Annotated in this window: 45 protein-coding genes and 2 tRNA genes; 16 read left to right on the top strand and 31 right to left on the bottom strand. The window is 67.7% G+C overall.

Features of this window, described 5'->3' with window-relative positions; translation table 11 throughout:
* Window positions 1–54 precede the first annotated feature (54 nt).
* The 14 genes from ASC91_RS21055 to aceE form a co-directional block, all read right to left on the bottom strand.
* Window positions 55–1050: a cytochrome d ubiquinol oxidase subunit II gene (locus tag ASC91_RS21055; RefSeq protein ID WP_200955320.1), complete on the bottom strand. Its 996-nt coding sequence runs from the start codon at window positions 1048–1050 to the stop codon at window positions 55–57.
* 5 nt (window positions 1051–1055) lie between these two features.
* Complete coding sequence (locus tag ASC91_RS21050) at window positions 1056–2465, bottom strand: cytochrome ubiquinol oxidase subunit I (protein ID WP_056201497.1); 1410 nt, start codon at window positions 2463–2465, stop codon at window positions 1056–1058.
* Window positions 2466–2488: 23 nt separating this feature from the next.
* Window positions 2489–3187, bottom strand: coding sequence for a DUF6781 family protein (locus ASC91_RS21045; RefSeq protein ID WP_056202434.1), 699 nt, complete (start codon window positions 3185–3187; stop codon window positions 2489–2491).
* A 10-nt stretch (window positions 3188–3197) separates the two neighbouring features.
* Complete coding sequence (gene phbB / locus ASC91_RS21040; protein ID WP_056201489.1) at window positions 3198–3944, bottom strand: acetoacetyl-CoA reductase; 747 nt, start codon at window positions 3942–3944, stop codon at window positions 3198–3200.
* Window positions 3945–3978: 34 nt separating this feature from the next.
* On the bottom strand, window positions 3979–5160 hold the full coding sequence (locus ASC91_RS21035) for an acetyl-CoA C-acetyltransferase (RefSeq protein WP_056201486.1): 1182 nt from the start codon (window positions 5158–5160) through the stop codon (window positions 3979–3981).
* A 35-nt stretch (window positions 5161–5195) separates the two neighbouring features.
* On the bottom strand, window positions 5196–6824 hold the full coding sequence (phaC, locus tag ASC91_RS21030; protein ID WP_056201484.1) for a class I poly(R)-hydroxyalkanoic acid synthase: 1629 nt from the start codon (window positions 6822–6824) through the stop codon (window positions 5196–5198).
* 239 nt (window positions 6825–7063) lie between these two features.
* A complete protein-coding gene (locus ASC91_RS21025; RefSeq protein ID WP_056201476.1) occupies window positions 7064–8398 on the bottom strand; it encodes an NAD(P)/FAD-dependent oxidoreductase in 1335 nt (444 codons plus the stop codon).
* Window positions 8399–8429: 31 nt separating this feature from the next.
* On the bottom strand, window positions 8430–9773 hold the full coding sequence (locus ASC91_RS21020) for a dicarboxylate/amino acid:cation symporter (protein WP_056201473.1): 1344 nt from the start codon (window positions 9771–9773) through the stop codon (window positions 8430–8432).
* 49 nt (window positions 9774–9822) lie between these two features.
* Entirely contained in the window at window positions 9823–10755 is a 933-nt protein-coding gene (gene lipA / locus ASC91_RS21015) for a lipoyl synthase (RefSeq protein WP_056201470.1), read from the bottom strand.
* Window positions 10756–10763: 8 nt separating this feature from the next.
* The gene (locus tag ASC91_RS21010; RefSeq protein ID WP_056201467.1) at window positions 10764–13061 is read right to left on the bottom strand and encodes an NADP-dependent malic enzyme; all 2298 of its coding nucleotides are present in this window, start codon (window positions 13059–13061) and stop codon (window positions 10764–10766) included.
* Between the two features lie 36 nt (window positions 13062–13097).
* Window positions 13098–13886 carry an alpha/beta fold hydrolase gene (locus ASC91_RS21005; protein WP_056201464.1) on the bottom strand — a complete coding sequence of 263 codons (789 nt, stop codon included), beginning with the start codon at window positions 13884–13886 and terminating at the stop codon, window positions 13098–13100.
* A 3-nt stretch (window positions 13887–13889) separates the two neighbouring features.
* The gene (lpdA, locus tag ASC91_RS21000) at window positions 13890–15644 is read right to left on the bottom strand and encodes a dihydrolipoyl dehydrogenase (protein WP_056201454.1); all 1755 of its coding nucleotides are present in this window, start codon (window positions 15642–15644) and stop codon (window positions 13890–13892) included.
* Between the two features lie 11 nt (window positions 15645–15655).
* The gene (aceF, locus tag ASC91_RS20995) at window positions 15656–17263 is read right to left on the bottom strand and encodes a dihydrolipoyllysine-residue acetyltransferase (RefSeq protein ID WP_056201452.1); all 1608 of its coding nucleotides are present in this window, start codon (window positions 17261–17263) and stop codon (window positions 15656–15658) included.
* A gap of 8 nt (window positions 17264–17271) precedes the next feature.
* The gene (aceE, locus tag ASC91_RS20990; RefSeq protein ID WP_056202431.1) at window positions 17272–19944 is read right to left on the bottom strand and encodes a pyruvate dehydrogenase (acetyl-transferring), homodimeric type; all 2673 of its coding nucleotides are present in this window, start codon (window positions 19942–19944) and stop codon (window positions 17272–17274) included.
* Between the two features lie 284 nt (window positions 19945–20228).
* Here aceE and ASC91_RS30405 point away from each other — a divergent pair, with 284 nt between their 5' ends.
* On the top strand, window positions 20229–20438 hold the full coding sequence (locus ASC91_RS30405) for a hypothetical protein (protein WP_235532046.1): 210 nt from the start codon (window positions 20229–20231) through the stop codon (window positions 20436–20438).
* A 198-nt stretch (window positions 20439–20636) separates the two neighbouring features.
* Here the strand turns inward: ASC91_RS30405 and ASC91_RS20980 are convergent.
* From ASC91_RS20980 to ASC91_RS20955, 6 genes are all read right to left on the bottom strand, one after another.
* Window positions 20637–20711, bottom strand: a tRNA-Val gene (locus ASC91_RS20980).
* Between the two features lie 38 nt (window positions 20712–20749).
* A tRNA-Val gene (locus ASC91_RS20975) sits at window positions 20750–20824 on the bottom strand.
* 34 nt (window positions 20825–20858) lie between these two features.
* Entirely contained in the window at window positions 20859–21587 is a 729-nt protein-coding gene (gene dnaQ / locus ASC91_RS20970) for a DNA polymerase III subunit epsilon (protein ID WP_056201448.1), read from the bottom strand.
* A 1-nt stretch (window position 21588) separates the two neighbouring features.
* Window positions 21589–22407, bottom strand: a complete 819-nt coding sequence (gene lgt, locus ASC91_RS20965) for a prolipoprotein diacylglyceryl transferase (RefSeq protein WP_056201445.1) — start codon at window positions 22405–22407, stop codon at window positions 21589–21591.
* 55 nt (window positions 22408–22462) lie between these two features.
* Window positions 22463–23434: a lipopolysaccharide assembly protein LapB gene (locus ASC91_RS20960; protein ID WP_056201442.1), complete on the bottom strand. Its 972-nt coding sequence runs from the start codon at window positions 23432–23434 to the stop codon at window positions 22463–22465.
* Between the two features lie 74 nt (window positions 23435–23508).
* A complete protein-coding gene (locus ASC91_RS20955; protein ID WP_082532886.1) occupies window positions 23509–24363 on the bottom strand; it encodes a LysR family transcriptional regulator in 855 nt (284 codons plus the stop codon).
* A gap of 91 nt (window positions 24364–24454) precedes the next feature.
* Here ASC91_RS20955 and ilvD point away from each other — a divergent pair, with 91 nt between their 5' ends.
* The gene (gene ilvD / locus ASC91_RS20950; protein WP_056201437.1) at window positions 24455–26134 is read left to right on the top strand and encodes a dihydroxy-acid dehydratase; all 1680 of its coding nucleotides are present in this window, start codon (window positions 24455–24457) and stop codon (window positions 26132–26134) included.
* A 229-nt stretch (window positions 26135–26363) separates the two neighbouring features.
* Here the strand turns inward: ilvD and ASC91_RS20945 are convergent, their stop codons facing one another.
* Window positions 26364–26624: a TIGR04438 family Trp-rich protein gene (locus tag ASC91_RS20945; RefSeq protein ID WP_056201434.1), complete on the bottom strand. Its 261-nt coding sequence runs from the start codon at window positions 26622–26624 to the stop codon at window positions 26364–26366.
* Window positions 26625–26683: 59 nt separating this feature from the next.
* On the opposite strand from ASC91_RS20945, the gene ASC91_RS20940 reads away from it, so the two are divergent.
* The 4 genes from ASC91_RS20940 (at window position 26684) to ASC91_RS20925 (ending at window position 31923) form a co-directional block, all read left to right on the top strand.
* Window positions 26684–26986 carry a c-type cytochrome gene (locus ASC91_RS20940; RefSeq protein ID WP_056201431.1) on the top strand — a complete coding sequence of 101 codons (303 nt, stop codon included), beginning with the start codon at window positions 26684–26686 and terminating at the stop codon, window positions 26984–26986.
* Window positions 26987–27124: 138 nt separating this feature from the next.
* The gene (locus ASC91_RS20935) at window positions 27125–28495 is read left to right on the top strand and encodes an esterase-like activity of phytase family protein (RefSeq protein WP_056201428.1); all 1371 of its coding nucleotides are present in this window, start codon (window positions 27125–27127) and stop codon (window positions 28493–28495) included.
* A 69-nt stretch (window positions 28496–28564) separates the two neighbouring features.
* Window positions 28565–29155, top strand: a complete 591-nt coding sequence (locus ASC91_RS20930) for an ECF-type sigma factor (protein WP_056201425.1) — start codon at window positions 28565–28567, stop codon at window positions 29153–29155.
* A complete protein-coding gene (locus ASC91_RS20925) occupies window positions 29152–31923 on the top strand; it encodes a serine/threonine-protein kinase (RefSeq protein ID WP_056201422.1) in 2772 nt (923 codons plus the stop codon). Before ASC91_RS20930 ends, ASC91_RS20925 begins: the two co-directional genes overlap by 4 nt.
* A 17-nt stretch (window positions 31924–31940) precedes the next feature.
* Here the strand turns inward: ASC91_RS20925 and ASC91_RS20920 are convergent, their stop codons facing one another.
* The 6 genes from ASC91_RS20920 to ASC91_RS20895 form a co-directional block, all read right to left on the bottom strand.
* On the bottom strand, window positions 31941–32891 hold the full coding sequence (locus ASC91_RS20920; RefSeq protein WP_162247838.1) for a PEP-CTERM sorting domain-containing protein: 951 nt from the start codon (window positions 32889–32891) through the stop codon (window positions 31941–31943).
* A gap of 423 nt (window positions 32892–33314) precedes the next feature.
* Window positions 33315–35276, bottom strand: coding sequence for an acetate--CoA ligase (gene acs / locus ASC91_RS20915; protein ID WP_056201416.1), 1962 nt, complete (start codon window positions 35274–35276; stop codon window positions 33315–33317).
* Between the two features lie 93 nt (window positions 35277–35369).
* Window positions 35370–35996 (bottom strand): PEP-CTERM sorting domain-containing protein, encoded by a 627-nt coding sequence (locus ASC91_RS20910; RefSeq protein WP_162247837.1) that lies wholly within the window; start codon window positions 35994–35996, stop codon window positions 35370–35372.
* 100 nt (window positions 35997–36096) lie between these two features.
* Window positions 36097–38118: an amidohydrolase family protein gene (locus tag ASC91_RS20905; protein ID WP_056201410.1), complete on the bottom strand. Its 2022-nt coding sequence runs from the start codon at window positions 38116–38118 to the stop codon at window positions 36097–36099.
* Complete coding sequence (locus tag ASC91_RS20900) at window positions 38115–38957, bottom strand: hypothetical protein (protein ID WP_162247836.1); 843 nt, start codon at window positions 38955–38957, stop codon at window positions 38115–38117. Before ASC91_RS20900 ends, ASC91_RS20905 begins: the two co-directional genes overlap by 4 nt.
* Before the next feature lie 58 nt (window positions 38958–39015).
* Entirely contained in the window at window positions 39016–39606 is a 591-nt protein-coding gene (locus ASC91_RS20895) for an ECF-type sigma factor (RefSeq protein WP_162247835.1), read from the bottom strand.
* Between the two features lie 85 nt (window positions 39607–39691).
* On the opposite strand from ASC91_RS20895, the gene ASC91_RS20890 reads away from it, so the two are divergent.
* Both ASC91_RS20890 and ASC91_RS20885 read left to right on the top strand, forming a co-directional pair.
* On the top strand, window positions 39692–42577 hold the full coding sequence (locus ASC91_RS20890) for a serine/threonine-protein kinase (protein WP_056201402.1): 2886 nt from the start codon (window positions 39692–39694) through the stop codon (window positions 42575–42577).
* Window positions 42578–42626: 49 nt separating this feature from the next.
* Window positions 42627–43247 (top strand): TIGR00645 family protein, encoded by a 621-nt coding sequence (locus ASC91_RS20885; protein WP_056201399.1) that lies wholly within the window; start codon window positions 42627–42629, stop codon window positions 43245–43247.
* A gap of 8 nt (window positions 43248–43255) precedes the next feature.
* On the opposite strand, the gene fumC is transcribed toward ASC91_RS20885, so the two are convergent.
* Entirely contained in the window at window positions 43256–44644 is a 1389-nt protein-coding gene (gene fumC, locus ASC91_RS20880) for a class II fumarate hydratase (RefSeq protein WP_056202430.1), read from the bottom strand.
* Between the two features lie 111 nt (window positions 44645–44755).
* On the opposite strand from fumC, the gene ASC91_RS20875 reads away from it, so the two are divergent.
* From ASC91_RS20875 to ASC91_RS20860, 4 genes are read left to right on the top strand one after another with little or no spacing between them, the layout of a single operon-like run.
* Window positions 44756–46294, top strand: a complete 1539-nt coding sequence (locus ASC91_RS20875; RefSeq protein ID WP_056201398.1) for a fumarate hydratase — start codon at window positions 44756–44758, stop codon at window positions 46292–46294.
* A 38-nt stretch (window positions 46295–46332) separates the two neighbouring features.
* Window positions 46333–46791: a GNAT family N-acetyltransferase gene (locus ASC91_RS20870; protein WP_056201395.1), complete on the top strand. Its 459-nt coding sequence runs from the start codon at window positions 46333–46335 to the stop codon at window positions 46789–46791.
* Between the two features lie 16 nt (window positions 46792–46807).
* Complete coding sequence (locus ASC91_RS20865; RefSeq protein WP_056201393.1) at window positions 46808–47653, top strand: PHB depolymerase family esterase; 846 nt, start codon at window positions 46808–46810, stop codon at window positions 47651–47653.
* Between the two features lie 23 nt (window positions 47654–47676).
* A complete protein-coding gene (locus ASC91_RS20860) occupies window positions 47677–48690 on the top strand; it encodes an NAD(P)-dependent alcohol dehydrogenase (RefSeq protein ID WP_056201390.1) in 1014 nt (337 codons plus the stop codon).
* Here the strand turns inward: ASC91_RS20860 and ASC91_RS20855 are convergent.
* Together ASC91_RS20855 and ASC91_RS20850 are read right to left on the bottom strand one after the other, a co-directional pair.
* Complete coding sequence (locus ASC91_RS20855) at window positions 48687–49997, bottom strand: mechanosensitive ion channel family protein (protein WP_056201386.1); 1311 nt, start codon at window positions 49995–49997, stop codon at window positions 48687–48689. The two genes, ASC91_RS20860 and ASC91_RS20855, sit on opposite strands and share 4 nt — an antisense overlap.
* A 121-nt stretch (window positions 49998–50118) precedes the next feature.
* Window positions 50119–51054, bottom strand: coding sequence for a histone deacetylase family protein (locus ASC91_RS20850; RefSeq protein ID WP_056201382.1), 936 nt, complete (start codon window positions 51052–51054; stop codon window positions 50119–50121).
* 23 nt (window positions 51055–51077) lie between these two features.
* Between ASC91_RS20850 and ASC91_RS20845 the strand changes: the two genes are divergently transcribed.
* The 4 genes from ASC91_RS20845 to rsgA all read left to right on the top strand — a co-directional run bounded on the left by ASC91_RS20845 (window position 51078) and on the right by rsgA (window position 55910).
* Window positions 51078–52016 (top strand): MoxR family ATPase, encoded by a 939-nt coding sequence (locus tag ASC91_RS20845; protein ID WP_056201379.1) that lies wholly within the window; start codon window positions 51078–51080, stop codon window positions 52014–52016.
* 105 nt (window positions 52017–52121) lie between these two features.
* On the top strand, window positions 52122–53786 hold the full coding sequence (locus ASC91_RS20840; RefSeq protein WP_056201377.1) for an ExeA family protein: 1665 nt from the start codon (window positions 52122–52124) through the stop codon (window positions 53784–53786).
* Between the two features lie 26 nt (window positions 53787–53812).
* Complete coding sequence (locus ASC91_RS20835) at window positions 53813–54517, top strand: general secretion pathway protein GspB (RefSeq protein WP_056201374.1); 705 nt, start codon at window positions 53813–53815, stop codon at window positions 54515–54517.
* Window positions 54518–54839: 322 nt separating this feature from the next.
* Window positions 54840–55910 carry a ribosome small subunit-dependent GTPase A gene (rsgA, locus tag ASC91_RS20830; RefSeq protein ID WP_056201371.1) on the top strand — a complete coding sequence of 357 codons (1071 nt, stop codon included), beginning with the start codon at window positions 54840–54842 and terminating at the stop codon, window positions 55908–55910.
* Between the two features lie 143 nt (window positions 55911–56053).
* Here the strand turns inward: rsgA and ASC91_RS20825 are convergent, their stop codons facing one another.
* Window positions 56054–57385: an MBL fold metallo-hydrolase gene (locus ASC91_RS20825; protein ID WP_056201370.1), complete on the bottom strand. Its 1332-nt coding sequence runs from the start codon at window positions 57383–57385 to the stop codon at window positions 56054–56056.
* Window positions 57386–57671: the final 286 nt, after the last annotated feature.

The following is a 57671-nucleotide window of genomic DNA, read 5'->3' as shown; positions in this document are numbered from 1 at the left end:
GCCGTGTATCGCACAAGGCCGGGTTCCACGCATCAGCAGCAGCACGATGCTGGCTCATGCGTAGGTCAATTCACCCGCCTTGCCACGGAACACGCGGTAGGAGAACACGGTGTAGCCAATGATGGCCGGCACCGAGATGCACACGCCAACCAGGATCACCTTCAGCGCCTCGGGGCTGCTGGCCGCCTGCCAGAGCGTCAGCTGATCCAGCACCACATAGGGGTAGATGCTGTAGGCCAGGCCCAGGAAGCCGAGCACGAACACCAGCACCAGCAGTGCGAACGGCAGCCAGCACAGCGGCCCGCGCACCTGGGGCGTCCTCAGCAGCGCCAGCACGGCCAGCAGGCTGACGCCGGTCATCATCGGGATGGCCAGCAGCGCAATGATCTCGGGCAGCGCGAACCAGCGCTCGCGAACGGTGGGGCTGACCCAGGGCGTGGCCATCGAGATCAGCACCAGCCCGCCAACCATGGGCGCCCAGGCAATGCGGGCCCAGGCCACCGCGCGCACCTGCAGCTCCCCCTCGGTCTTCATGATCAGCCAGGCCGCGCCCATCAACACATAGGCCATGGGCAACGCGATAGCGATGGCCCCGGCGAACAGCGGGTAGTTCCAGCCCTCGCCAAACCCGCTGACATAGCGGCCCAGCATCCAGCCCTGGGCCACCGAAGCCAGCGTCGAGCCGGCGAAGAACAGGCGGTCCCAGGTGCGCTTGTGCGTGTCCTTGGCCTTGACGCGAAAGTCGAAGGCCACGCCGCGCAGGGTCAGGCCTACCAGCATCAGCGTGACCGGCAGGTAGAGCTCGCCCAGCACCAGGCCGTGGGCCTTGGGGAAGGCGATGAGCAAGATGCCCACGCCCAGCACCAGCCAGGTTTCGTTCGCGTCCCAGAAGGGGCCGATGGACGCCACCATGACGTCCTTCTCGGCGTCGGTGGCGCGATGCATCAACATGCCGACGCCGAGGTCGTAGCCGTCGCTGATCACGTAGATCAGCATGGACAGGCCCATCAGCACCATGAAGACGATGGGCAAGGCGGCGTCGAAGCTCATCCAGGTCATGCGGTACCGCCCTTCACGACGGGTGAGGTGATGGCGCCGGCCGGCGTCACCGCTTGCTCGGCCGCGTCCATCGCCAGCACTTCCTCGGGCTTCTCGGCCATGTACTTCAGCACCGTGACGTAGGCAAGGATCAGCGCCAGGTAGAGCGCGACGTAGAGCACCAGCGTCGCCCCGACCATTGCCGACGGCACCTTGGACACCACGTCTGCCGTGCGCACCAGGCCGTAGACGATGAAGGGCTGGCGGCCGATCTCGGTGACATACCAGCCGGCCAGCGTCGCCACCCAGCCGGAGAAGGTCATGCCGGCAAACAGCCACAGCAGGGCGCGCGGCAACGCCCTCGCTTGCCAGCCGACCCGCCGGCCCAGCCACCAGCCCAGCCAGCTCGTCGCCAGCATCAGCATGCCCACGCCCACCATGACGCGAAAGGCGAAGAACAGCGGCAGCGGCGGCGGGTGGGCATCACCGAAGCTGTTCAGGCCCTTGATCTCGCCGTCGAGGTCGTGGGTGAGGATCAGGCTGGCCACGCGGGGCAGGGCGATCTCGAAGTGGTTGCTGCGCGTGGCCGCGTCGGGAATGGCGAACAGCAGCAGCGGCACGCCACGCTCTGTCTCCCAGACACCTTCCATCGCGGCGATCTTGGCCGGCTGGTGATGCAGGGTGTTCAGGCCATGCATGTCGCCGACGAAGATCTGCACTGGCACCAGCAGCGCGGCCAGCGTGATGCCGACGCGCAGCACCCGCGGCGCCGAGCGCTGCGCCACGCCGCGCAGCAGTTGCCAGGCGGACAGGCCAGTCAGCAGGAAGGCGCAGGTCAGCGCCGAGGCCAGCACCATGTGGCTGAAGCGATAGGGGAAGGAGGGGTTGAAGATGACCTCCACCCAGCTCTTCACGTGATACGCGCCGTCGCGGATCTCGTAGCCGGTTGGCGTCTGCATCCAGGAGTTCAGCGCCAGGATCCAGAACGCCGACAAGGTGGTGCCAAAGGCGACGAAGAAGGTCGCCATCAGATGCACCTTCTCGCTCACCTTGCCGTGGCCGAACAGCATGATGCCGAGGAAGCCAGCCTCCAGGAAGAACGCCGTCAGGACCTCGTAGCCCAGCAGCGGGCCGGCGATATTGCCGACCTTCTCCATGAAGCCGGGCCAGTTGGTGCCGAACTGGAAGCTCATCGTGATGCCGCTGACCACGCCCAGCGCAAAGGTCAGCGCGAACACCTTGGTCCAGAAGCGGTAGGCGTCCAACCAGCCGCGGGCCAGCCCGGCATCGCGGTCGTGCCGCGTCCTCAGCCATTGCCAGCGGAAGAACAGCAACAGCCAGCCCATGCCGATGCTGATCGTGGGGAAGAGGATATGGAAGCTGATGTTGGCCGCGAACTGCATGCGGGCCAGCATCAGCGCATCCATCGTTGCTCCCCTCTTTCAGCGGGTCAGGACTTGCGCGACCGGGTCGGCGCCGGCGCCGGGGCCGAGCCGCCCTGCTGCAGCGCATCGGACATGCCGATCAACACGCCGCTGACCAGCGTCGTGTAGCTGTCCAGCATGGCCTGCGACGCTTTCAGGCCCAATGCCCGGCCGTCGCGCAATCCCTGCTGCGCCTGGTCCATCAGCTGCTCGAGCGTCGCACTGGCCTGCGCGCCCGTGCCGGTGGCCTTGCCCTGCATGCCCTTGAGCACATTCGCCCACGGCCCTTCGGGGATGGCAGCAGCGCCTGCACCCGCCGATGCCTTGCGCACGGCAGAGAACAGCGCGTCCTCCATCTTGTCGATGTCGGCCAGCGCCTTCTTGACCTGGGTCTCGCCGAGGCTGACGCCCTGGTCCACCATCTGCTGCAAGGCCTTGCGGTTGGCCTGCACGGCCTGCTCGAGCGCGGCGTCCATGCCGGCGAAGGCCTTGCCGAGCAGGCCCTCAACAGCGGCCGGATCGAGCGGGCTGCTGGCCGCACCAGTGGACGCCGCCTTGGCCACCGTGTTGAGCACCTGCTTGATGTTGGCCAGGCTCAGCTCGCGGCCCTGCAAGGCCTTCAAGGTGCCTTCGTAGACAGCCTTGCGCAAGGCATCGCCCTGCTTGGCCGTCGCTTGCGAGAACTGGTTGATCAGCGCGTCCTGATCGATGCCGTGTTTGATCATGGTGTCGCCCTCATTGCATGTGTTGACCGCCATTGATGGCGATATTGGCCCCGGTGACGAAGGCCGCCTCCTCGGAGGCCAGGTAGATGATCAGGCCGGCCACCTCCTCGGGCTTGCCCAGGCGCCCGACCGGGATGTGCGGCAGGATCTTGCTGTCCAACACCTCCTTCGGAATCGCCGTGACCATCTTGGTTCCGATGTAGCCGGGTGAGATGGTGTTGACGGTGACGCCTTTCTTGGCCACCTCCAGCGCCAGCGCCTTGGTGAAGCCGTGCACGCCGGCCTTGGCGGCCGAGTAGTTGGTCTGGCCGAACGCACCCTTGGAGCCATTGACCGACGACACGTTGATGACGCGGCCCCAGCCCCGCTCGGCCATGCTGTCGACCACCTGCTTGCTCATGTTGAACAGGCTGTCGAGGTTGGTGCGCAGCACGGCGTCCCAGTTCACCTTGTCCATCTTCTTGAAGGTCATGTCGCGCGTGATGCCGGCGTTGTTGACCAGCACGTCGATGGCGCCCAGCTTGGCCTGCACGGCGGCCACCGCGTCACCGCAGGAGTCGTAGTCCGCCACGTCGCAGGGCACGGCCAGGATGTCGTAGCCGCGCTCCTTCATCTGCGCCAGCCATTCGGCATGCGTCTTGTTGCCCGGTGAATAGGTCACCGCCACCTTGTAGCCGGCCTCGACCATCTTGACGGAAATCGTCTCGCCCAGGCCGCCCATGCCGCCGGTGACGAGCACCACATGTTGTTGAGTCATCGTTTGTCTCCAGTGTGTTGTTGAGGAAGTGACTTCACGCGAGTTCTACCGCCAGCGCAACCCCCATGCCGCCGCCGATGCACAGCGAGGCCAGGCCCTTGGCCGCGCCGCGGCGACGCATCTCATGCAGCAGCGTCACGAGGATGCGGCAACCCGACGCGCCGATGGGGTGGCCGATGGCGATGGCGCCGCCGTTGACGTTGATCTTGCTGGTGTCCCAGCCCATCTCCTGGTTGACCGCGCTGGCCTGGGCGGCGAAGGCCTCGTTGATCTCCATCAGGTCCAGGTCCTGCGCGTTCCAGCCGGCCTTTTGCAGGCACAGGCGCGAGGCCGGCACCGGCCCCATGCCCATGATGGTCGGGTCCAGCCCGGCGCTGGCATAGCCGCGGATCACGGCAAGAGGCTTCAGGCCCAGCGCGGCGGCCCGCGCAGCCGACATCACCAGCACGGCGGCGGCGCCGTCGTTCAGGCCGGAGGCGTTGCCGGCCGTCACCGAGCCGGCCTTGTCGAAGGCCGGGCGCAGCCCGGCCAGGGCTTCGGCGTTGGTCTTGCGGTTGACGAACTCGTCGGCCGCAAACACTACTGCATCGCCCTTCTTCTGCGCAATGCTGAAGGGCAGGATCTCGTCCACGAAGCGCCCCGCCTCCTGGGCCGCCGCAGCCTTCTGCTGCGAGGCCAGGGCCAGGGCGTCCTGCATCTCGCGGCTGATGCCGTACTTTTTGGCCACGTTCTCGGCCGTCGTGCCCATGTGGTACTGGTTGTAGACGTCCCAGAGGCCGTCCACGATCATCGTGTCGACCAGCTTCCAGTCGCCCATGCGCTGGCCGTCGCGCGAACCGGGCAGCACATGCGGGGCGGCGCTCATGTTCTCCTGGCCGCCGGCAATGACGATCTCAGCGTCGCCGCACTTGATGGCCTGCGCCGCCAGCATCACCGCCTTCAGCCCCGAGCCACAGACCTTGTTGATCGTCATGCCCGGCACCGAGACCGGCAGGCCGGCCTTGATGACCGTCTGGCGCGCCGGGTTCTGCCCCGAACCGGCGGTGAGCACCTGGCCCAGGATGACTTCGGACACCGCGTCGCCCGGCACGCCGGCCTTTTCCAGCAAGCCCTTGACGACATGCGCGCCCAGGTCCGGCGCTGCGGTCTTGGCGAGGGTGCCGCCGAATTTGCCCACCGCTGTTCGCTGTGCGGCCACGATCACGATATCGGTCATGTCTGTCTCCTTGGGGTTGAATAGATCTGCTTGAATCACTCGGCACGCGCCTTCACATAGCGCCCTGGTGCCGCTTCGATGACGGGGAAGGCGGCGTTGCCCGGCTTTCGCGGTGGGGCAATCCGCTCGCCTGCATGGCTGGCCAGCCAGTCGCTCCAGGCGGGCCACCAGCTGCCCTCGACCTGCTCGGCCGCGTCCAGCCAGGCCGACGCCGTGGCCGCCACCTCGCCAGTCCAGTGGTGGCGCTTGCGCTTGGCCGGCGGGTTGATGACACCGGCGATATGGCCGCTGGCGCCCAGCACGAAGCGCGTCTCGCCGCCCAGCAGCCCGGTGCTGGCGTAGGCGGTCTGCCAAGGCACGATGTGGTCCTCTTTCGAGGCGTAGATGAAGGCCGGCGCAGCGATGGACGACAGGTCGACGGGCACACCGCACTGCACCGTGCCGCCGGGCTCGCGCAGGCGGTTCTCGAGATAGGTCTGGCGCAAGTACCAGCAATACATCGGGCCCGGCAGGTTGGTGTCGTCGCCGTTCCAGAACAGCAGGTCGAAGGCTGGCGGCGCCTGGCCCTTGAGGTAGCTGTTCACCACATACGGCCAGATCAGGTCGTTGGCCCGCAGCGCCGCAAACACCTGCGCCAGCTCGCGCCCGTGCAGCAGGCCGCCCTGGCCGATTTCCGCCTCGCGTTTGGCCACCATGGCTTCGTCGACCATCAGGCCCAACTCGCCCGTGTCGCTGAAGTCGAGCATCGTCGTCAGCAGCGTCACGCTGGCGGCCGGTTGCTCGCCGCGCTGCGCCGCCACCGCCAGCGCGCTGGCCAGCAGGGTGCCACCGACGCAGAAGCCCAGCGTGTTGACTTGGGTCACGCGGCTGATGCGCTGCGCCACCGACAGCGCCTGCAACACGCCCTGCTCGATGTAGTCGTCCCAGCTGAGGCCGCCCTGCTCGGCGCCGACATTGCGCCAGGAGACCAGGAACACCGTGTGGGCTTGCGCCACCGCGTAGGCCACCAGCGAGTTGCTCTCTCCCAGGTCGAGGATGTAGAACTTGTTGATGCAGGGCGGCACGATCAGCAGCGGGCGCCGGTAGACGTGCGACGTGGTGGGCGCGTACTGGATCAGCTGGATCAACTCGTTCTCGTAGACGACGCTGCCCGGTGTCGTGGCCAGATCGCGGCCTACCTCGAAGGCCTGGTCGTCCGACATCGAGATGCGGCCCTTGCCCATGTCGGCCAGGAACAGCCGGGCACCCTCCACCAGGCTGGCGCCGCCACTGTCCAGCGCACCCTGCAGCGCCTCGGGGTTGGTGGCCAGGAAGTTGGCCGGGCTCATCGCGTCCAACACCTGGCGCAGCGCAAAGCCCCATTGCGCCTTGCTGCGCTCGTCCAGCGGCGCGGCGTCCAGCGCCTTGCCCACCGAGCGGGTGAATTGCAGATAGCTCTGTGCCAGCGGTGCGAAGCGCGGGTCCTTCTGCCAGGCTTCGGCGCCAAAGCGGCGGTCGACGGCAGTATCGGGAGCAAAGGCGGCAGCCCAGAACGCACCCATTTGGGCCACGTTCTGCTGCCAGGTCTGGATCACTGATGCCGCTGCGGGCCAGAGGGTGGCTTGCGTGCGCAGCAGATCGTCCAGCCATTGGCCGGCATCGGGCTTGGGTGCGGGGGTGTTCATGAAACCTAGGTCCGGCAGTTGGGCGCGCCCGAGGGGCTGGCGAGGCGAGCCGGTGGCAAGGCGCGACGACGCAGTGGGCTCGTGCCCACAAGGAGGAGCAACGCGGCCAGCGGGTCGAAGCGCCAGACCAGCGGGCGTGCAGCGTTCGTCACCGAAGTGGTAAACGTTGCGGAAGGCTCAAGTTGCTGACGCATCGAGACTTTCGTTGAGTAGTAAGCGGTCAACTGCCGGACCTAGGTTTAGTGCAGCTTCACATGCGGTTCGGTGCGCCGCGTGATCAGGCGGGCCAGCGTGTCGAGGGCCATCTTGGCGAAGCCGTGCAGCGCCAGTTCATGCATCTTGTAGAGCGACACATACATCAGCCGGGCGAAGGCGCCTTCGATCATCAGGCTGCCACCAATCAACCCGCCCATCATGTTCCCGACGGTGCTGAACTCACCCAGCGAGACGAGGGAGCCGAAGTCCCGGTACTGGTAGGGCCGCAAAGGCTGCCCCGTCAACCGGCGCTTGATCTGCCTGGCCACATGCGAGGCCTGCTGGTGTGCAGCCTGGGCGCGCGGCGGCACCCAGCCGCCCTTGCCGCCATTGGCCTCGGGCCAGGCGCAGGCCGCGCAGTCGCCGATGACGAAGATGTCTTCATCTCGTGTGGTCTGCAGCGTCGGCTGGACGAGCAGCTGGTTGCTGCGCGTCGTCTCCAGCCCGGCAATGTCTTTCAGGAAGTCCGCCGCCTTGACGCCGGCCGCCCAGACCACCAGCTCGGCCGGCAGCACACGGCCGTCGGCCAGGCGCACGCCGTCCGGCAACACCTCGGCCACCTTGGCCGAGGTGTGGACCACCACGCCAAGCTTGACGAGCAGGGCCTCGGTCGCCTGCGACAGGCGCGGTGGCAACGCCGGCAGCACGCGCTCGGCCGCCTCGATCAAGTTGACCTGGATGTCCTTGTCGGCGTCCACCCGGTCCAGCCCGTAGGCCACCACCTCGCGCGTCGTGCGGTGCAGCTCGGCCGCGAGCTCCACGCCGGTGGCGCCGGCGCCGATGATGGCCACGTGCAACTGCTCGGGCCGCAGCGGCGTGGCCTGGGCATGGGCGCGGATGCAGGCATTCACCATGCGCGCATGGAAGCGCTGCGCGTCGGCCTTGGACTCCAGCTTCAGTGCATGCTCGCCCACGCCGGGCGTGCCGAAGTCATTGCTCAGGCTGCCCAGCGCCAGCACCAGGGTGTCGTAGCCGAACACCCGGTCAGGCGTCACCTCCCGGCCCTCGTCATCCCGGTACGGGCCCACGCGCACTTCGCGGCGCTGCCGGTCCAGCGCCGTCATCTCGCCGATCCTGAAGCGGAAATGGTGCCAGTGCGCTTGCGCCAGGTAGTCCACCTCATGGGCGCTCAGGTCCATGCTGCCCGAGGCGATCTCGTGCAGCTTGGGCTTCCAGACATGGGTGCGGTTCTTGTCGATCAGCGTGATCTCCGCCCTGCCCCGCTTGCCCAGGGTTTCGCCCAGCCGCGTGGCCAGTTCAAGCCCGCCCGCACCGCCACCGACGATGACGATGCGATGCACAGGTTCGCGAGGGGTCATGCTGCTCACCGTGGCAGTTATGCGCTGCGCTTCAACGCACCGGTTGAGCCGGCATGTGCGCCTCGGACGTGTCCAGCACGGCCTCGGGCTCTTCAGCTTCGGCAGTGCTCTCGTTGTTCAGCAGCCGCTGCATGCGCGGCACGTCCAGGTCGTTCGTCCATTTCGCCACGACCACGGTGGCCACGCCATTGCCGATCAGGTTGGTCAGCGCGCGCGCTTCGGACATGAAGCGGTCGATGCCCAGGATCAGCGCCAGCCCGGCCACCGGCACGTGGCCCACCGCCGACAGCGTGGCCGCCAGCACGATGAAGCCGCTGCCGGTCACGCCGGCCGCGCCCTTGGAGGTGAGCAGCAGCACCAGCAGCAGCGTGAGCTGCTGCGTCAGCGTCATCGGCGTGTTGGTGGCCTGGGCAATGAAGACGGCGGCCATCGTCAGGTAGATGGACGTGCCGTCGAGGTTGAACGAGTAGCCGGTGGGGATGACCAGCCCGACCACCGACTTCTTGGCGCCCAGGTTCTCCAGCTTGGCCATCATGCGCGGCAGCACGGATTCGCTGGACGAAGTGCCCAGCACGATCAGCAGCTCTTCCTTGATGTACTTGATGAACTTCCAGATCGAGAAGCCGTGCACCCTGGCAATGCTGCCGAGCACGATGAAGATGAAGAACAGGCAGGTGGCATAGAAGGTCGCCATCAGCTGGCCCAGTTGCAGCAGCGAAGACACGCCGTACTTGCCGATCGTGAAGGCCATCGCGCCGAACGCGCCGATGGGCGCCACCTTCATGATGTAGCCGACGATGACGAACAGCACGTGCGAGAACTTCTCGATGAAGTCGAACACCAGCGTGCCGCGGCCGCCGAACTTGTGCAACGCAAAGCCGAACATCACCGCGAACAGCAGCACCTGCAGGATCTCGCCCTTGGCGAAGGCGTCGACCACCGTGCTCGGGATCACGTTGAGCAGGAACTCGGTGGTGGTGGCCATCTTGCCCGGGCCGGTGTAGGCGGCGATGCCCTTGGTGTCCAGCGTCGTGACATCGATGTTCATGCCGGTGCCAGGCTGCACGAGGTTGATGATCACCAGGCCCACCACCAGCGCAACGCTGCTGACGACTTCAAAGTACAGCAGGGCCAGGCCACCGGTCTTGCCGACCTTCTTCATGTCCTCCATGCCGGCGATGCCGACCACCACGGTGCAGAAGATGATGGGCGCGATGATCATCTTGATCAGCTTGATGAAGCCGTCGCCCAGCGGCTTCATGCTGGCGCCGGTCTCGGGCCAGAAATGACCCAGCAGCACGCCGATGACGATGGCCGTGATGACCTGAAAGTAGAGCGACCTGTAGAAGGGCTTTGATACGGGTTGGTGGTCCACGTGTGTCTCCTGGTGATGCTGTTCGGGGTGCGTTCTTGTTGATGCGGGGTCAGAGGCCGACGGCGTGCGCCTGCTCGTCGGCGTGGTAGCTCGATCTCACCAGCGGCCCGCAGGCTGCATGCACAAAGCCGAGCGCACGCGCCCGGGCGGCCAGCGCCTCGAAGGCCTGCGGCTCCACGTAGCGCTGCACGACCAGGTTGCCGGGCCGGGGCTGCAAGTACTGGCCCACGGTGAGCATCTCGACGCCGTGCTCGCGCAGGTCGTGCATGACGGCTGTCACTTCCTGATCGGTTTCGCCCAGGCCCAACATCAGGCCGGACTTGGTCGGCACCTGCGGGCAGCGCTCTTTGAAGGACTGCAGCAGCCGCAGCGAATGGCCATAGTCGGCGCCCGGCCGCGCCTGGCGGTACAGGCGCGGCACGGTCTCGAGGTTGTGGTTCATCACGTCCGGCGGGTCGGCGGCGAGGATGTCCAGCGCGATCGTCGCCCGGCCGCGAAAGTCCGGCGTCAGCACCTCGATGCGGGTGGCGGGCGACTCGCGCCGCACGGCACGGATGCAGGCGGCGAAATGCGCCGCACCGCCGTCACGCAGGTCGTCGCGATCGACGCTGGTGATGACGACGTACTTCAAGCCCAGCGCTGCCACCGTGTCAGCCAGGCTCGCGGGCTCCAGCGGGTCCGGCGGCAGGGGCTGGCCATGGGCGACATCACAGAACGGGCAGCGCCGCGTGCACAAGGCGCCCAGCACCATGAAGGTGGCCGTGCGCTTGCCGAAGCACTCGCCGATGTTGGGGCAAGCGGCCTCTTCGCAGACCGTGTGCAGGCCGCCCTCGCGCAGCACGCGCTTGACCTCGCGGAAGTTCTCGCCCTGCGACAGCCGCACCCGTATCCACGGCGGCTTGGCCAGCGCGGCCGTCGCCTCGACATGGATGGGAATGCGCGCCGTCTTGGCCGTGCCGCGCTGGATGACGGGCTCGTTCATGCCCGTCTTCAGTCGATGCTGCGGGCGCTGACCCGCTGCGCCGCCGCGACATCCGCCACCGCCAGCGCCGTCATGTTGACGATGCGGCGCACCGTCGCAGAGGGCGTCAGGATGTGCACCGGCTGCGCGGCACCCAGCAGGATGCCGCCCACCGTGATGCCGTTGCCCGCCGCGATGCGCAGCAGGTTGTAGGAGATGTTGGCCGCATCGACGTTGGGCATCACCAGCACATTGGCCTCGGTGTCCAGGCCCGACTCGGGGAACTCCTGGTCCAGGATGGTCTTGGACAGGGCGGCGTCGCCGCGCATTTCGCCCTCCACGGCGAGGCCGGGGTCACGGGCCTTGATCAGGCCCAGCGCGGCACGCATCTTCAGCGCCGACGGCGCGTCGGAGCCGCCGAAGCTGGAGTGCGACAGCAGGGCCACGCTCGGCGCCACGCCAAAGCGGCGCACGGCCTCGGCCGCCATCAGCGCGATCTCGGCCACCTGCTCGGCGCTGGGGTCGCGGTTGACATGGGTGTCGCAGATGAAGAGCTGGCGCCCGGGCAGCATCAGCATCTGCATCGCGGCCAGCGTCTGCGTGCCGGCGTGCAGGCCGATCACGGTGCGCACATGCCGCAGGTGATCGCCGTAGTTACCGAAGGTGCCGCACAGCATCGCATCGGCCCGGCCCTGGCGCACCAGCATCGACGCCAGCAGCGTGCCGCGGCTGCGCATGTCGGCCCGCGCCGCCGCGCGTGACACGCCGTCGCGGCGGCGCAGCTGGAAGTAGTCGTCCGCCGCGTCGCCATAGACCGCCGGGTCGAGCTGGTTGACCACCTCACAGTCCGCGCCGGGCACCAGCCGCAAGCCGAAGTCGGCAATGCGCTGCTTGATCACCTCAGGCCGCCCGAGCAGCAACGGCCGCGCGAGGCCTTCATCGACCACCACCTGGGCCGCGCGCAAGACGCGCTCGTCCTCGCCCTCGGCATAGACGACCCGCTTGGGCGCTCGCTTGGCGGCGGCGAACAGCGGCTGCATGCTGCTGCCCGACTGGTAGACGAACTGCGACATGCGCTGGCGGTAGGCCGGCATGTCGGCAATCGGCCGGCTGGCGATGCCGCTGTCCATCGCGGCCTGCGCCACGGCCGGCGCCACCACCTCGATCAGGCGCGGGTCAAAGGGCTTGGGGATCAGGTAGTCGCGGCCGAAGCGCAGGCCCACGGCGCCATAGGCCGCGGCCACCACCTCGGGGATCTCGGCATGCGCCAGCTCGGCGATGGCGCGCACGGCGGCCAGCTTCATCTCTTCATTGATGGTCGTGGCGCCGGTGTCCAGCGCACCACGGAAGATGAAGGGGAAGCACAGGACGTTGTTGACCTGGTTCGGATAGTCCGACCGGCCGGTGCCGATGACGGCGTCGGGCCGCACGGCCAGCGCCTCCTCCGGCATGATCTCCGGCGTCGGGTTGGCCATCGCCAGGATGATTGGGTCGCGCGCCATCGTCTTGACCATCTCGGGCTTGAGCACGCCGCCCGCCGACAGGCCCAGGAAGATGTCGGCGCCCGGGATCACCTCGGCCAACGTGCGGGCGCCGGTGTCGCGCGCATAGCGGGCCTTGTTCGGGTCCATGCCTTCGGCGCGGCCCATGTAGACCAGGCCCTTGGCATCGCTGACGAAGATGTTCTCGATCTTCAGGCCCAGGCTGACGGCCAGGTCCAGGCAGGCCAGGGCCGCCGCGCCGGCACCGGACGCCACCAGCTTGACCTCGGCGATGTTCTTGCCGACATGCTTCAACGCATTCAGGATGGCCGCCGCTGCGACGATGGCCGTGCCGTGCTGGTCGTCGTGGAAGACCGGGATCTTCATGCGCTCGCGCAGCTTGGTCTCGATGTAGAAGCACTCGGGCGCCTTGATGTCCTCCAGGTTGATGCCGCCAAAGGTGGGCTCCATCCGCGCGATGGTGTCGATCAGCGCATCGGGGTCGTTTTCGGCCAGCTCAATGTCGAACACGTCGATACCGGCGAACTTCTTGAACAGGCAGCCCTTGCCTTCCATCACCGGCTTGCTCGCCAGCGGGCCGATATTGCCCAGGCCCAGCACCGCGGTGCCGTTGGTGATGACGGCGACCAGGTTGCTGCGCGCCGTCAGGTTGCCGGCCTCCTGCGGGTCGTCGACGATGGCCATGCAGGCATCGGCCACGCCGGGTGAATAGGCCAGCGACAGATCGCGCGCGGTGGCCATCGCCTTGGTCGGCGTGACTGAGATCTTTCCCGGCGTCGGGTAGCGGTGGTAATCGAGCGCGGCCTCGCGCAGCTTGTCGGTCATGGCGGTCTCCTGTCGTTCTTTGCGGATGGCTTCGGTTCAGGCAACGGGCGCGGCCTCGCGCAAGGCATGCCGGACGCAGGCCACGAAGGCGGCGGGCTGGTCGGCATGCACCCAGTGGCCGGCGCCTTCGACGACCTGCACTTCGACACGCGGGAACATCGGCCGGAACGCGGCCCCGTCCAGCTGCACGACGTAGTCGGAATCCCGGCCGGCAATCACGGTCAGCGGGCCGGCATAGCTCGCCCCCAGCAGCTCGCTCGGGAAGCCACACAACTGCGGCATCGCGGCGCTGATGCCCATCAGGTTGATGCGCCAGTCGAAGTGCGCGTTATGCATCACCAGGTTCTGCATCAGGAAGGGCACCACGCCCGGGTCAGACACGGCCTGCTGCAAACGCCCCTGCACCTCGGCGCGGCTGGCGGCGGCCATCACATCGGCACCGCGCATCGCGTCGGCAAAGGGCGTCTGCTGGTCGGCATAGACGACCGGCGCGATGTCGACCACAAAGAGCTGGCCGACGCGCTGCGGATGCTTCAGGGCCAGGGCCATCGCTGTCTTGCCGCCCATGCTGTGGCCCATCACGGCTGGCGCCTTCAGGCCCAGGCGGTCAATCAGCTGCAACACATCGTTGGCCATCTCGACATAGCCCATCGCATCCGCCCAGGGCGAGGCGCCGTGGTTGCGCAGGTCGACAGTGATGACGGTGTGAGTCGCGGCAAGTTGCCGCGCAATACCGCGCCAATTGCTGCTGGAGCCGAACAGCCCGTGCAGCACCAGCAGCGGCGGGCCGCTGCCGACGGTCTCGAAGGAGAGAGCGAGTGCCATCGGCTACTTCTTCTTCTGCGGCGGCAGGTCGGTGCAATGGCCCTCGAAGACCTCGGCCGCCATGCCGATGGATTCGCCCAGCGTCGGGTGCGGGTGGATGGTCTTGCCGATGTCGGCCGGCTCGCAGCCCATCTCGATGGCCAGGCAGACCTCGCTGATCAGGTCGCCGGCATGGGTGCCGACGATGCCGCCGCCGACGATGCGGTGGGTGGCTTCGTCGAACAGCAGCTTGGTGAAGCCCTCATCGCGGCCGTTGGCGATGGCCCGCCCCGAGGCCGCCCAGGGGAACACGGCCTTGCCGATCTTGAGTCCCTCGGCCTTGCACTGCTCCTCGGTCTTGCCGGCCCAGGCGACCTCGGGGTCGGTGTAGGCCACCGACGGGATCTGCCGCACGTCGAAGAAGGCCGGCTCGCCGTGAGCGGCCTCGGCGGCCACATGCGCCTCGTGGACCGCCTTGTGCGCCAGCATCGGCTGGCCGACGATGTCGCCGATGGCAAAGATGTGCGGCACATTGGTCCGCATCTGCTTGTCGACTTCGATGAAGCCGCGGTCGGTGACCGCCACGCCGGCCTTGTCGGCACCGATCTTCTTGCCGTTGGGGCTGCGGCCGACGGCGACCAGTACCAGGTCATAGACCTGCGCCTCCTTCGGCGCCTTCTCACCCTCGAAGCTGACCTCGATGCCGGCCTTCGTCGCCTTGGCGCCGACCGTCTTGGTCTTCAGCATCACGTTGTCGAACCGCGGTGCGTTGACCTTCTCCCACACCTTGACCAGGTCGCGGTCGGCGCCCTGCATCAGCCCGTCCAGCATCTCGACCACGTCGATGCGCGTGCCCAGCGTCGAATAGACGGTGGCCATCTCCAGGCCGATGATGCCGCCGCCGATCACCAGCATGCGCTTCGGGATGCCCTTGAGTAGCAGCGCGCCGGTCGAGTCGACGACGCGCTCGTCCTCCGGCATGAAGGGCAGCTTCACCGCCTGCGAGCCGGCGGCAATGATGGCCTTGGCGAATTTGACGACAGTCTTTTTGCCGTCGGCGGCCAGCACCTCGACATGGTGCGGGTCGAGGAAGCTGCCGACGCCGGTGACGACCTCGACCTTGCGCGCCTTGGCCATGCCGGCCAGGCCGCCGGTGAGCTTCTTGACAACGCCGTCCTTGAAGCCGCGCAATGCATCGATGTCGATCTCCGGCGCGGCGAACTTGATGCCGTGGCGGCCGAGCGACTTCACCTCGTCCATCACGCTGGCCGTGTGCAGCAGCGCCTTGGACGGGATGCAGCCGACATTCAGGCAGACACCACCCAGCGTGGCATAGCGCTCCACAAGCACCGTCTTCATGCCGATGTCCGCGCTGCGGAAAGCTGCGGAGTAGCCACCAGGGCCGGCGCCGAGCACGAGCACTTCGCACTCGACATCGGCCTTGCCGGCGAAGCTGCCGGCGGCAGGCGCCGTCGCCGATGCCTTGGGCGCTGGAGCTGGTGCAGCCGGGGCCGGAGCAGGCGCGCTTGCCACCGCTCCCGCCGCCTCGATCACCAGGATCACCGAGCCTTCGCTGACCTTGTCGCCCAGCTTGACCTTCAGCTCCTTGACGGTGCCGGCGTGCGTGGACGGGATCTCCATCGAGGCCTTGTCGGACTCGACCATGATCAGCGCCGTTTCCACCGCGATCACCTCGCCGGGCTTGACCAGCAGCTCGATGATGGCGACGTCCTTGAAGTCCCCGATGTCGGGAACCTTGACTTCAAGCAGTTGAGTCATTGGGTTTGCCTTCAGAACAGCACGCGCCGCAGATCGGCGAGCACGTTGGCGAAATGGACGTTGAAGCGAGCGGCCGCCGCGCCGTCGATGACGCGGTGGTCCCAGGACAACGACAGCGGCAGGGTCAGGCGCCAGCTAGAGGTTTTGCCGTCGCTGGAATGCTGCTTCCAGTAGCTCTTGCAGACGCCCATGATGGCCACCTCGGGCGCATTGATGATGGGCGTGAAATAGATGCCGCCGATGCCGCCCAGCGAGCTGATCGTGAACGTGCCGCCCTGCATCTGGTCGGGCTTCAACTTGCCGTCGCGCGCCAGCTTGGCCAGCTCGCCCATCTCGGTGGCGATCTGCGGCACGGTCTTCTTGTCGACATCGCGGATGACCGGCACCATGAGCCCGTTGGGCGTGTCGGCCGCGAAGCCGATGTGCCAGTAGTTCTTCATGACCAACGCGTCGCCGTCGAGGCTGGCGTTGAACTCGGGGAACTTCTTCAGTGCCGCGACCGCCGCCTTCATCATGAAGGGCAGCATGCTGATCTTGACGCCGCTCTTCTCCAGCTCCTTGTTCATCTGCACGCGGAACTGCTCGAGGTCGGTGATGTCGGCCTCGTCATGCGTGGTGACATGCGGGATGACGACCCAGTTGCGGTGCAGGTTGGCGCCCGAGATCTTCTTGATGCGCGACATCTCCTTGCGCTCGACCGGGCCGAACTTGGCGAAATCGACCTTGGGCCAGGGCAGCAGGTCCAGGCCGCCGCCAGAAGCCGCCGCCGGCGCCGGCTTGGCCGCAGGTGCTGCCGCCGCTGCCGCGCCGCCCCCCTTGGCGAAGGCCTGGACGTCCTCACGCAGGATGCGGCCGTGGTCGCCGCTGCCCTTCACATGGCCGAGGTTGACGCCCAGCTCACGTGCCAGTTTGCGCACGGCCGGGCCGGCGTAGGCCAGCGCAAAGGCGGTTTCGTCGACGCCCGCGCCAGTGCTTGCAGCGGATGCCGCAGCCGGTGCGGCCGCAGCGCCTGCGCCAGTTGCTGCCGCGACCGCCGCGGCCGCCGGCGGCGCCGCCGTGGCTTCACCCGTGACGAGCGACAGGATCACAGAGCCTTCGCTGACCTTGTCGCCGACGTTGACCGTGATGGCCTTGACGACGCCCGACAGCGGCGCCGGCACGTCCATCGTCGCCTTGTCGGACTCCAGCGAAACCAGCGGGTCCTCGGCCTTCACCGTGTCGCCGACCTTCACGAAGATCTCGATGACCGGCACGTCCTTGAAGTCGCCGATGTCGGGCACGCGCACCTCGGCCACACCGGCTGGTGCGCTGACGGCGGAGGGCGGCGCGACGACGCTGGGCTTGGCCGGTTCAGCCGCTGCGGCTGGGGCAGCGGCGCCCTCGCCTTCGAAGACCATGATCACGCTGCCTTCACCGACCTTGTCGCCGACCTGCACGCGGATGGCCTGCACCTTGCCGCCGCGCGGCGCCGGCACGTCCATGGTCGCCTTGTCGGACTCCAGCGAAAGCAGCGGGTCCTCGGCCTTCACCACGTCGCCGACCTTGACGAAGATTTCGATCACCGGCACGTCTTTGAAGTCGCCGATGTCGGGCACCTTGATATCGATCAGATTGCTCATGTCGCGCCTCACACAGTCCAGGGGGCCGCACGCTCGGCGTCGAGGCCGTACTTGGCAATCGCTTCCGCCACGACAGCCGGCTTGATCACGCCGTCATCGGCCAGCGCCTTCAGCGCCGCCACGGCCACATGCCAGCGGTCGACCTCGAAGAAGCGGCGCAGCTTGCGCCGGTAGTCGCTGCGACCGAACCCGTCGGTGCCCAGCACCGTGTAGCGCCGGCCTGCGGCCTGCACCTGCTCGCGCACCTGGTCGGCGTAGTTGCGCATGTAGTCGGTGGCCGCAATGACCGGGCCGTCGTGGCCGGCCAGGCATTGCTCGACATGGCTCTGGCGCGGGGCCGAGGTCGGATGCAGGCGGTTCCAGCGCTCGACCGCCATGCCGTCGCGGCGCAGCTCGTTGTAGCTGGTGGCACTCCAGACATCGGCGGTGACGCCAAAGTCGGCCTTCAGCAGTTCGGCCGCAAACATCGCCTCGCGCAGGATGGTGCCGCTGCCCATCAGCTGCACGCGCAGGCCTTTCTTGGCCGTCTTGCCGCCGTCGCTGAGCTGGTAGAGCCCCTTGAGGATGCCCGCCTCGCTGCCCTCGGGCATGCCGGGGTGCGGGTAGTTCTCGTTCATCAGGGTGACGTAGTAATACACGTCCTCCTGCTCGGCATACATGCGCCGCATGCCGTCGCGGATGATGGTCACGACCTCGTAGGCGAAGGTCGGGTCGTAGCTGATGCAGTTCGGGATCGTGCCGGCCAGGATGTGGCTGTGGCCGTCCTCATGCTGCAGGCCTTCACCGTTCAGCGTCGTGCGACCGGCCGTGCCGCCGAGCAGGAAGCCGCGGGCGCGGATGTCGCCGGCCAGCCAGGCCAGGTCGCCCACGCGCTGCAGGCCGAACATCGAGTAGTAGATGTAGAACGGGATCATCGGCACGTTGTTCGTGCTGTACGAGGTGGCCGCGACGATCCAGCTCGACATCGCCCCGCCCTCGTTGATGCCCTCCTGCAGCACCTGCCCGTCCTTGGACTCGCGGTAGTACATCAGCTGGTCGGCGTCCTGCGGCTTGTAGAGCTGGCCCAGTGACGACCAGATGCCCAGCTGCCGGAACATGCCCTCCATGCCGAAGGTGCGCGACTCGTCCGGCACGATGGGCACGACGTGCTTGCCGATCTGCTTGTCGCGCACCAGCGTGCCCAGCATCTGCACAAAGGCCATCGTCGTGCTGATCTCGCGCTCGCCGCTGCTGTCCAGCAGGCGCTGGAAGCTGGCCAGCGGCGGGATCTCCAGCGCCGCGGACTTCTGCCGCCGCTGCGGCAGATAGCCGCCCAGCGCCTCGCGCCGCGCGCGCAGGTATTTCATCTCCGGGCTGTCTTCGGCCAGCTTGATGAAGGGGATGTTGGGCAGGTCCTCGTCGCTCACCGGGATCTGGAAGCGGTCGCGGAAACCGCGCAGCGCGTCCTGGGTCATCTTCTTGGCCTGGTGGGCAATCATCTGGCCTTCACCCGACTCGCCCATGCCATAGCCCTTGACCGTCTTGGGCAGGATCAGCGTCGGCTGGCCGGTGTGCTTGACCGCAGCGGCGTAGGCGGCAAAGACCTTGACCGGGTCGTGCCCACCACGCGTCAGGCCCCAGATCTCGTCGTCGCTCATGTCGGCCACCAGCGCGCGCGTCTCCTCGTACTTGCCGAAGAAATGCTCGCGCACATAGGCGCCGCTCTTGCTCTTGAAGTCCTGGTACTCGCCGTCGACGCATTCCTCCATGCGCTCCAACAGCTTGCCGCTCTTGTCCTTGGCCAGCAGTGCGTCCCAGCCACTGCCCCACAGCACCTTGATGACGTTCCAACCAGCGCCGCGGAACACGCTTTCAAGCTCCTGCACGATCTTGCCGTTGCCGCGCACCGGGCCGTCCAGGCGCTGCAGATTGCAGTTGATGACGAAGACCAGGTTGTCCAGGTTTTCGCGGCCAGCCAGCGAGATCGCACCCAGCGACTCGGGTTCGTCCATCTCGCCGTCGCCCATGAAGGCCCAGACCTTGCGCGGCGCCGTGTCGGCCAGGCCCCGGCCATGCAGGTACTTGAGAAAGCGCGCCTGGTAGATCGCCATCAGTGGGCCCAGGCCCATCGACACGGTGGGGAACTGCCAGAAGTCCGGCATCAGCCACGGGTGCGGGTAGGACGGGATGCCCTCCCCGTCGGTCTCCTGCCGGTAGTTGAGCAGCTGCGCCTCGGTCAACCGGCCCTCAAGAAAGGCGCGCGCATAGATGCCCGGCGAGCTGTGGCCCTGGATGAACAGCAGGTCGCCGCCATGGGTGTCGGTCGCGGCATGCCAGAAGTGGCCAAAGCCGATGTCGTAGAGCGTGGCCGCGGACTGGAAGCTGGCGATGTGGCCGCCCAGCTCCGAAGAATCCTTGTTGGCCCGCAGGATGATCGCCATCGCGTTCCAGCGAATGATGGAGCGCAGCCGGTGCTCGATCGCGCGGTCACCGGTGCTCTTCTCCTCGCGCTCCGGCGGGATGGTGTTGCAGTAGGCCGTGGTCAGGGAGCGCGGCACATAGACGCCGTCCCGCCGGCCTTGGTCGACAAGCCGGTTGAGAAGAAAGTTGCTGCGCTCGCCACCGCGGTGCTGCTGGACCGCGCTCAATGCATCGACCCACTCGCCCGTTTCGACGGGGTCGGTATCGCCCATGGTGCTCATGCTGTCTCCGGTTTTGTCCGCCGTGTCTCGCATCCGTGAATGCGGCCGGCCTCCGGAAATAGCAACGGGCGTGCCAGTGCGCCCTTTGCACGAAGCATCTACTTAAGTCTTTGATTCGAAATAGATTCACCCGATCCAACAGCGTCGCGGCATTGGATATCCGGCATTTGCCCAGTTGCTCAGCCCGGTCCGCCGGGCTGCTCTGTGCGCGCAAACCCTGGAGCTTGATGTTGCAGTCCAATCCAAAGCGCTGGGGACGGCGTCTCGGGCTGGATCCCAGGTCCATGTCCACCGTCCTCATCGGCGATTCCCGACGGCAGAACAACGAATTCGTCACCGCCGACCCGCGCAACTGTGTCGCTGGCTCGCACGGTGTTCAACACGCGCTCGGCACTGACGGCGTGTACCGCATGAGCGCTTACGATGACTCGCCCATGATCGACTCAAGTCTCACGCCAATCAGAGCCCACGCCTCACGCTTCTCGGCAGCGTAGTCACCCGCAAGAGTGTGCTCATGCTGAGCGCACAAGAAAAAGCACCTGGCATCGCCGCTAAGTGCTTGTTCTACCTACCGAATTTGGTACGCGCGATTGGATTCGAACCAACGACCCCCACCATGTCAAGGTGGTGCTCAATACACAGAGCTGGAAAAGCAAAAGCCGGCACGCAGCCGGCTTCCTTGAGTCCTTGATTGGTGGGCGGTGCAGGTTTCGAACCTGCGACCCCCACAGTGTGAATGTGGTGCTCTACCCCTGAGCTAACCGCCCAATCCTGAAAACTGAATCCACCGCAACTCCAAGAGTCTTGGTGGGCGGTGCAGGTTTCGAACCTGCGACCCCCACAGTGTGAATGTGGTGCTCTACCCCTGAGCTAACCGCCCCGAAAGCGAATCTCGACTTCCGCGAAGCCCGCGATTATGCCATGGGTTGAGCGGGCTCCAGCACTCGCCACTTGCAGGCGCCACCGGCGGCCTTGTCGAGGTCGGCAAGCAATTTCTCATGCGCCGCGGCCTCGGCTTCGCTGGCGTGCAGCACCGGCAGCACGAAGCGGCACAGGTCCACGGCCTCGATGGCGGCGTGGCTGTCGCCGCTGGCGTTGTCGCCATGCTCGTCCATCAACAGCGCGTCCTGGCCACGCGTCAGGCGGATGTAGACGTCGGCCAGCAGTTCGGCGTCCAGCAGCGCGCCGTGCAGCACCCGCTTGGTGTTGTCGACCTCCAAACGACGGCACAACGCGTCCAGCGAGTTGGCCTTGCCGGGAAAGAGGTCGCGCGCCATCAGCAGCGTGTCGCGCACGCCGCCCACATGGTCGGTCAGCACGCCGCGCTTCAGGCGCTTGAGCTCGGCATTGATGAAGCCGATGTCAAACGACGCGTTGTGAATGACCAGCTCGGCGCCGGCCAGGAAGGCCAGCAGTTGGTCGACGATCTCGGCGAACTTGGGCTTGTCCGACAGGAAGGCCTCGGTCAGCCCGTGCACCCGCAGCGCGTCCTCGTGGCTGGCGCGCTCCGGGTTGATGTAGAGGTGCAGGTGGTTGCCGGTGAGCTGGCGGTTGACCATTTCGACGCAGCCGACCTCGATGACGCGGTCGCCCTTGTCGGCCTCCAGGCCGGTGGTTTCGGTGTCGAAGAAGATCTGTCTCATGTCAACCTTGGACCGGCCTTTGATTGCGCTTGGTGGCCCAGGCAAAGATGGCGGCACCAACGATGACCATTGGCAGGCTCAGCCACTGTCCCTGGCTCCAGCTCAGCGCGCGCAGGCCGAGGAAGTCATCGGGCTCACGGAAGTATTCGGCCACGAAGCGCAGCGCGCCATAGCCCATCATGAAGACGCCGGAGATCTGCCCGGTCGCGCGTGGCTTGCGGGCATAGAGCCACAGGATGATGAAGAGCAGCAAGCCCTCGCCGGCTGCTTGGTAGAGCTGGGAGGGGTGACGCACAACGCCCTCGATGTCATGCGCCTGCGGGAATCTCATGGCCCAGGGCAGATCGGCCGGCGCCGGCCTGCCCCACAACTCGCCATTGATGAAATTGCCCAGGCGCACGGCCATGATGCCGGTCGGCACGCAAGGCGCGATCAGGTCCGAAATCTCGAAGAAACCGCGGTCCCGGCGACGCCCGAACAGATACAGGCCGAGCAACACCCCAAGCAGGCCGCCATGGAAGGACATGCCGCCATCCCAGACCCGGACGATCTCGCTCAGGTGCTGGATGTAGTAGCTCGGCTTGTAGAAGAAGCAATAGCCCAGTCGCCCGCCGACGACGACGCCGAGCACGCCGTAGAACAGCACATCGTCGACGTCCCGCTTGGTCCAGCCCACGGCTGCGTGCTGGGGCATGCGCGAGCGCAGCGTGGCCAGCCACAGGAAGAGGCCGAAGGCGATCAGGTAGGTGATGCCATACCAATGGATGCCGCCGGAACCGATGTGGACGGCGATGGGGTCGAACTGAGGATGAACCAGCATGGCCCGATGGGAAGAAGAGCGGCCGGCATCATAGCCAGCGCACCGCCCTGCCCTGTCAAGCCAGGCCGGCCAGCAGTTTCTTCGCCTCGTCGACGTTGCGCGGATTGGCGCGCTTGTTCTGCACGAAGCGCTCTAGCGCCGCCCTGGCACCAGCCTTGTCGCCCTTGGCGATCAGGGCCTGGCCCAGGCGATGGTCGATGGGCATGCGCTCCGCACCTTCCAGGGCCCGCGCGCGCTCGAAGGCCTTGACGGCTTCATCGGGCTGGCCCTGCTCCGTCAGCACACGGCCCAGGCCATAGGGGCCGGCGGCGTGGCCGGGATAGTCGCGCTGCAGGGCCTCGAAGATGCCGCGGGCCTTGGGCAGGTTCTTCTGCTCCATGAACTCGAAACCCAGGCGCGTCCACTGGCCGCGCAGCTCGCGGACCACCGTGCGGTCGTCGCCCGGTTTGGCGCTGGCCAACTCGCGCTCGGCGCCGGCCCAATCCTTGTCGTTCATGGCGAGCATGGCGCGCAACACCTTGGCCTGCTCGGGCTGGCGCGGCTGCACCTCCGCGGCCAGCTCCTTGGCCTTGGGCACGCTGCCGCCGGCAAAGCCCGGGGCCATCAGATAAAACTGCGTCAGGCCGCTGCGTGCCTCGAACAGCGCCGGATCGAGCTCGACGGCCTTGGCGAACTGCTCCTTGGTCTTGCTCGCCAGGCCAGGCATCTTGAAGACGCTGGCCGCCATGGCCTGCTGGCCGTAGACACGCCCAAGGGCATAGCTGCAGACGGCCTGCGGGCGCTTCTCTGAGCAGTTTTGCAAGGCAGGGATGGCTGCCTCCAACCGGGCACCGTCGTTGTCGTCGACGGCGGCCATGGCGAGAGCGACAGCGGCCTGGTCGTCATCACCCTTGGCTTTGGCGGCGCGCACGAGGTCGGCGGTCTTGCCGGCATCCAGCCACGCCTGCCATTGCGGGTCCTTGAGCAGGTCGGCCTGGGCGGCGCCGGCCAGCAGGGCCAGGGCGAGGGGGAGCAGGCGAAGGGTCATGCAGGGGTCTCCAGAGTGTGAATTCGTTAACGTTGCAGCAGCATCCACGGCGACACGGGTTTTTACGCATGACTTCAGGCATGGGTGCGCACGTGCTCGACGAAGCGCGCGACGACGGGCGGCGCATCGGCACGCCAGATCAGGCTGGTCTCGACCTGCGGCGCACCGGGCAGCGCACGATAGGTCACGCCAGCCCGTTGCAGGCCCTGCAGGCTGGCCGGCACCCAGGCCACGCCGATGGCGGCGGAGACGAGGTTGACGATGGTCTGCATCTGGATGGCCTCCTGGGCCACGCCCGCCGCGCCGTGGTGGGCCAGGATGGCGTCGTACAGCGACGGCGCCACCTCGCGCGGAAAGATCACCAGCGGCGCCGAGCGGCATTGCACGTCGGTCGGCGTTTCGTCGCTGCTGGGCAGGGCCAGCACCAGCGGTTCGATACCGATCGACAGGCGTTGGAAGCCCACCGGCGCAGCGCCGGGCGTGTGGATGACGAAGCCGGCGTCGATGCTGCCGGCTTCGAACTCGCGCAGCTGCACGTCCAGCGTCGCCTCGCGCAGCGCCAGGGCCACCTGCGGACAGGCCTCGCGGAAGGAGCGCAGCCACAGCGGCAGGCCGCCGAAGCCGACAGTCGACACAAAGGCCAGGCGCAGTCGCCCGGACAGGCCGTCGGCCACCGCCCTCACCTCGGCCGGCAGCGCGGCGGCCTCAAGCAGCAGCTTCTGCGCCGACGCCTGCAACGCCGCGCCGGCCGGCGTCAGACGCACGCTGCGGCTGCTGCGCTCGAACAGCTGCACACCGAGCTGGGCCTCCAGCTTGCGAACGGCCTGGGTCAGCGGCGGCTGGCTCATGTGCAGGCGCTCGGCGGCACGGCCGAAGTGCAGCAGCTCGGCCACGGCGAGGAATTGCTGGAGGGGGCGCAGTTCGATCATTGATTCACCATGCATATCAATGCAGAGTGAACAATATATTTGAAAATCAAACTCAGGCGCGCCAAACTGCCGACTTCTCCAGGAGACCGTCATGAGCTTCAACCGCCGCAGCAAGAACATCACCGAGGGCGTGGCCCGTGCCCCCAACCGTTCCATGTACTACGGCATGGGCTACCAGGAGAGCGACTTCGGCAAGCCCATGATCGGCATCGCCAACGGCCACTCCACGATCACGCCCTGCAACTCCGGCCTGCAAAAGCTTGCCGACGCCGCTGTCATCGGCCTGAAGGCCGCCGGCGCCAACGCCCAGCTGTTCGGCACGCCGACCATTTCCGATGGCATGGCCATGGGCACCGAGGGCATGAAGTACAGCCTGGTGTCGCGCGAGGTGATTTCCGACTGCGTGGAGACCTGCGTCGGCGGCCAGTGGCTGGACGGCGTCATGGTCATCGGCGGCTGCGACAAGAACATGCCCGGCGGCATGATGGGCATGCTGCGCGCCAATGTGCCGGCCATCTACATCTACGGCGGCACCATCAAGCCGGGCCACTACAAGGGCCAGGACCTCAACATCGTCAGCGTCTTCGAGGCCGTGGGCCAGTTCAGCGCCGGCAAGATGAGCGAGGAAGATTTCTGCCAGATCGAGAAGCGCGCCATCCCCGGCAGCGGCTCCTGCGGCGGCATGTACACGGCCAACACCATGAGCTCGGCCTTCGAGGCCCTGGGCATGAGCCTGCCCTACTCCTCCAGCATGTCCAACGTCGAGGACGAGGTGGTCGAGAACGTCAAGCTGGCGGCCGACTGCCTGGTGGAGGCCGTCAAGGCCGACCTGAAGCCGCGCGACATCGTCACCAAGAGGTCAATAGAGAACGCCGTCGCCGTCATCATGGCCACGGGCGGCTCGACCAACGCGGTGCTGCACTTCCTGGCCATCGCCCACGCGGCCGAGGTGGACTGGACCATCGACGACTTCGAGCGCATGCGCAAGAAGATCCCGGTACTGTGCAACCTCAAGCCCAGCGGCAAATACCTGGCCGTGGACCTGCACAAGGCCGGCGGCGTGCCAGCGGTCATGAAGGAATTGCTGGCTGCCGGGCTGCTGCACGGCGACTGCATCACCATCACCGGCAAGACCGTGGCCGAGAACCTGGCCGACGTTCCCGCCTTGAGCGCCGACCAGGACGTCATCCAGCCCGTCGTCAAGCCCATCTACGCCGAAGGCCACCTGGCCATCCTGCGAGGCAATCTCTCGCCCGAAGGCTGCGTGGCCAAGATCACCGGCCTCAAGACGCCCGTGATGACGGGCCCGGCGCGGGTCTTCGATGACGAACAGAGCGCGCTGGCCGCCATCATGGCCAACAAGATCGTGGCCGGCGACGTCATGGTGCTGCGCTACCTCGGCCCCAAGGGCGGCCCCGGCATGCCGGAGATGCTGGCCCCCACCGGCGCGCTGATCGGCCAGGGCCTGGGCGAGAGCGTGGGCCTCATCACCGACGGCCGCTTCTCGGGGGGCACCTGGGGCATGGTGGTCGGCCACGTGGCGCCGGAGGCCTATGAAGGCGGCGTCATCGCGCTGGTGCAGGAGGGCGACTCCATCACCATCGACGCCCATCAACTGGTGCTGAACCTCAATGTCGGCGACGACGAGCTGGCCAAGCGCCGCGCGGCGTGGGTGCAGCCCAAGCCGCGCTACACGCGGGGCGTGTTGGCCAAATTTGCGAAGAACGCTTCGAGCGCGAGTTCGGGTGCGGTTTTGGACAAGTTTGAGTGAGGGGTTCCGGGCCGAGCGCCGGGCCGCTCCCTAGCCGGCCCGTCATGGCGATGTGCTTGCCGGTCAATCCGGCAAGCATCGCCGTCCCCCCGGGGGGCTGAGGCCGGACACGGCAAGTCCTGTGGACTTGTCGTGCCTGCCGAAGAGCAGCCGCTCCGTCGGCTGCGCGGTCTGCAAGACCGACCAGGCTCGCCCGCGTTCAGCGGCGCGAGGCTGGGCGAGGGGCACGTCAGCGCTTCTTCTTCGCCCCGGGCTTGCCTTGCCCCAGCCCTTCCATCAGTTCCTCGCGCCGGGCCGCCTTCTTGGCGTCCAGCGCGTTCATCGCCTTCTTCTGCGTCAGACCGCTGGAATCTGCCCAGGCCCACCAGACAGCAGCGAGCACAAAAGGCGACAGCACGATGATCCAGGCCCAGAAGTCGTCCTTGTGGAACTGCACCCAGCCGCCGAGCCGCAGCACGATCAAGAGCACGCCGATCAACACGAAACCCATGCGGGCTCTCCTTCAGGTATCTTTGCAACCACTGTAGTCCAACGCCCCGAAAGGTTCGCATGAAGAATGCTTTGATCCTCAGCCTCGCCCTCGTCGTCGCTCCCGCCGCCTTCGCCACCCAGGAGCTGGCGCAGAAAAAGAACTGCATGGCCTGCCATGCGCTGGACAAGAAGCTCGTCGGCCCGGCCTACAAGGACGTGGCGGCCAAGTACGCCAAGGACAAGGACGCCTACAAGAAGCTGGCTGAGAAGATCCAGAAGGGCGGCTCCGGCGTCTGGGGCCCCGTGCCCATGCCAGCCAACACCCAGGTCAGCCCGGCCGAGGCCGAGACGCTGGCCAAGTGGGTGTTGACGGTCAAATAAGGCCGTCACCCTTTTGAAAACAGGCCCTGCGGGGCCTGTTCTGCTTTCCGGGTGGTGCGACGCGTCACTGGCGCGTCACGGCGGCTGCCAAGAATCCGCGCCGCGCAGGCTGTTCTGCGCGCAGCCACGGCATCGCCCATGAACTCCATTTGCCCACTGAAGCCCGCCGCGCTCGCGACGACCGTCCTTGCCCTGTTCGCCGCCAGCACTGCCCAGGCCGCCTCGGCCACGCTGGAAGGCTGGGCCCTGATGCCGGCCAACACCTTCGCCGAAGGTCCGACCACCGGCCAGTTCGCCAGCGGCGCCGGAGGTAACTCGCTGCCGCTGCTGAACAAGCAATCCGTGCAAGGTTTCTCCGCCGTACTGGCCGGCCCTGCCGCTGGCACCTACCTCTTCATGCCCGACAACGGCTTCGGCGCCAAGGAAAACTCGGCCGACGCACTGCTGCGCATGTACGCCGTCACACCCAACTTCAAGACGGCCACGGGCGGCACCGGTACGGTCTCGGCCGCCAACTTCAACAGCGGCGCCAGCATGGGCGGTTTCACGTCTGGCAGCTACGTCACGCTGTCCGATCCAAACCAGTTGCTGTCGCTGAAGATCCAGGCCGACTACACGCGCTACTACAACACGGCAGCCAACCCGCTGGTCGACCCCAGCATCCGCAGCGGCCGCCAGCTGACCGGCGCCGACCTGGACATCGAGTCGGTGCGCAAGGACAAGAACGGCAACCTGTGGTTCGGCGATGAGTTCGGGCCCTATCTGGTCAAGACCAATGCCAAGGGCGAAGTGCTGCGCCGCGAGATCGGCATGCTGGGCGTGGCGTCGCCGCAGAACGAGGCGGTCGTCAACGGCACCATCGGCGCGACGCTGGGCCGCTCCAACGGCTTCGAAGGCATGGCCATCAACCCGAACGGCGACCGCCTCTACACACTGCTGGAAGGCACGGTCACGGGCGACCCGGCGAAGACGCTGCGCATCAACGCCTTCGATGTGGGCACCGAGAGCTACACCGGCCAGCAATGGAACTACAAGCTCGACGGCGCCGGCACCAACATCGGTGACATGACGGCCATCAACGACCACGAGTTCCTCATCATCGAGCGCAACGGCGCTACGGCCACCGGCGGCGGCACGCCGTTCAAGAAGATCTTCAAGGTCGACCTGAACCAGTTGGACGGCAGCGGCAACCTCGTCAAGAGCGAGGTCATCGACCTGATGAACATCGCCGACCCGCATGATCTGAACGGCGACGGCAGCACCGCCTTCACCTTCCCGTTCACGACCATCGAGAGCGTGCTCATCCTGGACGCCCACACCCTGCTGGTCGCCAACGACAACAACTACCCCGGCACGGGCGGCCGCAACCTGGGTTCGGACAACACCGAGTTCCTGAAGATCCACCTCGACCAGGCGCTCAATGTGTCGGCGGTGCCGGAGCCGGGCAGCGTAGCCCTGTCGTTGGGTGGTCTGGGTCTGCTGGCTCTGAAGCTGCGGCGTCGCCGCTGAGCCGGGCAAAGGCCCTCGCGGCCACAGCCCGCCGATGCGAAACTTGCGCGATGCAAGTCGCATTGGCACATGGCTGAGGTCACTGAACTGCTGCGCGGTGTGGCGGCGGGCGAGCCCGGCGCCGCCGACCAGCTCTACAGCCTGCTCTACCCTGAGCTGAGCCGGCTTGCCCGGCGCCATTTGCACGCAGTGGGCCCCGTCACCCTGGACCCGCCCGCGCTCATCCACGAGCTGTGGCTGCGCACACGCGGCATGGTGGTGCCGGCCTATCGCGCGCAGTTTTTCGCCCTAGCCAGCCGCGTCATGCGAAGCGTGGTGGTGGATCAGTTGCGCCGCCGCCATGCCGACAAGCGCGGTGGCGGGGTGGCCGAGGTGACGCTGAACACGTCGGCCCTGCTGGAGTTCGCCGCGACACCCGAGGGCGAGCCGGTGACCTCGCCATCGTCGCAGGCTGCGCAAGGCATGGACCCGATTCGCCTCGACGAGGCCTTGAACGCACTCGCGGCCATCGACGAGCGCGCCCACCGGGTGGTCGAGATGCGCTTCTACGGCGGCATGACCAAGGACGAGATTGCCGATTTGCTGGGCGTCTCAGTCCCGACCGTCAAGCGCGACTGGCGCCGGGCGCGCGCCTTCCTGTTCGAGCAACTCAGGGGATGAACACCGAACGCGCCAGCATCGGACCCTGGCGCGACGCCATGGCCTTGTTCGACGCCTGGCTCGACGCCGATGCCAGCGAACGGGCCGAGCTGTTGGCGCAGGCCCAGGCCGACACGGTGCAGCACCAAAAACTGCTCGCGCTGATTGCTGCCGACGCGTCTGCCGAGATGCAGCAGTTCATGCCCGAGGTCAAGCCGCCGGCGGTGCAGGCCCATGCCGGGCAGCGCCTCGGTCCCTGGAAGCTGCTGGAGCCGATTGGCAGCGGCGGCATGGGCGAGGTCTGGCTGGCCGAACGCAGTGACGGGCTCTACGACGCCCATGCAGCGATCAAGCTGTTGCATGCCCGCGCCACCACGCCCGCGCAACGCGCCCGCTTCGCCCGGGAGGGCGAGCTGCTCGCGAGGCTTGGGCATCCACACATCGCGCGCCTGTTGGATGCCGGTGTGCAGCCGGACGGCGCACGCTATCTGGTGCTGGAATACGTGGCCGGCGCTCAGATTGATGACTGGTGTGACGTCCGTCGCGTCGGTCTGGCACAGCGGCTCGCGCTCTTCCTGCAGGTCTGCGAGGCCGTGGCGTACGCGCATGCCCACCTGGTGGTGCACCGCGACCTCAAGCCCGCCAACCTGCTGGTGAGCGAGGACGGCCAGGTCAAGCTGCTCGACTTCGGCGTCGCCAAGCTGCTGGCCGACGACACGGGTCCCGACAGCGACCTCACCCGGGCCGCCGCCGCGGGCCTGACACCCGCCTACGCCGCACCCGAGCAACTCACCGGCGGCGCCATCAGCACGGCCACCGACGTCTATGCCCTGGGTGTGCTGCTGTTCCAGTTGCTCAGCGGCCAGCGCCCCTATGCCGGCACCGACAGCACGCCGGCGCAGTGGGTGCGCGACATCGTCGAGGCCGAGCCCCTGTCGCTTTCCCGGGCTCAGCCCAGCGTGCAGGCCGCTGCGGCGCGGGGCACTTCAGCAGCCCAGCTGGCCCGGGCCCTGCGCAGCGATCTGGCCTTCATCACGGCGCGCGCCCTGCGCAAGCAACCCGGCGCGCGCTACCCCTCGGTGCAGGCCCTGGCCGAGGATGTGCAACGCTACCTGCGCCACGAACCGGTCAGCGCCCGGGCCGGGGATTGGCGCTACCGGGCCGCACGCTTCGTGCGCCGCAACCGACTCGCCGTGGCCGGCAGCGTGCTGCTGGCGTCGGCGCTGGCGGCCGGCGTCGGCGCCACACTCTGGCAGGCCGACAGGGCCCGGCGTCAGGCCGTGCTGGCGCAAACCGAGGCCGCCAAGGCCACGGCCATCAAGGACTTCCTCCTCAAGTCCTTCAACACGGCGCAGATCGGCCAGCGAACCCAGGCCAACGGTGCCGCGACCACCGTGCTGCAGCTGATCGAAAGCGGTGGCGCCGAACTGCTCAAGGACGACCTCAAGATCGACCCGGAGGCACGCCTGGAACTGCTGACCGCGCTCGGGGAACTGCAGCGCATCAACGGCCTGCATGCGCAGGCCGAGCCCCTGCAGCTCAAAGCGCTCGAACTGGCCAAGCAGCATTTCGGCGCGACCAGTGAGAAGTACGTCTACGCCCTGGTCGAGCGCGCCACCAACCTGCCCAAGCTGGGGCGGCGCGCTGAATCCAACCAGCTCTACGACGACGCCATTGCCCTGATGGAGAGGGTCGGCCAGCAACACACCGAGAGCTACCCCTTTGCGCTGTGGATGCGCGGCGTGAACGCCTATCGCACCGACCAGTACGAACTTGCATTGAGCCTGTTTGAGCGCGCCGAACTCGCCTGCCGTCAACACCGGCCCCACGACGCCACCCACGCCTTCGCCCTGCAGTGGCAGGCCAACGTGCACTCGATGCGCGACCAGTTCGATGCGGCGCAGGCCGCCCTGACGAAGGCGCTTGCGCTCACGCCCAGTGCCGAGCACCCGGAGCAGGCCGAGGCGCTGCTGCAGCTCTACCTGGGCGACCTGCAAACCCGCCGGGGCGAGATGGAACAAGCGCTGGCAGCCTACGACCGGGCGCTCTCCCTCATGCAGCGCACCGACAGCGGCCGCAACCCGGACCGCGTAGTCGTGCTCGTCAATGCCGCGCGGGCGCGCCATGAGCTGGGCCAGCCCGAAGCGGCCAGGGCGGAGCTGCGCGAGGCGCTGGCGCTGGCGCAGCACCACCCGACGGGTGAGCCCGGCCGAACCCTGAGCGATCGCGTCCTGTCGGCCCAGGTGGCACTCGATCTGGCCGATGGCAACGCGGCTGCCGCCCTGGTCGCCGCACGCCAATTGGCCGCACGCTGGCCGGCCGACGCCACGGGTTCGAGCTACGCCGCCAACCGGATGCTCCTGGCCGAGGCCGAGCGGCAAGCCGGGCAGCCCGCGCTGGCGCGCCAGGCGGCCGAGCGCGCCGCAGCGATCTACGAGGCTGCGGGCAGCGACACCCTGCTGGCGAGGCAGGCCCGGTTGGTGCTGGCCGAAGTCCTGGCACGGCAAGGCGATGCCGCAGCATCGGAACAGTTCCGCAGGGTGCTTGAAACCGCCCGTGCAGACTCCGCGACACCGCCGCGTTCCAGGCAGTTGCAGAAGGCCCGCGCCCTGGCCGGCCTGGCCCGCCTGAGCCTGTCGACCCGCCCGCAGGAGGCCGCACGCCTGGCTCGCGAGGGCAGCGCTCTGCTGCCCGCTCCAGTCACCCTGCGAGAACGCCAGGTCCTGTCACAGTTGCAGGAGACCGAAGCCAAGGGCGTCAAGCAGGGGTCCGCAGTGCCCGGGGCTTGACCGCACGGTTTGCGGCGCTATCGGCAGTCCCTGCGCAGACGGCGCAAGCAGAGCAACCCGAGTCCAGCCGCGAGAAGCAGGGCGCTCCCCGGCTCGGGCACGGGCAGCGCCGTTGTCCAGTCCAGCCCGCTGGCCGCGCTGAGCGTGTAGCCATCGGTGACCAAACTGCCGCCCACCAGCAGGCCGGTCACGCCCTGCACCAGCACGCTGCTGGAGAAATCAAGCTGGCTGTTCGAGTTGCCCGACACCGCGCTGAAGCTGCGCTGACCCGACTCGGCGCGGGCGTAGATGCCCAGGTCGAAGGCCGTGCCCACCACCACCGGCACGCTGAAGGTCCAGTGCCCGTCGACCACGCGCGAGGTGGCGGGCGAACTGGCCACACCCCAGGCCACGCGCTGGCGGTCGGTGGCGAAGAGATCGGAGTTGCCCCGGCTGTAGCCCGGGTTGGACGAGGACAACTCAAAGGTGTTCATGTAACCGGTCACCTGGATCTGGCTGCGCCCAGCAAAGCCCGCGGCGGCCAGGGTGCCGTCGATGGACATGTCGACCAGCATGTAGACCGTCTGCCCCGTATGCCCGGCCCATTGCAGGGTCAGCTTGTCCTCGAAGCCGCCGTTGGACCCCGCCACGGCAAAGAAGGCGTTGTTGGGCGAGTTGTTGTCTGAACGCATGTGGATGTGGCCGATGCCCACCGAACCCCAGGTCGAGTTGCTGATGTTGCCGCTGCTGTAGCTGTCGCTCGTGGTGGCGCTGCTGTTGCCGGTGAAGTAGGCCACCGTGCAGTGGCCGGACGCGAAGCCGCCGGTGAAGTCGGTACCTGCCGTTCTCGGCGCGCCGGGACTCGACGGCGCAGCGCAGGAACTCATGAAGCCACCGGGGCCGGTGACGTCTTGGTGCCTCGGGGCGGCTTGCACACTGCTGGCCAGGCCGGCCAGTGCCAAGCACAGGAAATAGCGGGGTGAAGACATGGCTTGAAGCTCCGGGTCGGGGTTGATGGGCGTCTGCACACGTTCAACCGCACTAAGCCCGCAGAAGGGATCACCACCCCCTAGAACTTGGGGCCTGAGGCGAGTCCTTAGTGAGGCGTCGGGCAAGACGCAGGTCATGCCCTCGGCACACCTCGGTCAGCCTGACCCAAGTGCTCAAGGATTGCGGGATTTTGGTGCTCGCTCACATCGCAAGCGATATGAGCAAGCCCCGAATCCCGCTGTCGGCTTCGCCTCCCCCGCACTTCGTGCGGCTTGAGCAAAGGTCAGTAAGCCTGACCCAGCTGTTCAAGGATTGCGGGATTTTGGTGCTCGCTCACATCGCAAGTGATATGAGCAAGCCCCAAACCCAGCCCATCGGCTGCGCCGACCGCGCTTCGCGCGGCCTAGAGCAACCGGTCCAGTCTAGTAAGCCTGGCCCAGTTGCTCCAGGATGGCTGGGTTTTCCAATGTCGACGTGTCCTGCGTCACCGTCTCCCCCTTGGCCACCGACCGCAACAGCCGCCGCATGATCTTGCCCGAGCGCGTCTTGGGCAGGTTGTCGCCGAAGCGGATGTCCTTGGGCTTGGCGATGGGGCCGATCTCCTTGGCCACGTGGTCGCGCAGCTGCTTGGCAATCGCCTTGGCCTCGTCGCCGCTCGGGCGCGGGCGCTTCAGCACGACGAAGGCGCAGATGGCCTCGCCGGTCGTGTCGTCCGGGCGGCCCACCACCGCCGCCTCGGCCACCAGTTCGGTGCAGCTGACAAGCGCCGACTCGATCTCCATCGTGCCCATGCGGTGGCCGGACACGTTCAGCACGTCGTCGATGCGGCCGGTGATGGTGAAGTAGCCCGTTTCGGCGTCGCGGATGGCGCCGTCACCGGCCAGGTAGTAGCCCTTGAGCTCGGCCGGGTAGTAGCTCTTCTTGAAGCGCTCCGGGTCACCCCAGATCGTGCGGATCATGCTCGGCCAGGGCTTCTTGACGACCAGGATGCCACCCTGGCCATTGGGCACGTCGTTGCCGGTCTCGTCGACGATGGCCGCCGTGATGCCCGGGAAGGGCAGCGTGCAGGAGCCCGGCACCAGCGTCGTCACGCCGGGCAACGGCGTGATCATGTGGCCGCCGGTCTCTGTCTGCCAGAAGGTGTCGACGATGGGGCAGCGCTTGCCGCCCACATGCTCGTAGTACCACTCCCAAGCCGCCGGGTTGATGGGCTCACCCACCGAGCCCAGCAGGCGCAGGCTGCTCAGGTCGGAACGCGCGGGATGCACGGCGGGGTTGCTCTCGGCGGCCTTGATCAGCGAGCGGATGGCCGTGGGCGCCGTGTAGAAGATCGTGACCTTGTGCTTCTCGATCATCTGCCAGAAGCGGCCGGCGTCCGGGTAGGTGGGCACGCCCTCGAAGACGATCTCGGTGCCGCCCAGCGCCAGCGGGCCGTAGGTGATGTAGGTGTGGCCGGTGACCCAGCCGATGTCGGCCGTGCACCAGAAGATGTCGTCGTCCTTCAGGTCGAAGGTCCACTTGGTCGTCAGCGCCGCGTGCAGCAGATAGCCGCCGGTGCTGTGCTGCACGCCCTTGGGCTTGCCGGTGGAGCCCGAGGTGTAGAGCAGGAAGAGCGGATGCTCGGCTTCGACCCATTCCGGCGCGCAGCTCGTCGACTCGGCCGACATCAGGTCGTGCAGCCACACATCGCGGCCGTCGACCCAGGCGATCTTGCCGCCGGTGCGCTTGTAGACGATGACGTCCTTCAGGGTCGGGCAGGACCCGCCGTCCAGGGCTTCGTCGACGATGGCCTTGAGCGGCAGCGCCTTGCCGCCGCGGGCCTGCTCGTCGGCGCAGATGATGGCCACGGCGCCGGCGTCCTGCACGCGGTCGCGCAGGGACTGGGCCGAGAAGCCGCCGAACACGACCGAGTGCGTCGCGCCGATGCGCGCGCAGGCCTGCATGGCCACCACGCCCTCGACGGACATCGGCATGTAGATGACGACGCGGTCGCCCTTCTGGATGCCGCGCCCCTTGAGCGCGTTGGCGAGCTGGCTGACCTTGGCCAGCAGCTCGGCGTAGGTCACCTTGGTGACCGTGCCGTCGTCGGCCTCGAAGATCAGCGCGGTCTTGTCGCCCTTGCCAGCCTCGACGTGGCGGTCCAGGCAGTTGTAGGAGACGTTGAGCTTGCCGTCCTCGAACCACTTGAAGAAAGGCGCGTCGCTATCGTTCAGCGTCTTGGTGAACGGCGTCTGCCAGCTCAGCAGCTCGCGGGCCTGGCGGGCCCAGAAGCCGGCGTAATCGGCCTCGGCTTCGGCCACAAGAGCGGCATAGCCCGCTTCGCCCTTCACATGGGCGTTGGCGACCCATTCCGGGCTGGGGGCGTAGGTGTTGAGCGTACTCATCGTGTGTCTCCTCGTTCTGGCTGCTTGGCGCGCACTGTGCGAGGAGTCACTGACGATGCCCTTACTCTCGGCTCTGCGCCCCGCGGCGCAAGCTTAGCGCGGCTCGGCGCGGGGCCGGCGTTTCAGGCCCATCAGCAGGCCCAGGCCGGCCAGCAGCAGGCCCGCGCTCGCCGGCTCGGGTACCGGGGCGTTGATGAATTGCAGGTTGTCGATCAGCAGCGCGTGATCCGTGGTGTTGGTGTGAATCCTCAGCTCGTCAAAGACGATGTCGCGAAAACCATAGATATTGGTCGAGCCCGTCAGCGATGAGGGTGCGGCGGCAGATTCGACCCAGCCACCATGGAAGTAGGCGTCAAAAGTCGAGACGCCGTTGTCCGCCGTCACCATCGCGAAGGCTGCAGCTGAAACGGGCTTGACGAAATGGATCGCGAAGCCGGTCGAGGCACCCACATTCGACCGGAAGTTGCTCACACGGTTGCCGCTGAAATGCACAAACGCCGGATTCATGTCGGCGTTGGCGAAAGCGGAATCGAACTTCAGGCCGAGGTTGACGAACTGATCGGACACGACCTCGCTCGCCCGCAGCGCAACCGATTCGAAGTCGACGGTGAGGTCTGGCGTGGTCAGCCCGGTGTCTGCATTGAAGAATTCGGCCCGGGCGGGGCCGCTCAGCAGGGCCAGCGCGGCGAGCAGGGCAGGCGGCACAAGTCGCAATTTCATTTGGATCATCAGGAGCTCCCAGCAGGTTGAGGTGGCGGCGCGAGTGCCCCGCCTTCTTCAGGACGGGCCGCGCCGGCAGATCCGGACACGCCCCCCTAGTTCAAGGCCGCGGCCGCACCAACATGCCCGGTGCGGCCACGAAAGGCTTGAAGCCCATGGCTTCATAAAGCTCGGCCGGCGCATAGGCCACGCGGCCCTGAATGACGAGGCTGGCACGGCGCAGCGCCTCGATGTCCTGGGACGGGTCGCCCTCGACAAGCAGCAGGTCGGCCGCATAGCCACGCGCGATGCGGCCACGCTCGGCGCTGGCGCCCGCCACCCGCGCGCCGTTCCAGGTCGCGATGCGCAGCACCTCGGGCGCCGGGATGCCCGCCTTCACGTACAGCGCCAGCTCGCGGTGCAGACCCAGGCCGGCCGTGCCATCGGTGCCCGCCACCAGCGGCACGCCCGCGCGGTGCATGTCGCGCGTCAAGGCCAGCAGCTTGGCGTAGGAGCGGCGGTAGGTGTCGAGCTTGTCGCCCGCCAGGTCCATCGGCGCCACGCGCAGCTGGCGCTGCCATAGCACGGGCAGATGCCCGGCCACGCCGCCCAGCACCGGGTCGAGCTCGCCCTGGGCCTGAGTGAACATGGCCTCGAAGGTCATCAGCGTCGGGTCGACGACGACCTGGCGCTCACGCAGCAGCGCGATGAAACGCCGCACCTTCGGGCTGGCGAGGTCGACGGCCTGGGCATCGCTGCCCACGCGCTGAAAGCGCAGCAAGGTGCGGCTGTCGTCCCCCGGGCGGCTGACGAAGTTCAGCATGACCTGGTTGATGTGGGTCAGTTCCTCGTAGCCGGCGCGCACCGCCTGCTCGGCGAGCATGAAGGCCGGCACATGGCCGTTGACGTGCAGGCCCAGGCTGCGGGCCTTGGTCGTCAACGGCTTGACCCATTCGGGCTTGATCGAGTTGTAGAGCTTGATGCCGACAAAGCCATGGCAGGCATACCAGCTCACCGCATCCAGTGCCTCGTCCAGCGTCTCGGCGACGATGCCATTGCGCGCCGAGAAAGGGCTCTTGCCCTCGATGAAACCGGCGGCGTAGACGTTCGGGCCGATGACCTCGCCGCGCTCGATGCGGTCGCGCAGGCGCAGCAACTCCTGGTTGTCGTTGCCGGGGTCGCGGATGCTGGTCACACCGCCGGCCAGATGCGCCAGGCCGTCCTCGCTCCATAGATGGGCGTGCATGTCCCACAGGCCCGGCAGCAGCGTCTGGCCGCGGCCGTCGATGGCGCGCTCGGGCAGCACGCGCAGCGCGCCGGGCTCGGTCACGGCGTCGATGCGGCCCTGTGAGATCCACACATCGCTGGGGCCCCGCATGCGCGCCGCCGGGGCGTCGAACCAGCGCACATTGCGGATCAGCGTGACGCCTTCGAACGGCTTGGCCAGGCGCTGGCGCAGCGCGCCGAGGCGCTCGTTGGCGGCCTGCTGCTGGCGGGCCAGCAAAGCGGGCACCAGCGCCTCGGCGCCCTTCTCTGCCACCGCGAACCCTGGCCAGGTGATCGCGAACAGCGCGTGGCTGGCGTCGTCGCGCACCCAGTAGTACCAGGGCTGGGCATCCGCGCCGGTGACGGCCACCAGGGCCAGAGGCCCCGTCGCGGCATCGGGCGTCAGGCGGGCCAGGATCTCGGCGCGGATCTTCAGCCCGCCCAGCGTGCCGGCGCTGCCGTCGGGCTGGGCCAGCAGCATGCGCACCAGGGCGCCGTAGTAGCCCGGCGAGGCCTCCAGCGGGATGAAGACGAAGTCATCACCCGCCGGCACATCGCCACTGTCGGCCCGCGAACGCCAGCGCGCGTGGGCCTCGACGACATCGAAATCCTCGGCAATCTCGGCGCCCATGGTGCTGCGCCCCCGGCCGCGATAGTCGCGCGGCGCGCCGTTGGTGGCGAGGCGAAAGCTCTCCTTGATGTCCGGGCCACGGCCGTTGTCGCGGTAGCTGTAGTCGGTCTCGATGCGGCCATCGGGCTGGGTTTCGACACGCAGATGGCCGGCCACATGCTCCTGCGACAGCACCGTGTACTCGGCGCCCCGCGCACTGCCGAGCGCGAGCCAAAGCAGCAGCCCGATCACACGCGGCGCGTTCATGACCGCGCTCCCGACCTGCCGCGCCGCAACGCCAGCAGGCCCAGGCCTGCCGCCAACAGCACCGGCACCTGGGGTTCGGGCACGCTAGACACAATGGCCCGCAGCTCGACGCTCTGCGGCAGGTAAAACTCCAAAGATTGCAGGCTGGCCGCAGCCCGTTGCCCGGGCATGCAGGCCAGGCTCAGACAGTCGGGGTCCGAAGACGCCACGAGGTGGTAGCTGCCGATCAGCGTCTGCGTCACCGAAAGATCCCAGTGCCCCGCAGCCTGTGGTGCCGTGGCCCAGACGGGCGGCGTCAGGCCAACCGAACTGTCCAGGCTCCCCAGCGCCACCGGGCTCACCTCGGCGCTGTAGTGTTCGGTGCCAGAGGCCGTCACGTCCCACCGGTTGAGGCCCCGGGCGGTGGCCAGTTGCGCGTCGGGCGGCGCGACGAAGCGGCTGACAGTGCGCACGCTCATCTGGTCGGGTTGGGGAGTGAGAACCAGCTCCCATTTCGCATCCAGCGTCAGATGCCAGGGCTGGAAGTCGAAATGCAGGTCCAGGGTCCCGAGCCCGGCGTTGGGCTGGGACGGATTCCAGCCCAGCAGGATCGCCCCGACGCCCTGGAAGAACCACTGCCCGTTTTCAAAACTCACCACGGGCGCTCCGCCCATCAGCCCCGTCAAGGTACCTCCCGGGTCCTGGCTCTGCCAACTCGCCCGCACGCCTGGCAGGGCCTGGGCCTGGGCCATGCAGGCCAAGGCGGCGCCTTGCAGCGCGCAGGCGGCAAGCACGGTTCGAGCAACTCGAAGGGGATGGCGGGACATGGCGCGTTCCAAGAGCGTGAGCGGCTTGCTCACCTGCTTTCAGACGCAGCCTTGCAGCGAATCCGGACAAGACCGCCGCCGCCCGGCCCGCTCACTGGCCCAGCAGCACTCCCAGCAGCAGCCGCGCCTTGTCCCAGTCACGGCGCACCGTGCGGTCGGTGAGCTGCAGCGCCTCGGCGATCTCGAGGTCGTTGTAGCCGCCGAAATAGCGCATCTCCACCACCTTGGCCAGGCGCGGCTCGGCCGCGGCCAGGGCCTCCAGGGCCTCGTGCACCTTCAGCACCTCGTCTTCGCCGGCCGGCGTGCTGTCGGCGATGTGGGTGTCCAGCGTCAGGTGAGCCAGACCACTGCCACGGCGCTGGGCCTGGCGCTCGCGCACCGCGTCGATGATGACGGAGCGCATCACCTGTGAGGCATAGGCGAAGAAGGCGCGCCGGCTGTCCGGCCGCAGCCGGCCGCTGCCCAGAAAGCGCAGATAGCTCTCATGCACCAGCACTGTGGTGTCGAGCACGGTGTTGCGCCCGCCGTCGCGCAGGCGGGAGCGGGCCAACTTGCGCAGTTCGTCGTAAGCGGCAGCGAAGAGCCGGTCCTGGGCGCCGGCGCTACCGGCATTGACCTGTTCGATCAGGGTTTCGATGGCATCGTCTGGCACGGGCGCATGGTGCCAGCGCACTGCCGCCACGGACATCATCCTTACTGGGGATGTCCGCCCTGGCGATGCGCTTGCGTCTGACCTAGTGTGCGAACCCAATGAAAAGAGCCCAACGATGCTGACCCCGGCGGACATGAGCCGGCTGAGCCGACTGCTCGACCAGGCCCAGGCGCTGGCGCCCGAAAGCCATGAAGCCTGGCTGGCAGCCCTGCCGCCGGACGCCGCACACCTCGTGGCGGCGCTGCGCGACATGCTGGCGAACCCGCCCGGCGAGCTGACACTGCCGCGCCTGGGCGCCTGGGAGGGCGAGGACCCCGCCGCCGTACACGCCGGCGACCGCATCGGCCCCTACCGGCTGCTGGAAGAGATCGGCCGCGGCGGCATGGGCAGTGTGTGGCGGGCCGAGCGGGCGGACGGCAGCTACCGGCGCGAGGTGGCGCTCAAGCTGCCGCGGCTGACCTGGGGCGAGGGGCTGGCACGGCTGATGGCCCAGGAGCGGGACATCGGCGCGATGCTGGAGCACCCCAACATCGCCCGCCTCTACGACGCCGGCATCGACACGCGCGGCTGGCCGTATCTCGCGCTGGAACTGGTGGTCGGCCAACCCATCGACGCCTGGTGTCGCGAGCAGGCCTTGAGCGTGGACGCGCGCCTGACGCTGCTGTTGCAGGTCATGCGCGCCGTCGGCTATGCCCACGGGCGGTTGGTCGTGCACCGCGACATCAAGCCTTCCAACGTGCTGGTGACGCCCGACGGCCAGGCCCATTTGCTGGACTTCGGCATCGCCAAGTTGCTGTCCGAGGCTGCCGTTGGCGCCGGCCTCACGCTGGCGTCGGAGCGCCATCTGACGCCCCACTACGCCTCGCCGGAGCAGTTGCGCGACGCGCCGGTCACCGTGTCCACCGACGTCTACAGCTTGGGCGTGCTGGCCTTCGAACTGTTGACCGGCCACACGCCGTATCGCCTTGCTCGCGACAGCCGCGCTGCCTGGGAAGCAGCGGTACTTGTCGATGAGCCCGAGCGCGCCAGCATCCGCTGCACTGACACCGCGACGGCCCGCGCGCTGCGCGGTGACATCGACGCCATCCTGGCCAGGGCGCTGCGGCGCGACCCGGCCGAGCGTTATGCCAGCGTCGACGCCTTCGCCCAGGACGTGGAGCGCCACCTGCGCGGCGAGGCGGTGCTGGCCCAGCCCGACAGCACTTGGCACCGCCTCGGCCGCACGCTGCGCCGCCACAGGCTTGCCTTCGGCACGTCGGCGGTCGTCATCGCCGCGCTGGCGCTGGGCGGCGGCATTGCGCTGCGCCAGGCCCAGCGCGCCGAGCTGGCGGCACAGCGCCAGCGCGTCATGACCAGTTTCACCGCGGCCTTGCTGCGAGCCGACCAGGCTGCCTTCTTTGCCCGCACGGATTCGCGCCGCCCCACGCCCGAGCTGACGCTGGCCGACAGCGCCGCGCTGGTCCAGCAGCGCTTCCCGGAAGAGCCCGAGCTGCAGGCCGACTTGCTGGGCGCGATCGCACGCCTCTTCCTGGAGATGGACCGGCCCGACCTGGCCGCCGATCATGCGCAGCGCCAGGTCGAAGCCCTGCAACGCGCGGACGCCGGCCGGCAGGCGCTGGCGGCGGCACGGCTGCTGGCCGCGGAGGCCTGGCTGGCGGCCAGCCGCTGGGCCGAGGCCGATGCTGCCGCGCAAGAGGCGCTGAAGCTGGCAGGCGGTGATCCCTTGCTGCGCGCCGAGGCGCTGGCCTCGATGGCGCAGGCTGCCTGGTCCGCCGGCCGTGCAAAGGCGGCGCAGGCCGCGCTGCAGGAGGTTGAGCCCATGCTGCCGGCACAGCCCGCCAGCTCGACGGCGCCGGCTCGCACGCAGGTGCTGCGCGCCGAGATGGCGGAGCGGGCAGACCAGCCCACCGAGGCCGACGCCCATCTGGAGCGCAGCGTCGCGCTGGCGCTCAGCGCGCACGGGGACGCATCGCCGCTCGTGCATCGGCTGCGATCTCTCGCCGCGCAGAGCCTGATCGAACATGGGCGCGCACAGGCCGCGGCGCCGTTCATCGACGCCGTCGTGCGCAACCTGAATGCACGCGGCGGCCAGGCGGTCATCGAGGCCCGCGTCATCCAGACCGAATTTGCGCTGGCCCGCTACCAGGCGGGCCTGGCCCGCCATGCGGATGCCCAGCAGGCCGCCGACTCGGCCGCGGCCCTGATCGAAGTCCAGCCGGAGCCACCGCAAGCCCTGCAACTGCGCCTGAACCTGGCGCGCAGCCGCCTGGCCTACATCCACGGCGATATCCAGTCGGCGTGGACCTTTCTGCATTCCAGCTTTCCGGCATCCTCGGAAGGCCGGCCGCCCCGGTACTGGCAGCGCCTGCAATGGACCGCATCCGACATCTTTGCCGCCGCCGTGGGCGCCATATTCACCCAAGGCCACGAGGTGGGCGACTACTGGCAGAAGCTCATCCGCGATGGGCAGATGCGGCCGCTGGACCAGCCCGGTGACCTGGCGCGCTTCGCGCTGTGGCTGACGGCAGCGGGGGATGCTCAGGAAGGCCTGCTCAAGCTGGAGGCCGCGTCGCCTACACCGGCCTCGCGCGCCATGTTGGCCTGGGTCAAAGCCCAGATCCTGCTCGACCTGGGTCGACCGGCCGAAGCCGCGGCCGCCGTGCAGGGCCTGTCGCCCGGGTCCACGCCTGACCTGCCACCCGAGCGCTTCACCAGCGAGGCCGTCGCTGCCCAGCTGGACTGCATCCAGGGCCGCGCCGGGGCCGGGCGCGACAAGCTCGTCGCCCAGGCCGAGGCCCTCCTGCGTGACCGCAACCCGAACTCACCCCGGCCCGCCTGGTTGCGCGCCCAGGCGGGCCTGTGCGCCCTGGCCGCAGGCGACCGCCCTGGTGCGCTCGCTCTGGCAGCCCAGGCGCGCCAGGCCTTCAAGGCTCAGCCCGATGTGGCGGCGTATTCCAAACTGCCGCTGCAAAAGCTCGACATCGCACTGCAGCGCCGCTGACACGGCCTGTCCCTAGAATCCGCGCGTTCTTCGCCGACCCCGGACTTCCATGACAGCCCCGCTGCGCCCCCTGCCCCGCCTGATCTTCGCCAGCCGCTGGCTGCAACTGCCCCTCTACCTGGGCCTGATCCTGGCGCAGGCCGTCTACGTCTTCCAGTTCTGGACCGAGCTGGTGCACCTGATCGAGGCGGCGTTCGGCGACCAGCATGCGCTTGAAATCCTGGTCAAGAGCATTGGCTACAAGAGCGCCACCATCAAGGACGCCGCCGGCCTGGTTGTCGGCTATGAGCCGATCGCCAAACTCAACGAGACGATCCTGATGCTGGTCGTGCTGGGGCTGATCGACGTGGTGATGATCTCCAACCTGCTGATCATGGTCATCGTCGGCGGCTACGAGACCTTCGTGTCGCGCATGGACCTCGACGGCCACCCCGACCAGCCCGAGTGGCTGAGCCACGTGAATGCCTCGGTGCTGAAGGTCAAGCTGGCCACGGCCATCATCGGCATCAGCTCCATCCACCTGCTGAAGACCTTCATCAACGCCGACAACTACGCCGAGAAGACGCTGATGTACCAGACCATCATCCACGTCGCCTTCCTGCTGTCGGCCATGGCCATCGCCTTCACGGACCGGCTGTTGCCGCAGCCGCCCCACGGCGAGAAGCACTAGAGCGTCAGTCAGCGGCCGACCATCTGCCCCGGCACCACCCAGGCGTCGAACTGCTCGGCCGTCACATGGCCCAGCGCCAGCGCCGCCTCGCGCAGGCTGCTGCCTTCCTTGTGCGCCTTCTTGGCGATCTGGGCGGCCTTGTCGTAGCCGATATGCGTGTTGAGCGCCGTCACCAACATCAGTGAGCGCGCCACCAACTCGGCAATGCGCCCCTCATTGGGCTCGATGCCGACGGCACAGTGCCTGTTGAAGCTGGCCATGCCATCGGCCAGCAGGCGTGCGCTCTGCAGGAAGTTGTGGATGACCATCGGGCGAAAGACGTTCAGCTCGAAGTTGCCCGACGCGCCGCCGATGTTGATGGCCACGTCGTTGCCCATGACCTGGGCGGCCAGCATGGTCACCGCCTCGCTCTGGGTCGGGTTGACCTTGCCGGGCATGATGGACGAGCCCGGCTCGTTCTCCGGGATGCTGATCTCGCCAATGCCGCTGCGCGGGCCGCTGGCCAGCCAGCGCACGTCGTTGGCGATCTTGGTCAGGCTGGCCGCCAGCGTCTTCAGCGCGCCGTGGGCGTGGACGAGGGCGTCGCAGGAGGCCATGGCCTCGAACTTGTTCGGTGCCGTGACGAAGTCATGGCCCGTCAGTCGCGCCAGCTCCGCGGCGACCTGCTCGGCATAGCCCTTGGGCGCGTTCAGCCCGGTGCCCACCGCCGTGCCGCCCAAAGCCAGCTCGTACAGATGCGGCAACGCCGCCAGCACATGCCGCTCGCCGTGGTTCAGCTGCGCCACCCAGCCCGAGATCTCCTGCCCCAGCGTCAGCGGCGTCGCGTCCTGCAGATGGGTGCGGCCGATCTTGACGATGTCGTCAAAGGCCTCGGCCTTCTGCTGCAGCGTCGTGCGCAGCGCGCGCAGCGGCGGCAGCAGGCGCTCCTGCAAGGCCTGCACGGCGGCAACATGCATGGCGGTCGGGAAGACGTCGTTGCTGCTCTGGCTGCGGTTCACGTCGTCATTGGGATGCACCAGCCGCCCCTCGCCCCGCTCGCCGCCCAGCAGCTCGCTGGCGCGGTTGGCCAGCACCTCGTTGACGTTCATGTTCGTCTGCGTGCCCGAGCCCGTCTGCCAGACCACCAACGGGAACTCGTCAGCATGCAGGCCACCAATGACCTCGTCGGCCGCGGCCACGATGGCCTCGGTCTTGGCCTGGTCCTGCAGCCCCAGCCCACGGTTCACGACGGCCGACGCTCGCTTCACCTTGGCCAGCGCTCGAATCAGCTCGGGCGCCTGGCGTTCGCCGGAGATGTCGAAGTTCTGCAGCGAGCGCTGCGTCTGCGCGCCCCACAGCCTGTCGGCCGGCACCTCGATGGGGCCGAAGGTGTCGTGCTCGATGCGGGTTCTGCTCATGACGATTCTCACGAAGGCGGGGTTGGCTTTCAGCATAGCCAGGATGAGAACCCTTCTCATCTTTGCGGCCACCGATAATTCCGGCCGCCCCCAAGCTTGTCCGCCCTCCAAATGACCACGATCCGCCAGCAAGACCTCATCGACAGCGTTGCTGCCGCCCTGCAGTACATCAGCTACTACCACCCGGCCGACTACATCGCCCACCTGGCCCGCGCCTACGAGAGCGAAGCGTCGCCCGCGGCCAAGGACGCCATCGCCCAGATCCTGACCAACAGCCGCATGTGCGCTGAAGGCCGCCGGCCCATCTGCCAGGACACCGGCATCGTCAATGTCTTCCTGAAGATCGGCATGGATGTGCGCTGGGAAGGCTTCAGCGGCAGCATCGAGGACGCCATCAATGAAGGCGTGCGCCAGGGTTATCTGAACCCGGACAACAAGCTGCGCGCCAGCGTGCTGGACGACCCCATCTTTGCGCGCAAGAACACCAAGGACAACACGCCCGCCGTCGTGCAGATGGAGCTGGTGCCCGGCAACACCATCGACGTCATCGTCGCGGCCAAGGGCGGTGGCAGTGAGAACAAGAGCAAGGTCTACATGCTCAACCCCAGCGACGACATCGTCGACTGGGTGCTGAAGACCGTGCCGACCATGGGCGCCGGCTGGTGCCCGCCCGGCATGCTGGGCATCGGCGTCGGCGGCACGGCCGAGAAGGCCGCCCTGCTGGCCAAGCAGGCGCTGATGGAAGACATCGACATGTACGAGCTGCTGCAGCGCGGCCCGCAGAACAAGCTCGAAGAGATGCGCATCGAGCTGTACGAGAAGGTCAACGCCTTGGGCATCGGTGCGCAGGGCCTGGGCGGCCTGACCACCGTGCTGGACGTGAAGATCAAGACCTTCCCGACGCATGCGGCCAGCAAGCCCATCGCGATGATCCCGAACTGCGCGGCCACCCGCCACGCCCACTTCGTGCTGGACGGCAGCGGCCCGACCTACCTCGAGCCGCCCAGCCTGGACCTGTGGCCCGACGTGAAGTGGGCGCCGGACTACAACAAGAGCAGGCGCGTCGACCTCAACACGCTGACGCCGGCCGAGGTGGCCACCTGGAAGGCCGGCGAGACGTTGCTGCTGAACGGCAAGATGCTGACCGGCCGCGACGCCGCCCACAAGCGCATCCAGGACATGCTGGCCAAGGGTGAGCCGCTGCCGGTGGACTTCACCAACCGCGCGATCTATTACGTGGGCCCCGTGGACCCGGTGCGCGACGAAGTCGTCGGCCCAGCCGGCCCGACCACCGCCACGCGCATGGACAAGTTCACCGACATGATGCTGGCCAAGACCGGCCTCATCGCCATGGTCGGCAAGGCCGAACGCGGGCCGGTCGCCATCGAGTCCATCAAGAACCACAAGAGCGCCTACCTGATGGCGGTCGGCGGTTCGGCCTACCTGGTCAGCAAAGCGATCAAGGGCGCCAAGGTCGTCGGCTTCGAGGACCTCGGCATGGAAGCCATCTACGAGTTCGACGTGGTGGACATGCCCGTCACCGTGGCGGTCGACGCCACCGGCACCAGCGCCCACATCACCGGCCCGGCGGAGTGGAAGCAGCGTATCGCCTCGGGCAAGGCCGTCGGCATCCCGGTCGCCTCGGCCTGACGCCTACACAATCGGGTGGTCAACCTTGACCACCCGATATGACCCAAGTCCGCCCCCTCCAGCCCACCGACCGCGCCGCCTGGCAGCCCCTCTGGGACGGCTACAACGCCTTCTACGGCCGTGCCGGCGAGACCGCACTGCCCGCTGAGGTCACCGAGACCACCTGGGCGCGCTTCTTCGACGCCACCGAACCCGTCCACGCCCTCGTCACCGAGGATGACAGCGGCGCCCTGCTCGGCCTCGTGCACTACCTCTACCACCGCAGCACGACGCGCGTCGAGCTGACCTGCTATCTGCAGGACCTGTTCACGACACCTGAGGCGCGTGGCCGCGGCGTGGGCCGCGCCCTGATCGAGGCCGTGTATGCGGCGGCCCGCGAGGCGGGCATCAAGCGCGTCTACTGGCAGACGCACACCACCAACGCCACGGGCCGCGCGCTGTACGACAAGGTTGCGCATCACATGGGCTTCATCGTCTACGCCCAAGACGTCGCCTGACCTCGGAGGACTTCAAGTGCGCCTGTTTTTCGTCGCCGCCGTCCTGCTGGCGCTGTACACCCTCTCGCCGCCCGCCAGGGCACAGACCTGCGCCCTGACGCCGGTCGCCGGCGAGATGCGCGAGCTGACCTCGGGTGGCCGCACGCGGACTTATCGACTCTTCGTGCCGCCTGCCGTCGCGGGCCGCAGCCAGCTCCCGCTGGTCTTCGACCTGCACGGCACGGGCGGCAAGACCGCGGGGCGCGCCAGGGAAAGCGGCTTCGAGACACTGGCGGCGCGAGAGGGCTTCGCTGTCGCCACACTGCAGGCGGAAGACTCGCGCTGGAATGTGCCGGTGGCCAGCACCCGCGCCGACGATGTGCAGTACGTGTCCGATGTCATCGACCACATTGCCGCCCAGGTCTGCATCGACCCGAAGCGGGTCTATTCGACCGGCTTCTCAGGCGGCGGGCGCATGTCCTCTCTGCTCGGCTGCCGCCTGAACCACCGCATCGCAGCCATCGCACCGGTCGGCGGGCTGCGCTGGTTCGGCCCCTGCGCGGGCCGCGCCGTGCCGGTGCTCACCGTGCACGGCCTGGCGGACTCGACCAACTCCTACGAAGGTCATGCCGACCGCGGCCCCGAGTGGGTGGAAAGCGTGCCGGAGGCCCTGGCCGGATGGGCCGCCCACAACCGTTGCCAGCCCAAACTCGTCCAGGACGCCCAGCCCGGAGCGCTCCAGACCATCCGCTACGCGGGCTGCACGGGCAACTCAGAGGTCAGGCTGCTGCGCATCGACGGCATGGGCCACATCTGGCCCCATACCGAGGTCGATGCAACCGACACGATCTGGCAGTTCTTCAAGGCTCACCCGCTCCAGTAGGTCGAACACAACAGGAGACTCGCATGTCCAACATCCGCGCCTACGCCGCCCTCGCCCCCGGCGGCGCCCTGCAACCCTTCGACTACGACCCCGGCCCGCTGGGCGACGAGGACGTCGAAGTCACCGTCGAGCACTGCGGCATCTGCCACTCCGACCTGGCCATGATCGACAGCGAGTGGTTCCCGGCCGCCTACCCCGTGGTGCCCGGCCACGAGGTCATTGGCCGCGTCACGGCGCTGGGCGCTCATGCCAAGGGCCGGCAGATCGGCCAGCGCGTCGGTGTGGGCTGGCATGCCAGTAGCTGCACGCATTGCAATTTCTGCCTCGGCGGCGAGCAGCATCTGTGCGGCAAGCGCCAGCCGACGCTGATCGGCCGCCATGGCGGATTCGCGGACCGGCTGCGCGCCCACTGGAGCTGGGCCGTCCCGCTGCCCGATGCGCTCGACCCTGCCGCCGCCGGCCCGCTGATGTGCGGCGGCGGTACGGTCTTCCTGCCCTTTGTGCTGCATGCCATCAAGCCGACCGACCGCGTCGGCGTCGTCGGCATCGGCGGCCTGGGTCACCTGGCCGTCAAGTTCGCACGTGCCTGGGGCTGCGAGGTCACGGCCTTCACGTCGTCGCCCTCCAAGCGCGACGAAGCCCTCGCACTGGGCGCGCACAAGACGCTGTCCAGCGTCGACAAGGCCGAGCTGAAAGCCGCCGCCGGCAGCCTGGACTTCCTGCTCATCACCGTGGGCGCCGCATTGAACTGGGACGCACTGCTGGCCACGCTGGCACCCAAGGGCCGCATGCATCTGGTCGGCGTCGTCACCGACGCGATGGCATTGAAGAGTGGCGGCCTGCTGAGCTGGCAGAAGAGCCTGTCGGCCTCACCCACACCGCCGCCCTCCGTCCTGAAGACCATGCTGGACTTCTCGGCACGGCATCAGATCCTGCCGCAGGTGGAACGTTTCCCGATGAGCCGCGTCAACGACGCACTGGATCACCTGCGCTCAGGCAAGGCGCGCTACCGCGTGGTGTTGGACGCCGATTTCTAGTCGCCAGTCGGTGCAGGTGCCTCCGGCGACGTGGCCGTGGTCGCCGACTTCGGCTGGCGCTGCACCTGCTGCGGGTAGGGAATGTCCACGCCCAGGCGCTGCAGCGTGTGCAGCACGGCCAGGTTGACGTCCGAGCGCACGCCGCCGCTGCCGTTCTCGGGGTCCATGATCCAGAAGAACACGCTCAGCTCCAGGCCGCTGTCGGCAAAGCGGCTCAGCTGCACCGATGGCCCCGGGTCGCTCAACACGCGCGGGACTTCGGTGACGGCTTTGGTGATGGCCTGCATGACGTTGTCGACGTCGCAGTCGTAGTCCACCTGCACCACCGTCGACAGCAGCACGCGCGGGTCGGCCAGCGACGAGTTCTCGACCCGCTGCGTGATCAGGATCTCGTTGGGCACGATGGCTTCCTTGCCGCCGAGCGACCGGATCACCGTGTAACGCGTCTTGATGTCGGTCACGCGGCCCTCGAAGCCGTCGACCTTGACCATGTCGCCGATGCGCAAGCTCCGCTCGGCCAGGATGACAAAGCCGCTCACGTAATTCGCCGCCAGCTTCTGCAGGCCAAAGCCCAGGCCGACGCCGAGCGCCCCACCCAGCACGCCCAGGGCCGTCAGGTCGATGCCCGCGGCCGACAGCGCGAACAGCAGGCCGATGAAGAGCAGCAGCGAGCGGATCGCGTTGGACGCGATCTTGCGCATGGACAGGTCCAGTGACTCGCGGCGCAGCAGCTGGGCCTCGATGGCCGACGAGATCCACAGCGCAACGACCAGCACCAGCGTGGCCGTCAACCCGCCCTCGATGAGGTTGCGCAGCGTCAGCTTGACGGTGCCGAATTTCCAGCCGATGTCGTCCAGCTCGTCCATCAGCACGGGCCACAGCCCGGTGATCCACAGCACCGCGCCGATCCACACCAGCCAGGAGCCCAGCTTCTCCAAGGCCTTGAAGGCGGTCGAATTGGGCCAGGCGGCGCGCAGCACGCGGGCGATGAGGCGGATGGCGGCCAGCGACACCAGCACCGGCAGCGCCAGCTTGAACAAGGCCGGTGCCAGCCCGTACAGCGGCAGCAGGCGGCGCGCACCAAAGGCCAGGGCCAGGGCGAACAGCGGGAAAAGCGTGCCGTCGATGACGCGATCGCCGAACAGCACGCTGTTCTCGCGCCGGGTGACGGCGCGCGACAGCGCCCAACTCAGCAACCCTGCCAGAGCCAGGCAGCCGAATAGCAGGCCCCATTCGGCCAGCGCGTCGGCGCTGAAGACACGGGTCAGCAAGGCCTGGAGTTCGGCCAGGCTCAAAGGTTGGTGCATACGGTTTTAGTCAGTTGGGGACAGAGCTACTCGCTGCGCTCGGGCGGTCTGTCCCGCAAAATTCTCAGCTTAGTTGGGGACAGAGCTACTCGCTTCGCTCGGGCGGTCTGTCCCGCAAAGTTCACAAATCAGCCAATACGCGCAAATGGACGCCCACGCTGCGCGCGAGGGCGTGCAGGTTATAGCCGCCCTCCAGGACCGACACGATACGGCCTTGCGCATGACGGTCGGCCACGGCCTTGATCTTCTGGGTGATCCATTCGTAGTCGGCCTCGACGAGGCCCAACTGGCCGAGATCGTCGTCGCGGTGGGCGTCGAAGCCGGCGGAGATGAAGATCATCTGCGGCTTGAAGCGCTCCAGGGCCGGCAGCCACATGGCCTCGATGATCTCGCGCACCTCGCCGCCACGCGTGTAGGCCGGCAGCGGTACGTTGACCATGTTGGTACCCTTGGGGACGGCACCGCTGTAGGGGTAGAGCGGATGCTGGAACAGGCTGACCATCAGCACGCGGTCGTCGCCGGCAATGATGTCCTCGGTGCCGTTGCCATGGTGGACGTCGAAGTCGACGATGGCCACGCGCTTGAGGCCGCGCCGGTCCAGCGCGTGTCGGGCGGCGATGGCAACGTTGTTGAAGAAGCAAAACCCCATGCTCTGGTCGCGCGTGGCATGGTGGCCGGGCGGGCGCACCGAGCAGAAAGCATTGTCGGCACGGCCATCGATGACGAGGTCGGTCGCCTGCACGGCCGCACCCGCGGCGTGCAGGGCAGCGGTCCAGGTATGCGCGTTGGCCGAGGTGTCAGGGTCGACCGCGCAACGTTCGCCCGTCTCGGCGCAGGCCCGCAGCAGGGCGCCGATCTCGGCGACATAGCCGTGGGTGTGAGCCAGCTCCACGTCCTTGAGGTCCACCGGCCGGGCGTCGAAGTACTCGAGCGCCTGGCCCAGGCCCGAGGCGATCAGCCAGTCGTCGATGGCGGCCAGCCGCTCCGGGCATTCGGGATGGCCTTCGCCCATGTCGTGGCGGCGGCATTCGGGAGGGTTGAAGTAGGCGGTAGGCATGTCTCTTGATATGGTCCAGCCTCATGACGCAAGCTCCATCACGAACGCTGGCAGCGCAACTGCTGGCACTGCAAAACCAGATTAGCACGGTCATCAAGGGCAAGCCGGCGCAGATCGCCGATTCCCTGGCCTGCCTGATCGCCGGCGGCCACCTGCTGATCGAGGACCTGCCCGGCGTCGGCAAGACGACGCTGGCCCATGCGCTGGCCATTTCCCTGGGGCTGAAGTTCTCGCGCCTGCAGTTCACGGCCGACCTGCTGCCCAGCGACCTGCTGGGTGTCAGCGTCTACGAGCGCGAGAAGAACGGCTTCGCCTTCCACCCCGGCCCGGTGTTCGCTCAGGTGCTGCTGGCCGACGAGATCAACCGCGCCGGCCCCAAGACCCAGAGCGCGTTGCTGGAGGCCATGGAGGAGCACCAGGTCAGCATCGAGGGCATCAGCCACCCGCTGCCCGAGCCCTTCTTCGTCATCGCCACGCAGAACCCCAGCGAGCAGCTCGGCACTTTCCCGCTGCCAGAGTCGCAGCTGGACCGCTTCCTGATGTGTATTTCCCTTGGCTACCCCGACGCCGCCGCCGAGCGCGAGCTGCTGACCGGGAAGGACAGCCGCGAGCAACTGCGGTCGCTGGGCGCCCTCATGACGCCGGCGGAGCTGATCCAGGCGCAAGCCGCCGTCAAGGCCATCCACGCCGCGCCGCCGCTGCTGGACTACCTGCAGGCACTGATTGCGGCCACACGCTCGGGCCAATGGTTCGTGGAAGGCCTGTCGCCGCGCGCCGGCCTTGCCGTGCTGCGAGCCTCCCGCGCCCGGGCCCTGCTGCAGGGGCGCGACTATGTGTCGCCCGACGACGTGCAGGCCATCCTGCCGCAAACCATCGCCCACCGCCTGCAGCCTCGCGCCGGCGCGGGCCGCGGCGCTCGCGAGCAGGTGCGGGCGATGATCGAAGCCATCGCCCTCCCCTAGCTTGGCGCTGATTGCCGGCCTGGCGCTCCTGCGCAGCCGGCACGTCGCGGTTGGCCGGACGGGTTAGGACCGGGCAGATCGGCGGGATGGTTATCCTGCCGCCCCATGTACGTGCCCTTCTTCGGCTTGAAACAAGCGCCGTTCTCGATCGCGCCGGACCCGCATTACCTGTTCATGAGCGAGCGCCACCGCGAGGCGCTGGCCCATCTGCTGTATGGGCTGGACGGGGGCGGCGGCTTCGTGCTGCTCACCGGCGAAATCGGCGCCGGCAAGACCACCGTCTGCCGCTGCTTCCTGGAGCAGATCCCGGCGAACTGCAACGTCGCCTACATCTTCAACCCCAAGCTCACCGTCCCTGAGCTGCTGCAGGCGATCTGCGACGAATTCCATGTCGTGGTGCCGGCGGGCGCGCGGACGGTGAAGGACTACGTCGACCCGCTGAACGCCTTCCTGCTGGCGCAGCACGCGGCCGGGCGCAACAACGTGCTGATCATCGATGAGGCGCAGAACCTCTCGGCCGACGTGCTGGAGCAATTGCGCCTGCTGACCAATCTGGAAACCAGTGAGCGCAAGCTGCTCCAGGTGGTGCTGATCGGCCAACCCGAGCTCCGCGGCATGCTGGCCCGGCCGGAGCTGGAGCAGCTGGCGCAGCGCGTGATCGCGCGCTTTCACCTGGGCGCGCTGTCCGAGGCCGAGACGGCGCAGTACATCCGCCACCGCCTGAACGTGGCCGGCCTCACCGGCGCGCTGCCCTTCGACCGCAAGGGGCTGCGCCTCATCCACCAGCTCACCCGCGGCGTGCCGCGCCGCATCAACCTGCTCTGCGACCGCGCGCTGCTGGGTGGCTATGCCAGCGGCCAGGCGCAGGTCACGCGAACAATAGTGCGCCAGGCTGCGCGCGAGATGTTCGACGAGCAGGCCGCGCCGCCCGTGCCCAGGCGCAGGCCCGTCGCGGCGGGCATTGGCGTGGCCCTGCTGGCCGCGGCCATCGTGGGCGGCTGGCTGGCCTGGCGGGCGCAGCAGGCCACCATGGACGGGCGCCTGCAGAAGGCCAGAGCGGAGGGCATGGCTGCGGCTGCCAGTGCGGCATCTGCTGCGGCAGCGGCTGCGAGTGCGGCTTCGCAACCCGCCTCCGCGGCCAGCCGCGCCGAGCCAGCCCCCGAACTGCTGACGCTCGCCGACTGGAAGCCGCAGGACGCCGACGCCTGGGCGGCCCTCGCCCAGCGCTGGGGCCTGCCGCTGCCGGACAAGGCCGACCCCTGCACCGTGGCCGCGCAGCGCGGCCTGCAGTGCTACCGCAGCGGCAGCGGCAGCCTCTCGCTCATCCGCCTAATCGACCGCCCCGTGCTGCTGACCCTGCAGCGCCCCGGCCACCCGGCGGCCCTGGCCGCGCTGGTGGCGCTGGGCGCGCAGCACGCCACGCTGGTCGTGGACGGCACGCCCCGCCGCGTCACGCTGCCCGAGCTGGCCGGCGCCTGGCGCGGCGAGTTCACGACCTTCTGGCGCGTGCCACCGGGCTATGCAGAGCGGGCCGAGAACATCGTTCCCCTGCGCAACTGGCTGGCCACACAGCTCGCCAGCGTGCCGGGTAGCGCGCCGTCCGCGCCGGCCTCCGCACCCGCGCCCGGCTGGCCCGAGCTGAGCCGCCAGGTGCAGGCCTTCCAGGCCAGCCAGGGTTTGCAACCCGATGGCCGCGTCGGCCCCATCACCCTGATGCAGGTCAACCGAGCTGCCGGTATAGCCGAGCCGCGCCTGGACGTGGCGCGCTGAACGCGAGAATCGCAAGACCTAACGCCATGTCCTACATCCTCGACGCCCTGCGCCGTGCCGAAGCCGATCGCGAACGCGAGCGCGGCCAGGTGCCGGGCCTGAACACCCAAGCGGTATCCACCAGCGACGCCGCCCGCGCCGCCGGCCCACGCCGCTGGCTGCCCTGGGCCGGCGGCGGCCTGCTGCTGCTGGCTGGCATCGGCGCCGGCAGTTGGTGGGCAAGCGGCCCGCAGGACGCGACCCCGCCGGTTTCGCCGCCAACGCCCACCCCGGTGGCCACCGCGGCGCCAGTGGCTGTGCCCGCGCCACCCGCCGCGCCAACGCCACAGCCCACCGCGTCCGCCTCGCCCTACCTGCCACTCGTGCCACCGCCGGTCGCGGTGACCACAGCACCGGCGCCCCGTCCCGTCAGCGAGGCCACGCCCGCACCCGTGGCTGTCGCCGTGCCTGCCCCCGTCCCTGCTGCACCGCCCGCCCCAGCTCCCACCCCAGCCGCCGAAGCTCCCATCCCCCGCCTGGCCGAGCTGCCCGAAGCCATCCGCCGCGACGTGCCCCGCATCGTCGTCAGCGGCTCCGTCTACTCCGACGACCCGCGCGGCCGCTTCGCGATGATCAATGGCGAGGTGCTGCGCGAAGGCGCCCAACTGGGCCCCGACCACGTGCTGGAGCTGATCCGCCCGCGCGAGCTGGTGTTCAGGTTCAGGGGCCACCGCTACCGACAACCGGTGTAGGGGCACCGAGGCCGCCACGTCGCTGGCAAAGCAACAGCATGCCTGCAGCACCATGCATCGCCATTGACGCGTACCGCACGCCACAGGCAGACTGGCGGCCTTCATCAATCAGCCCGCAAAGGAGAAGACCATGGAACAAGCAGATCGTGTCGCCCTCCTCCTGCCGGCTGCCTGAGCGCCCAGCACCACTGAGTTCGAACTCGCGTTCGGACTGACCTCGCGTCCACCGCGGGTCCATTGATCGCCGCAACAGCGCGGCCGGCTTCCCACCTGTTGCTCCGCGCCACCGTGCGCGGACGAAGCCCACTTTCAATGGACTCCCATGATCGAATTCGATTTCGAGACGCTGCACGCCCTCGGGCTCACCCCCGCCATCGCGAGCCGTGCGGTACAACTTCCTCAACCCCATGACGAACCCGGCCTGCGCCTGGCCCGCGTGGTGGAGGCGCAGCGCGACTGCTTCACGCTGCATGACGGCCACACCGAGCTGTTTGCTCGCGCGCTGCCCCGGCTGGTGCAGCAGCTGCAGGCCCAGGTTCAACAGCTGACCATCGGCGACTGGGTCGGCGTTCACATCGACGCGCACGGCCAGGCCTGGATCGCCGACCGGGTCGAGCCCGTCACGCAGATCGCACGCCGCGCCAACGACGGGCGCCGCCAGCCGCTCGCGAGCAACGTCGACGCGGCGCTGCTCGTGATGGGGCTGGACGCCGACTTCAACGCGCGCCGCATGGAGCGCTACATTGCGATGGTGCGCGCCTGCGGCGTGGTGCCGGTCGTCGTGCTCACCAAGCTCGATATCGCGCCGCAAGCGCAGGCACGCATCGCCGAGATGTATGCCCGCCTGCCCGCGACCGTGCCGGTGCTACCGGTCAACGCGCTGACGCGCCAGGCCAGCACCGAGATCGGCCCTTGGCTGCATGCAGGCCAGACGCTGGTGCTGCTCGGCTCCTCGGGCGCCGGCAAGTCCACGCTCATCAACACGCTTGCCAACGCCGGCCAGGCCACGGGCGGCGTGCGCCAGGGCGACGGCCGCGGCCGCCACACGACGACGGCGCGCTCGCTGCACCGCTGCGTGCAAGGCGGCTGCATCATCGACACGCCGGGCCTGCGCACCTTCCGGCCCGATGCTGACGCCAGCACGCTCGCCGCCACCTTCGAGGACGTGCAGGCGCTCGCGCAGCAATGCCGGTTCCGCGATTGCTGCCACGAGAACGAACCCGGCTGCGCCGTGCGCGCCCGCGTCGACGCGGACCGGCTCGACAACTACAAGAAGCTGATGCGCGACGCCCAGCGCGGCGAGCAGACGGCGCTGGAGCGCATAGCGCAGCGCAGCAAGTGGAAGAAGATCGGCAAGGCGGGCAGCCAGCGTGCGCGGGAGAAGAGGGCTTGAGGGGGCTCGAGCAAGACAGCGGCTTGGCAATGCCAGCATCTCATGCAGATGACGACCTCCGATCGCTAGAAGGTGTTCCGACCCGAGAAGAACGCAATCATTTGCGCAGACTGCTCTGGTCTGCATCGGCGGTGGCACGCGTGCTAGTGGGACATAGCCGTCGAATCGCGAGTCATGCGCCGTGTCGGATCGAAGGGATGGTCTCGCCTGGCACCTCGCGTGAGGCCAACGGCGTCAGCGTGCTGGCCCGGTCCGAACTGGCGCAATTCGGCAAAGGTCTTCGCCCAGTCGCTCGGTGGCTGAAATCCTTCACCACAATCGTCACCGACGCTGGTGGAGGAAACGTGCGTGACGGCATCCAACAGTAGCTGACTAAATCGCTTTGTATCCGCAAATCCCAGTTTGTTCTTGACGTCGTGATTTGTAGCCGTGACGACGCCGTTCGACGACAGGATGTACTTGTCGAAATACTGCGTTTGCGCCACGAGCGAAACCTTCTGGCCATCCAGATACCCTTTGAGTGCGTCATCCTTGAATGGATACGGCATGCCCGACCAAAAAGCGTTGAACAGTCCATCCCAGTGGCTCGGCAGGTAAGTCTTCGGATGAATGACCGGGACAACCATTTCCGCCACCGGCTTTCCGCCTGTGCCGATCCATGCGTCGACCTTAGTGAGTCCGGCATCCGTCATTGCAGCGGCCAAGTTGCCAAGAGGTGGCCCGAAGTTCACACCGTCGACCACGATGTCCTTGTCCAGATCGAACGCGCTTGCCGAATTGCTGACGAAGAATGAGAGCTGGCCCTCGGGACTGTCCACCGTGAACAGGTAGGCCCTGTTACCGCCCCCGTTGGGGTAGTCCTCTCCAACGCCGGCGCGAAGGCCTCCGGACTTCGGGTCGGGAATCGGCGGTCGATACAGCTCTCGCGCAAAGTGCTGTATCGGATTGCTTGAGTCGCCGCTGTGGTTCCAGCGAACGACACGCATGGTGATGCCGTCGCCCAGTGAGATCTTTTCGCCGCCGCTGACGCTGCGGCATTGGGACCCGGCTACGCCTTGTGCTGCGGCTTGCATGCAAGTGGATGAGCCGCCAATCATCGGGGCGCCGGTCAGTTTCACCCACGTGGGGGTGTCCCAACTGTGGTCCCAATGACTGTGGCCGACAACAAGCAGATCGAGCTTGTCAGTCCCCAGCATTGCATCGCGCACCCTGGTGATGGAGGCGACGTCGACGCCTGCCGGCTCCTTCGTGTAGGCATACACGTCATTTGCGTAGACCGGAGACGCCGTGAACAAGTTTTCGGGCAGACGGGAGATGTAGCCGTCCATGACAATGCGCTTGTCGCCGACCTTGAAATACCAATTGGCGATCGACATCCAGGTCATTTCCACCGACGGCGGCGCTGCGTTGGCGACCGACGAGAAGATCACCGCAACAGCCGCAGAGGGCACCCAGCTCACCAGCTTGTGCTTCATCAAATTCTCCAGTGGGGCAGATAACCATCTCCAGACGTCGCAGATACGTCATTCGGGCATTTCGTGGGTGTTCATAGGCAGCGTGTATTCCTCGGCAATGCGCACTTCGACGCGGCTAGCCCCCCCGAAAGCAACCACTTCAACCGTCGGCTCCTGGCCGATCCGCGAAATTGGCAGTGAACCCCGCCTCTCAAGAAACACCCACCAAATAGTTGATCTGCAAAGAGGTTTCAGGCGGTCTGGGCCACGGGCACGATCTGCATGCCGAGTTGCTGAGCCCGCTGCC

It is taken from the genome of Pelomonas sp. Root1237, from assembly GCF_001425055.1.
Lineage (GTDB): Bacteria > Pseudomonadota > Gammaproteobacteria > Burkholderiales > Burkholderiaceae_C > Pelomonas.
This window is presented reverse-complemented; position numbering and strand designations above follow the sequence as displayed.

Coding starts and splice junctions, on each gene's coding strand:
- ASC91_RS20855 (WP_056201386.1), bottom strand. CDS start 49,997: ATGCACCAACCTTTGAGCCTGGCCGAACTCCAGGCCTTGCTGACCCGT.
- lipA (WP_056201470.1), bottom strand. CDS start 10,755: ATGAACGAGCCCGTCATCCAGCGCGGCACGGCCAAGACGGCGCGCATT.
- ASC91_RS20835 (WP_056201374.1), top strand. CDS start 53,813: ATGTCCTACATCCTCGACGCCCTGCGCCGTGCCGAAGCCGATCGCGAA.
- ASC91_RS20935 (WP_056201428.1), top strand. CDS start 27,125: ATGAACTCCATTTGCCCACTGAAGCCCGCCGCGCTCGCGACGACCGTC.
- ASC91_RS20875 (WP_056201398.1), top strand. CDS start 44,756: ATGACCACGATCCGCCAGCAAGACCTCATCGACAGCGTTGCTGCCGCC.
- ASC91_RS30405 (WP_235532046.1), top strand. CDS start 20,229: ATGTCCACCGTCCTCATCGGCGATTCCCGACGGCAGAACAACGAATTC.
- ASC91_RS21005 (WP_056201464.1), bottom strand. CDS start 13,886: ATGGCACTCGCTCTCTCCTTCGAGACCGTCGGCAGCGGCCCGCCGCTG.
- ilvD (WP_056201437.1), top strand. CDS start 24,455: ATGAGCTTCAACCGCCGCAGCAAGAACATCACCGAGGGCGTGGCCCGT.
- aceE (WP_056202431.1), bottom strand. CDS start 19,944: ATGAGCACCATGGGCGATACCGACCCCGTCGAAACGGGCGAGTGGGTC.
- rsgA (WP_056201371.1), top strand. CDS start 54,840: ATGATCGAATTCGATTTCGAGACGCTGCACGCCCTCGGGCTCACCCCC.
- ASC91_RS21050 (WP_056201497.1), bottom strand. CDS start 2,465: ATGGATGCGCTGATGCTGGCCCGCATGCAGTTCGCGGCCAACATCAGC.
- ASC91_RS21010 (WP_056201467.1), bottom strand. CDS start 13,061: ATGACCGACAAGCTGCGCGAGGCCGCGCTCGATTACCACCGCTACCCG.
- lgt (WP_056201445.1), bottom strand. CDS start 22,407: ATGCTGGTTCATCCTCAGTTCGACCCCATCGCCGTCCACATCGGTTCC.
- ASC91_RS20845 (WP_056201379.1), top strand. CDS start 51,078: ATGACGCAAGCTCCATCACGAACGCTGGCAGCGCAACTGCTGGCACTG.
- ASC91_RS20940 (WP_056201431.1), top strand. CDS start 26,684: ATGAAGAATGCTTTGATCCTCAGCCTCGCCCTCGTCGTCGCTCCCGCC.
- ASC91_RS20945 (WP_056201434.1), bottom strand. CDS start 26,624: ATGGGTTTCGTGTTGATCGGCGTGCTCTTGATCGTGCTGCGGCTCGGC.
- ASC91_RS20885 (WP_056201399.1), top strand. CDS start 42,627: ATGACAGCCCCGCTGCGCCCCCTGCCCCGCCTGATCTTCGCCAGCCGC.
- ASC91_RS20825 (WP_056201370.1), bottom strand. CDS start 57,385: ATGAAGCACAAGCTGGTGAGCTGGGTGCCCTCTGCGGCTGTTGCGGTG.
- ASC91_RS20870 (WP_056201395.1), top strand. CDS start 46,333: ATGACCCAAGTCCGCCCCCTCCAGCCCACCGACCGCGCCGCCTGGCAG.
- fumC (WP_056202430.1), bottom strand. CDS start 44,644: ATGAGCAGAACCCGCATCGAGCACGACACCTTCGGCCCCATCGAGGTG.
- ASC91_RS21055 (WP_200955320.1), bottom strand. CDS start 1,050: ATGAGCTTCGACGCCGCCTTGCCCATCGTCTTCATGGTGCTGATGGGC.
- ASC91_RS20925 (WP_056201422.1), top strand. CDS start 29,152: ATGAACACCGAACGCGCCAGCATCGGACCCTGGCGCGACGCCATGGCC.
- dnaQ (WP_056201448.1), bottom strand. CDS start 21,587: ATGAGACAGATCTTCTTCGACACCGAAACCACCGGCCTGGAGGCCGAC.
- acs (WP_056201416.1), bottom strand. CDS start 35,276: ATGAGTACGCTCAACACCTACGCCCCCAGCCCGGAATGGGTCGCCAAC.
- ASC91_RS20905 (WP_056201410.1), bottom strand. CDS start 38,118: ATGAACGCGCCGCGTGTGATCGGGCTGCTGCTTTGGCTCGCGCTCGGC.
- ASC91_RS20850 (WP_056201382.1), bottom strand. CDS start 51,054: ATGCCTACCGCCTACTTCAACCCTCCCGAATGCCGCCGCCACGACATG.
- ASC91_RS20890 (WP_056201402.1), top strand. CDS start 39,692: ATGCTGACCCCGGCGGACATGAGCCGGCTGAGCCGACTGCTCGACCAG.
- ASC91_RS20860 (WP_056201390.1), top strand. CDS start 47,677: ATGTCCAACATCCGCGCCTACGCCGCCCTCGCCCCCGGCGGCGCCCTG.
- ASC91_RS20955 (WP_082532886.1), bottom strand. CDS start 24,363: ATGATCGAACTGCGCCCCCTCCAGCAATTCCTCGCCGTGGCCGAGCTG.
- lpdA (WP_056201454.1), bottom strand. CDS start 15,644: ATGACTCAACTGCTTGAAGTCAAGGTTCCCGACATCGGGGACTTCAAG.
- ASC91_RS21045 (WP_056202434.1), bottom strand. CDS start 3,187: ATGATCAAACACGGCATCGATCAGGACGCGCTGATCAACCAGTTCTCG.
- ASC91_RS21025 (WP_056201476.1), bottom strand. CDS start 8,398: ATGACCCCTCGCGAACCTGTGCATCGCATCGTCATCGTCGGTGGCGGT.
- phaC (WP_056201484.1), bottom strand. CDS start 6,824: ATGAACACCCCCGCACCCAAGCCCGATGCCGGCCAATGGCTGGACGAT.
- aceF (WP_056201452.1), bottom strand. CDS start 17,263: ATGAGCAATCTGATCGATATCAAGGTGCCCGACATCGGCGACTTCAAA.
- ASC91_RS20920 (WP_162247838.1), bottom strand. CDS start 32,891: ATGTCTTCACCCCGCTATTTCCTGTGCTTGGCACTGGCCGGCCTGGCC.
- ASC91_RS20840 (WP_056201377.1), top strand. CDS start 52,122: ATGTACGTGCCCTTCTTCGGCTTGAAACAAGCGCCGTTCTCGATCGCG.
- ASC91_RS20960 (WP_056201442.1), bottom strand. CDS start 23,434: ATGACCCTTCGCCTGCTCCCCCTCGCCCTGGCCCTGCTGGCCGGCGCC.
- ASC91_RS20930 (WP_056201425.1), top strand. CDS start 28,565: ATGGCTGAGGTCACTGAACTGCTGCGCGGTGTGGCGGCGGGCGAGCCC.
- phbB (WP_056201489.1), bottom strand. CDS start 3,944: ATGACTCAACAACATGTGGTGCTCGTCACCGGCGGCATGGGCGGCCTG.
- ASC91_RS21035 (WP_056201486.1), bottom strand. CDS start 5,160: ATGACCGATATCGTGATCGTGGCCGCACAGCGAACAGCGGTGGGCAAA.
- ASC91_RS20910 (WP_162247837.1), bottom strand. CDS start 35,996: ATGAAATTGCGACTTGTGCCGCCTGCCCTGCTCGCCGCGCTGGCCCTG.